Raw genomic sequence first — 57,671 nt, 5'->3', positions numbered from 1 at the left:
GGTCACGGCGATGCTGCCGGCGATCGTCAGCCAGCTCGTGGTGATCGTGAAGGACACCGCGCTCGGCGGCGCGGTCCTCACCTTCCCCGACCTGATGGCCGCCGTCGGCCCGATGAGCGCGTACTACGGCGCGAACACCCTGGCCAGCTTCACGGTCGTGGCGCTGATCTTCATCGTGATCAACTTCTCGCTCACGAGTTTCGCGAGCTGGCTGGAGCGCAGACTGCGCCAAGGCAAGAAGTCCACCGGTGCGGTCGTCACGGCGGACGCGGTGGAGGAGCTCAGCACTCCGGGTGAGCACGTGGAGGGGAAGAAGTAGGCAAGTCCTGCGAACAGCCTGCGCCTACTGCGCATCTGACGCAATGTGAGCAACCGGAGGCAGTGGCGTCGTCGCCACTGCCTCCGTCACTTGACGCAAGCACCGGCAGTAGGTTGCATACGTTCTGTGATCGTGTACCCCGCTCCACCTGCAAGGCCCGGTAGGACACTCTGGACGCCGCTCCGGGCAGGGGGCACCGCGCCGTGGACCCGGTGATCATCGTCGGAGCGGGGCCCGTAGGACTCACGCTCGCCCTGGCGCTGGCGCGTCAGGAGGTCCCCTCGGTCGTCCTTGACGAGGGCCCCGGCAAAGACGAACAGCGACTCGCCCGCACCGCCGTCCTGCGCGAGGACACGGCCGCGCTGATCGGGCGGCTGACGGGCTTCCCCGTCGCCGAGGCGGGCTTCCACTGGGCCGGATGGCGGTCGATGCGGCGCAAGCAGGTGATGCGGGAGATCACGTTCGGCGACGACGATCCCCTGCTCCTGCACCTCCCCCAGCACGTGCTGACCACCGCCCTGCGGGCGGCCATCGACGCCGAACGCCTGGTAAAGGTCGCCGCCGACAGCCGCCTCGACTCCCTGGAGCAGGAAGCCGCCGGCGTCACCGCGCACACCCGGGGCCCCAAGGGCACCTGGTGGCGCGGCAGCTACCTCGTCGGCTGCGATGGACCCCGCTCAACGGTCCGCAAACTTCAGGACATCCGTTTCCCGGGCCGTACGGCCGTCGAACGCCACGCCGTCGCCGCACTGCGTACGGAACTCCCGTGGCCCGGCGAGGCATTGCTGCACCGCATGCCCCCCTGGCGGACCTCGGGCCCCCCGGTCTCCGAAGTGACCGCGCGCCCCCTCGCCGACGACGTGTGGCGCATGGACTGGCTGCTGCCGCCGGGCAAGGACCTGGTCACACCGGACCTCCTGGTGGCCCGCGTCCGGGAGACGCTCGCGGGCTGGAGCGGGGGCACCACCCCGTCGTACGAGCTGCTCGACACCGGGGTCCACACGGTCCACCACCGGCTGGCGCGGCGCTGGCGGGCCGGCCGGGTCTTCCTCGCCGGCGACGCGGCGCATCTGCTCGGCGCGCTCGGCACCCAGGGGCTCGACGAGGGGCTGCGGGACGCCGACAACCTCGCGTGGAAGCTGGCCCTCGCCTGGCACCACGGTCCGCACGAGGCCCTGCTGGACAGCTACCAGGTGGAGCGGCGCGCGATCGTCGCCGCCCGCCTGCGCGCCACCGACCAGGCACTGCCGCTGCTGCGGAGCGGAGGACTGCGGTCCGCGGTGCCCGGAGCGGCCCGGGGCCATGACGCCCTCCTCACGGACGGACACCTGGGGCGCGGTCCGCTGGGCGCGCCGGGGGCGTACGCCGATTCACCGCTCGCACCTCCGTACGCCGAGTCCGCGGTCGAGGTCGACACGGCCCCGGGTGCCTCGATCGCCGATGTACGGGTGACGGCGGAGGACGGTTCGTCCGTGGCGCTGCGCGACCGGCTGGGCCAGGGGGCGCTGCTCGTGCTGCTGATCGCGCCGGGGACCGTGGTGTGGGACCGCAAGCACTGGGTGACGGCCGGGATCATGCCGCGGCTCGCCGCCGCCGTGACCGCGCTGCCGCACCGGGCCGAACTGCTGGTCGCCGAGAGCTACCCGGGCGCGGCGGCACACACCGTGCTGCTGATCCGCCCGGACGGACACCTGGTCACGGCGTTCGCCGGGGTGCGACCGGCCGACCTGTACGAGGCGGCGGAGGCGGCTCTGGGCGGCCCCCGGTCCCCGGCCGGGGCTCCCGCGGGCACGTCCTGAGGGGTGCGTGCGCCCCCTGGTGATGGGGCGCATGTCCAGCCAATGACACTCGGTTGACCGGTCCGCACCGTCATGGTGTACTCCGGATCGTGACCGACACCTGTGTGCGCCTGTGGCGGAGGGTCCATATGGACCTCGTCCGCTATGCGGGCTGCGTGTGTCGCCCGTCCTGCTGAATTCGCATCCCTCCGCAATCCCGCGTGTGAGGCCCTTCGGCTGCCGCACGCACCCACGCGAACGCCTGTCAGGACGGTACCCGTGTCTGTGTCACCCTCTGCTGCCTCTGCTCCTGCCTCCGCCGGTTCCACCGCCGCCTCCGGGGCCCGCATCCCCACCCAGGCCGAGCTGCTGGAATTCGTACGGCGCACGGCCGCCGACGCCGAGCTGATCGCCTCCCTGCCGCTCGATCCCGAGGGCCGTACGTGGGTACGCCTCGAAGGTCCCGGTGGAAGCGAGGCCTGGCTCATCGGCTGGCCACCCGGCACGGGCACCGGCTGGCACGACCACGCCGAGTCGGTGGGCGCCTTCCTCACCGCGTCCGGCGAGCTCAAGGAGAACTCGCTCGTCGCACGGCTGCCCACCGACGGCTGGAAGACCCTCGAACTCAACGAGGGAATCGACCGTGGGCGGCGCCTGTCGGCCGGCAAGGGCCGCTCCTTCGGGCAACACCATGTGCACGAGGTGCTGAACGAGTCCACCGAGGAGCACGCCGTCTCCGTCCACGCCTACTACCCGCCGCTCCCCCGGATCAGCCGCTACAGCCGCACCGGCCAGGTGCTGCGCCTGGAGCAGGTCGAGCGCCCCGAGGACTGGCAGTGACGACCGAACGCCCCGAGGCGTCCGCACCTCCCGCGGCGGCCGAACACCCCGTGGGGATCGACGAGTTGCTGGAGCGGGTCCGTGCGGACCTGAACCGCGTCGGGGCGGCGGCCGCCCACGACGCGGCACGGGCGGGTGACGCCCTGCTCGTCGACATCCGGTACGCGGCCCTGCGCGAGCGCGACGGCCTGATTCCCGGCGCGCTCGTCGTCGAGCGCAACGAACTGGAGTGGCGGCTCGACCCGCGGGGCAGCCATCGCGCCCCCGAGGCCACCAGCCACGACCTGCGCGTCGTGGTCGTCTGCAACGAGGGGTACGCGTCGAGCCTCGCGGCCGTCTCCCTGCGGCAACTGGGACTGCACCGGGCCACGGACCTGGTGGGAGGCTTCCAGGCCTGGAGAACGGCGGGACTGCCGGTCACCACGACCGGGTCCTAGGGTCTGTCTGACAATTCCCGTCTGCCGCGCGGCGCCGTGCACGCACTCTCGCCGCACCGGGCGCAGAGCCAAGTACGTCCAGTACGAGGCTCTACGCCCGGCACACCGAGAGCACGCACCTGACGCCGCGCAGCCGCCCTACGGGCGACGACGGGAATTGTCGACAGACCCTAGGCGCCGGGGGGACTCTGGTGGTGGCCGACACAGCCCGCTGAGCCGGCCACCACCAGGACAACAGAACCCGCCGCCCCGCCCTACCGTTCCGAGCCCGAGCGCGATGGGCGCCCCCGCGCGTCCACCGTGCCCGGCCCCTGCCCCGGAACCACAGGAAACGAAGTCCCCCGACGAAGCCTCCCGGCTCCCCGGAACCCCCCGCCTCCCTCAGAACTCCTCGTCGCCGAGGAACTCCGTGTCCTCGCCCTCTCCCTGGCCCTCTTCCTCAAGCGCCTGGCGGACCACCCGCAGCGCCGTGCCCTGGGAGTAGCCCTTGCGGGCGAGCAGGCCCGCGAGGCGCCGTATGCGCTTGTCACGGTCGAGGCCGCGCGTGGAGCGCAGCTTGCGCGCCACGAGTGCGCGCGCCGTCGCCTCCTCCTGGTCGGAGTCGAGCTGCGCGACCGCCTCGTCGATCAGCGTGGGGTCCACGCCCTTGGTCCGCAGCTCCTGAGCGAGCGCCCGCCGGGCGAGGCCCCGGCCGTGATGGCGGGACTCCACCCAGGCGTCCGCGAAGGCACCGTCGTTGATCAGCCCGACCTCTTCGAAGCGTGACAGCACCTCGTCCGCCACGTCGTCCGGGATCTCCCGCTTACGCAACGCGTCCGCCAGCTGCTTCCGCGTGCGGGCGGTCCCGGTGAGCAGGCGCAGACAGATCGCGCGCGCTTGCTCGGCCGGGTCCTTCGGCGGCTCCGCCTTCTCGGCCCTCGACGAGAAAGGGGTGCCTCCGTCCTGTGCGTCGCCGGACGACTCTCCGAAGCCGTTGCGCCGGCCGCGCCCCCGCCGAGCACGGCCTCCGCGCCCCGGAGCGCCTTCGTTCCGCGCCCCGCCGTCCCGGTCTCCTCCGCCCCCGTCGCCGTACGGCCACTCACCGGTGCCGCGCCCCGAGCCGTCGCCCGATGAGCCGTCGCCGTCCCGCGGACCGTCACCGCGGGACGTACCGCCGCCGCCTCGCCGCCGGCCGCCCACAGGCCGGCGCTCTCCCCCGTACTCGCCGGATGCCCCGTCCGCGCCCGAGGCACCGGGACCGAACGGCTCTTCCGCGCCGATCGGTCCACCGTCCTCGTACACACTGCCGCCTTCGTCCACGCCACCTCTGTCGGCGGAGCCGAAGTCTCCCCCGTGCCCCTGGCCCTGCCCTCGGGGGGTGACGGGGTAGACATACTCGGCCCAGTCCGTTCGTCGTGTCACGGACTAGCTCTTGGCCGCCGCGGCCTTGGGCTTGACGGTCTTGGCCGCGGGAGCGGGAACCGTCTTCGCGCCCTCTCCGGAAGCAGCCGCCGCGTCCGCGCCCGGCTCGGCGGCGGGCTTCTCCTCCACCTTCACGCCGACGCCCAGCTTCTCCAGGATCTTCTTCTCGATCTCGTTGGCCAGATCGGGGTTGTCCTTGAGGAAGTTGCGCGCGTTCTCCTTGCCCTGACCGAGCTGGTCGCCCTCGTACGTGTACCAGGCGCCGGCCTTGCGGACGAAGCCGTTCTCCACGCCCATGTCGATCAGGCCGCCCTCACGGCTGATGCCCTGCCCGTAGAGGATGTCGAACTCGGCCTGCTTGAAGGGCGGCGCGACCTTGTTCTTGACGACCTTGACGCGGGTGCGGTTGCCGACCGCGTCGGTGCCGTCCTTCAGGGTCTCGATACGACGGATGTCGAGACGCACCGAGGCGTAGAACTTCAGCGCCCGCCCACCGGTCGTGGTCTCCGGCGAGCCGAACATCACGCCGATCTTCTCGCGGAGCTGGTTGATGAAGATCGCGGTGGTCTTCGACTGGTTGAGCGCGCTGGTGATCTTCCGCAGTGCCTGGCTCATCAGACGGGCCTGCAGACCCACGTGCGAGTCGCCCATCTCGCCCTCGATCTCCGCGCGCGGCACGAGGGCCGCGACGGAGTCGATGACGATGAGGTCGAGCGCGCCGGAGCGGATCAGCATGTCCACGATCTCCAGAGCCTGCTCGCCGTTGTCCGGCTGCGACAGGATGAGGTTCTCGATGTCGACGCCGAGCTTTTTCGCGTACTCGGGGTCGAGGGCGTGCTCCGCGTCCACGAAGGCCACCTGGCCGCCGGCCTTCTGCGCGTTCGCCACGGCGTGCAGGGTCAGGGTCGTCTTGCCGGAGGACTCCGGGCCGTACACCTCCACCACTCGGCCACGCGGCAGGCCGCCGACGCCGAGGGCGACGTCGAGGGCCGTCGAGCCGGTGGGGATGACCTCGATGGGCTCGTTCGGCCGCTCGCCGAGGCGCATCACCGCGCCCTTGCCGAATTGCCGTTCAATTTGTGCGAGCGCGGCGTCGAGCGCCTTCTCGCGGTCGGTTCCTGCCATGGGTTCCACCCGATTTGCTTGTGTCGATCGCTTCACGTCAAAGACGCTAACGCCTGCCACTGACAATGCGCCCCGACGCCCGTCCGGCCTGTGGATAACTCGGGCACTTCCGCATGAAATCCCCGCTCGCATCCCGTCTCGGGCTTCGCCGGAGCCTCCATAAGAATGGATGTTCGATTTTGATGTCAAGCGCATCACGCCCTGCGGCAAGGGTGTGTCGCGACCGTACCGACGCAGCGTCCCGGGGCCGTACGGGCAGCCCGCAACGACCTCAGGAAGAGGCGGGGGGTCCCTCGTCCCGACCCGGCGGCGGCTCCTGGGAACCGCCGCGCAGCAGTTGCCGTACGCGCTTGAGGAGGTTGCCCGAGACCCGTTCGCGACGCCCGTGCACCCGGGGGTCGTCCGTGACGGCGTACCGCTTCACGTACGCCCCCAGGAAGGCCTGCAGGGTGGCGACCGCGGGGATGGCGATCAGCGCGCCGACGGCTCCGAGCAGGGCGGTGCCCGCGATGACCGACCCGAAGGCGACCGCCGGGTGGATGTCCACGGTCCTGGCGGTCAGTTTGGGCTGCAGCACGTAGTTCTCGAACTGCTGGTAGACCACGACGAAGACCAGCACCCACAGCGCGTACCAGGGGTTGACCGTGAAGGCGATCAGCATCGGCAGGGCGCCCGCGAGATACGTACCGATGGTGGGGATGAACTGCGAGACCAGTCCCACCCAGACGGCGAGCACGGGCGCGTAGTCCACGCCGAGGAACTCCAGCAGGACGTAGTGCGCGAGGCCGGAGATGAGGGCCATCAGGCCGCGCGAGTAGAGGTACCCGCCGGTCTTGTTGACGGCGATCTCCCAGGCGCGCAGGACCTCCGCCTGGCGGGACGGAGGCAGCACCGAGCACAGCGCGCGCCGCAGCCGCGGGCCGTCAGCGGCGAAGTAGAACGCGAACAGGGTGATCGTCAGAAGCTGGAAGAGGCCGCCGAGCACCTGCGCGGACACGTCCAGGACACCGGTGGCGCTGTTCTGCACGTACTTCCGGAGCCAGTCGGAGCGCAGCAGGCTGTCCTGGATGTCGACGCGGCTGAGCTCGGTGTGGAAAGTGGTGTTGATCCAGCTGATCACCGACTCGACGTACTTCGGGAAGTCCTCGACGATGTCGATGATCTGCCCGGCGAGCATCGAGCCGAGCAGCGTGATGAAGCCCGCGCTCACGATCATCGTGATGAGGAACACGAGACCGGTGGCCAGCCCCCTGCGCATGCCGAACGAGGACATCCAGCTCACCGCGGGCTCTATGGCGAGGGCCAGGAAGAACGCGATCAGGATGTTGATCAGCAGCCCGGTCAGCTGGTGAAAGGCCCAACTGCCCAGCTGGAAGCAGGCGATGAGGGTCAGGGCGAGCACCATGGCCCGGGGCAGCCAGCGCGGCATGCGGTGGCCTCCCTCGGCCGCACCTCCGGCCGGGGGCCTCGGAGGTGTCGTGCCGAGCGGTGATGCGTGCTGTCCGACCTGCGCGGTCTCATCTGTCGATGCCACGGGCCAAGTCTCGCCCACGCCACCGGCAATCGACCCCACCACCCCGGATCTTCGTGATCGCTCAGCGCGATTCGTGGGGAACGTCCACCGCCGTGCACACCGCGCGCCACACGTCCTTCGCCTCCCAGCCAGCGTCCAGCGCCTGCCGCACCGTACGCCCGCCGAGTTCCGACATCACATGATCGCGCGCGAAGGTGTCGGCGTACTCCGTACCGAAGTGCTCCGACATCCGCTCCCAGAAGACCGTCAACCGCATGACTCCATTATCCCGCCCCTGAGGGTGGACCCGAGCCGGGACCGCTTGCCGAGAACGCTTTCCGTCCTACGGTCTGGCCCATGGCCGAATCAGGAGCATCCCCACTCCCCCCGACGCCCCCGGCGCACACTCCCGTCGCCCGCGCCGCGCAGTTCATCTGGCTCACCGCGCGCGTACTGGAGCAGCGGCGTTTCGCGTACCACTTCCTGGGCGGCGGCGCGGACGAGGTCGAGACCGCGCTGTCCGCCTACCGCAACGAGGACGACGGGTACGGCCACGCGCTGGAGCCCGACCTGCGCGGCCCGGTCAGCCAGCCCCTGCACGTCGGACACGCGCTGCGGGTCCTGGACTCGATCGGGCGCTGCGGCGGACAGCGGGTGGAACGCGTATGCCGTTATCTGACCGCCGTGTCGACGCAGGACGGCGCGCTTCCGGCGATCCTCCCCAGTCAGCGGGGCTATCCGTCGGCGCCCTTCGTCCCGATCGTGGACGACCCGCCCAGCGAACTGCTCGCCACCGGCCCCGTGGTGGGCCTGCTGCACCGCAACGAGGTCTGGCACGCCTGGCTGTTCCGGGCCACCGACTTCTGCTGGCAGGCGGTCGAGTCCCTGGAGAAGACACATCCGTACGAGGTCGAGGCCGCCGTGGCCTTCCTCGACTCCGCCCCCGACCGGCCGCGCGCGGAGGAGGCCGCCGACCGGCTCGGCCGTCTGGTGCGCGAACAACGACTCGCGGCGCTGGATCCGGAGGACCTCGACGCGTTCCCCGTGGCACCCGGTTACGCGCCGGGGGAACACCACCTGCCGCACGACTACGCGAAGACGCCGGACTCCCTCGCGCGCGCGTGGTTCACCGACGAGGAGATGACCCGCTCCCTTGACTTCCTGAGAACACAGCAGCGGGAGGACGGCGGCTGGCCGATCCGCTGGCGCCAATGGGCTCCGGGCACGGCCTTGGAGGCCCGCCCCATCGTCACGATCGAAGCACTGCGCACCCTGAGGGCACACGGCCTGCCGATCAGCTGAAGCCTCCTCCCTCCGCGGCCATGGCCCTTGTCAGCCGGTCATGGCCCGCACTCCTGCCGTGACCAGCACAGCCACAGCGACGACCACCAGGAAGGGAGCACGCAGCAGCAGCGCCACGCCGGCCGCGGCAAGCCCCGCGGCCTTGGCGTCCAGCACCAGGAGACGGCCGTCGGCGAAGGTCTGCTGAGCGGTCAGGGCCGCCAGCAGGGCGACGGGCACCAGGGCGGCCAGCCGCTGGACGAGCGGCCTCTCCAGAACGCCCGCGGGAATCAGCAGGCCGATGAGTTTCACCGCATAACAACCGACAGCGGTCGCACCGATGGCGATCCAGACGTTCACCGCTTCTCCTCCACCGCGTCACGCCCGCCGACGGACTCCGTACGCGCCCGGCGGCGTCCGTCGGCCCACAGGGCGACAGGGGCTGACAGCGCAGCCACCAGCACGGGAACACCGGCAGGCAGTACGGGCAGCAGCCCGAGTCCGAGAACGACCGCAAGACAGGCGACAACGCGCTCCAGTGCTGTCCTGACCATGGGCGCGAGCAACGCCAGAAAAACGGCCGGCCCGGCCGCGTCGAGACCCCACACGTCGGTGTCACCGATGGCCTCGGCGCCCAGCGCACCGAGCAAGGTGGTCAGGTTCCACAGCACGTACAGGGACAGTCCGGTGACGGTGAACCCGATGCGCACGCCGCGTCGCGTGGACTGGGCGAGAGCCACGGCAGTGGTCTCGTCGATGACCCACTGAGCGGCGAACGGCCGCACCGCGCGCGGGAGGGCCAGCAACTGCGACAGACGCAGTCCGTAGAAGGCGTTGCGCACCCCGAGGAAGAACGCGCCCGCCGCGGCCGTGAACGGATTGCCCCCGCCGGCCAGCGCCCCCACGAGGGCGAACTGCGAGGCGCCGGTGAACACCAGAAGACTCAGAGCACAGGTCTGCAACACCGTGAGCCCACCACCCGCCGAGGTCACTCCGAAGGCGAACCCCGAGAGTCCGACGGCCACCCCCACCCCGAGCGCGTCCCGCACCACGGCGGCATCGGATCTCCCACTGCCGTCACTTCGCCCATCCGCCGCTATGTCCGCGGTAACTGTCTCTTCTGCCACGCCTGGGACCCTAGGCCGGCCCGGGCTACGGATCTTGTACGTTCTTGCGCTCGCGCTGGTAGGCCCCCGGCGGCACACCCACGATCCGGGTGAAGTGCCGATTGAGGTGCGGCTGGTCGGTGAAGCCCACGGCGAGCGCGACCTCGGCGGGCACGACTCCCGCGTCCAGCAGCCGACGCGCGCGCCGCACACGGACATCGGTGAGCCACGCGTGGGGCGGCATGCCATAGGCGTCCCGAAAGGCACGCAGCAACGCAAACGAACCGGTCCCCAGCTCCCCGGCGAGCTGTTCCAGAGTGGGGGGCCGCACCATCCGCTCTTCGAGAACCGCACGCGCGCGTGCGGCCGCCCGGGCCCCCGCCGTCCGCACAACCCGCTGCGGCAGCGTTCCCCCATTGATCCTCAGCAGCCGAGTCACGGCCACCCGCAACAACGTGTCGGCGGCAAGCGCGTTGCCCTCGTCGGCGGCACGCAACACCTGATGCACCAGCCCCACGGAGTACGGATCATCGACGACCGGGTTCACAAAGCCGGGCGCACCACGCAGAACAGTCGTCTCGGCGGCGATCTCCGCCACCAGCTCGGGCGACGGATAGACCGCTCCGTACCGCCAGCCCTCGGGAACCCCGGCACGCCCCGTGTGCGGAGTGTCGGGATTGACCAGCGCGAGGGCCCCGGCCGCGGCGTACTGATCGGCCCCACCGTGATGGAAGACCTCCACCCCGTCGGAGATGGCGGCGATGACGAAGTTCTCGTGCGTATGCCGGACAAAGGTCTTCCGCACATACCGGGCACGCAGCAGATCGACACCGGGCAGCTCCGCATACCGCCAGTGCCGAGCCCGCTCCTGCCCCACACCCGCCATACATCCCATTCTCCGCCACCACTCACCACGCGCATGCCCTTACGCGCCCCCGCCTCGGAGCCGCAGCCGCCCGACCGACGAAGGGGCCGGTCCGGGGGTATCCGCCCGCAGCGGCCGGCGCGCAACAACAGCACCTGTCCAAACAAACAGCTTCGCGCCGGACCGAGGACGGATGCCCCGACCGGCCCCGCCCCCCGGCAAACAGCGCAACCCGGCCCCAGCACGCCCCCTGTACCGTCCCCCTCCCCCTCGTCACCCCCCGCCCCGTCCCCCGTCCCCGTCCCCGCAGGTCAGCCCCATTGTCAGTGCCCGGGTGCAGGATGGACACCGGTCAGCCACGCACGGGCCCTGAGGGCTTCTCCCCCGCGACCCGCGCCTGGTTCACAGGGGCCTTCTCCGCGCCCACCGACGCCCAGGCCGGCGCGTGGAAGGCCATCGGCGAGGGCTCGGACGTGCTGGTGGTAGCCCCGACCGGCTCCGGCAAGACCCTGGCCGCGTTCCTCGCCGCACTGGACCAGCTGGCCTCGACCCCACCCCCCGCCGACCCCAAGAAGCGCTGCCGAGTCTCTACGTCTCCCCCTCAAAGCCCTCGCGGTGGACGTGGAACGGAACCTCCGCAGCCCCCTGACAGGCATCCGCCAGGAAGCCGTCCGCCTGGGCCACCCCGAGCCCGAGGTGAAGGTCGGCATCCGCTCAGGCGACACCCCACCCGCCGAGCGCCGCACCCTGGCCACCCGCCCCCCGGACATCCTGATCACGACTCCCGAGTCGCTGTTCCTCATGCTCACCTCGGCCACCCGCGAGGCGCTGACGGGCATCGAGACGGTGATCCTGGACGAGGTGCACGCGGTCGCGGGCACCAAGCGCGGCGCCCACCTGGCCCTGACCCTGGAGCGGCTCGACGAACTCCTGCCGAAACCGGCCCGCCGGATCGGCCTCTCCGCAACGGTCCGCCCGGTGGACGAGGTCGCCCGCTACCTCTCCCCCCGCCGCAAGGTGGAGATCGTCCAGCCCCCCTCCGGCAAGGAATTCGACCTCTCCGTGGTCGTGCCCGTCGAGGATCTGGGCGAGCTGGGCGGCTCCCCGGTGGCCGACTCCAACGAGGGCGCGGAGAAACCCTCCATCTGGCCGCACGTGGAAGAAAAAATCGCCGACCTGGTCCAGTCCCACCGCTCGACGATCGTCTTCGCCAACTCCCGCCGCCTCGCGGAGCGCCTGTGCAACCGGCTCAACGAGATCGCGTACGAGAGGGCGACCGGCGAGCCCTTGGAGGAGCACCACTCCCCGGCCGAGCTGATGGGCGGCTCCGGCGCGTCCCAGGGCGCCCCACAGGTCATCGCACGCGCCCACCACGGCTCGGTCTCCAAGGAACAGCGAGCTCTCGTCGAGGAGGACCTGAAGGCGGGCCGCCTGCCCGCGGTGGTGGCCACCTCAAGCCTTGAGCTGGGCATCGACATGGGAGCGGTGGACCTGGTCATCCAGGTGGAGTCCCCGCCCTCGGTGGCATCGGGCCTCCAGCGCGTGGGCCGCGCGGGCCACCAGGTGGGGGCGGTCTCCACAGGCGTGGTCTTCCCCAAGTACCGAGGCGACCTCGTCCAGGCCGCGGTGGTCACCGAGAGGATGCGAACCGGCTCCATCGAATCCCTCCGCGTCCCGGCGAACCCCCTCGACGTACTGGCCCAGCAGATCGTCGCGATGACGGCACTGGACACCTGGCAGTACGACGACCTGCTGACCACCGTCCGCCGGGCGGCCCCGTTCGCCTCACTCCCCGAGTCGGCGTTCACAGCGGTGCTGGACATGCTCGCGGGCCGCTACCCCTCGGACGCCTTCGCGGAACTGCGTCCCCGCGTCGTGTGGGACCGGGTCGCGGGCACGGTCACGGGCCGCCCCGGCGCCCAGCGCCTGGCCGTCACCTCCGGAGGCACGATCCCCGACCGCGGCCTCTTCGGCGTGTTCCTGGCCGGCTCCGACCCGAAGAAGGGCGGCGGCCGGGTCGGCGAGCTGGACGAGGAGATGGTCTACGAGTCCCGGGTCGGCGACGTGTTCACCCTGGGCACCAGCTCCTGGCGCATCGAGGACATCACCCGCGACCGCGTGCTGGTCTCCCCCGCGCCCGGCGTACCGGGCAGGCTGCCGTTCTGGAAGGGCGACCAGCTCGGACGCCCGCTCGAACTGGGCCGCGCGCTCGGCGCGTTCCTCCGCGAGGTCGGCTCGATGTCCAAGGACGACGCCCGGCTGCGGCTGCTCACCGCGGGCCTGGACGCCTGGGCCGCGGAGAACGTCCTCTCCTACCTGGCCGAACAGCGAGAGGCCTGCGGCCACATCCCGGACGACCGCACCATCGTCGTCGAGCGGTTCCGCGACGAGCTGGGCGACTGGCGGGTCGTCGTGCACTCCCCCTTCGGAGCGCAGGTCCACGCCCCCTGGGCGCTCGCGCTCGGCGCCCGCCTCTCCGAGCGGTACGGCATGGACGCCCAGGTCATGCACGCCGACGACGGCATCGTGCTGCGCCTGCCGGACGCCGATCTGATGAGCCTGGACCTGCTGGACCAGGAGCCCGTGAAGCTCGGCGCGGAGTACGACGCCGAGCAGGCCCCCGTGGGCGCGGCGGACATCGCCTTCGACAAGGGCGAGGTCAACCAGATCGTCACGGACCAGGTCGGCGGCTCGGCCCTGTTCGCCTCCCGTTTCCGTGAGTGCGCGGCCCGCGCCCTGCTGCTCCCGCGCCGCAGCCCGGGCAAGCGCACCCCCCTGTGGCAGCAGCGTCAGCGCGCCGCGCAGCTGCTGCAGGTGGCCAGCGAGTTCGGTTCCTTCCCGATCGTCCTGGAGGCGGTCCGCGAATGCCTCCAGGACGTCTTCGACGTACCGGGTCTCGTCGAGCTGATGGGCGACCTGGAGTCCCGCAAGGTCAGGCTCGTCGAAGTCACGACCCCCGAGCCGTCCCCGTTCGCGCGCTCCCTGCTGTTCGGTTACGTCGCCCAGTTCCTGTACGAGGGCGACTCGCCCCTCGCCGAGCGGCGCGCCGCGGCCCTGTCCCTGGACTCACGTCTGCTCGCCGAGCTGCTCGGCCAGGCGGAGCTGCGCGAGCTATTGGACGCGGATGTCCTGACCGAGCTGGAGCGCGAGCTGCAGTGGCTGACCGAGGACCGCCGGATCAAGGACGCCGAGGGCGTCGCGGACCGGCTGCGGATGCTCGGCCCGCTGACCGAGGCCGAGCTGTCCGAGCGCGGAGCGGATCCGCAGTGGGCCCGTGAGCTGGCCGCGGCCCGCCGCGTCATCCGGGTCAGGATCGCCGGGACGGACCACTGGGCTGCGATCGAGGACGCGGGCCGGCTGCGCGACGCGCTCGGCACCGCCCTGCCCGTCGGGGTCCCGGAAGCCTTCACCGAGCCGGTCAAGGACCCTCTCGGTGACCTCCTCGCCCGGTACGCGCGCACGCACGGCCCGTTCACCTCGACCGCCGCGGCGGCCCGCTTCGGTCTCGGCGTCGCGGTCACCGAAGGGGTCCTGCAGCGGCTCGCGGGCAGCGGCCGTGTCGTACAGGGCGAGTTCCATCCGGCGGGCATCGGCCAGGAGTGGTGTGACGCGGCGGTACTGCGCAGACTGCGGCGCCGCTCGCTCGCGGCGCTGCGCCACGAGCTGGAGCCGGTACCGCCGGCCGCACTGGCGCAGTTCCTGCCGCAGTGGCAGCACCTGGGCAGCGGGCACGGGCTGCGCGGCCTCGACGGGCTCGTACGCGCGGTCGAGCAGTTGCAGGGCGCCTCCGTACCAGCGTCCGCGCTGGAGAAGCTCGTCCTGCCGTCCCGCGTCTCGCACTACGCTCCCGCGATGCTCGACGAGCTGACGGCCGCGGGCGAGGTGGTCTGGGCCGGCGCCGGTGCCCTGCCGGGCAAGGACGGCTGGGTCTCCCTGTACCTGTCGGACGCGGCACCGCTCCTCCTCCCCGCCCCGCACCCCCTGGAGCTGACAGCGCTGCACCAGTCGGTCCTGGACGCGCTCTCCGGCGGCTACGGCCTCTTCTTCCGGCAGATCACCGAGCAGGTCCGGGCCACCACGCACCCGGGGGCCACCGACCCCCAGCTGGCGGACGCGGTCTGGGACCTGGCGTGGTCGGGCCGCCTGACGAACGACACGCTCGGCCCGATGCGTTCCCTGCTGGGCTCGGGCCGCACCGCGGGCTCCACCGCGCACCGCGCGAAGCGCAGGATGCCCCGAGGGCGGTACGGGAGCCTGACGGCCGCCGCACGTCCCACCTCGCGCACGGGCCCGCCGACCGTGGCGGGCCGCTGGTCGCTGCTGCCCGACCCGGAGCCCGACGCCACCGTGCGCGCCCACGCCCTGGCCCGCACCCTGCTCGACCGGCACGGTGTGGTGACCCGGGGCGCGGTCGCCGCGGAGGGCGTGGAGGGCGGCTTCTCCGCCGTCTACCGCGTCCTGTCCGTCTTCGAGGAGAGCGGCCAGGCGCGTCGCGGCTATGTGGTGGAGGGGCTGGGGGCCGCGCAGTTCGCGATGGACGGCGCGGTGGACCGGCTGCGGGCGGTGGCCACGGCACGCGAGCGGGGCGAGTCGCAGCCGGAGCCCGCTTTCCCGGGTGCGCAGGCCCTCAGTCACTCCGGCGCGCCCACCCCGAACCCCTTCGACAGCTCCGCCGGGCACCCGGATCCCTTCGACGGCAACCTGGACTTCCTGTCCACCGACTCCACCGACGCGAGCGCGGACAACGACCCGTACTCCTTGAACGGCGGTTCCGGAAGACCTTCCGGCTTCCGCCCAGGGTCCTCGGCACCTGGATCCTCGGCGCCCGGTGCCGGGCGAGGTTACGCGTCCCCGTACGCCGACTCCCCCCGCTCGGCCCCGCAGGCGTTCCCCGGGGGCGCCTCTTCCCGCACCCGTGCGGGAGGCACGAACCGCGCCATCGTGCTGGCCGCCGCCGACCCCGCGAACGCCTACGGCGCGGCCCTCCCCTGGCCCGAGCCCCCGACCGGCGCCGGCCACAAGCCCGGCCGCAAGGCGGGCTCCCTGGTCGTGCTGGTGGACGGCGAGCTGACGCTCTACATGGAGCGGGGCGGCAAGACGCTCCTGGCGTGGCCCGCCGCCCCGGACGAGACGGCCCTGCACGACGCCCGGCTGCGCACGGCCGCCGAGGCGCTCGCCGCGTCCGCCGGCGCGGGTTCCCTCGGCACGGTCACCGTGGAGCGGGTCAACGGCGCGTCCGCGCTGACGTCCGAGTTCGGCACCCTCCTGGAAGGAGCCGGCTTCCACGCGACCCCCCGCGGCCTGCGCCTGCGCGCTTAGAAACGCTCCCAGAAGCCCCCTCTCCCCACCGACCCGACCGGACACCCCAGCCCAGCCGCCCCCAACCCGGTCCGACCCGAGTCCAGCCCAGCCCGGTCCGAGTCCAGCCCAACCCGAGTCCGCCGGTGCCCGCCTCGGCGGCGCCCCACCCCGGACCGCTTCCCACCGCACGACGTCCCCGCCCACCCCATGTCACCCTGGATCCCATGCCCGAAGGAGACACCGTCTGGCAGGCCACCCGGCGCCTGCACAACGCCCTCGCGGGCCACGTGCTGACCGTTTCCGACCTCAGGGTCCCCAAGTACGCCTTGACCGACCTCACCGGGCGTACGGTCCTGAACGTCATCCCGCGCGGGAAGCACCTGCTCACCCGCGTCGAGGGCGGCCTGACCCTCCACTCGCACCTGCGGATGGACGGTGCCTGGAAGATCTACGCCCCCGGCGATCGCTGGCGCGGCGGCCCCGCCCACCAGATCCGCGCGATCCTCGGCACCGAGGAACGCACGGCCGTCGGCTACCGCCTCCCCGTCCTGGAACTGCTCCACACCGCCGACGAGGACCGCGCGGTCGGGCATCTCGGCCCCGACCTCCTGGGCCCCGACTGGGACCCCGACAAGGCTCTGGCGAACCTCCTCAGCGACCCCGACCGCGCCCTCGGCGAAGCCCTCCTCGACCAGCGCAATCTCGCGGGCATCGGCAACGTCTTCAAGAGCGAGATCTGCTTCCTGCTCCGCGTCACCCCATGGCTCCCCGTCGGGGCGCTCCCCACCGAGTACGCCGCCCACCTGCCGACGGTCTCCAAGAAACTCCTGGACTACAACCGCGAGCGCCCCACCCGCGTCACCACCGGCCGCAGCGACCAGACCCTGTTCGTCTACGGCCGCGCGGGCCGCCCCTGCCTGCGCTGCGGCACCCGGATCCGCGTGGCGGAGCAGGGCGACGGTTCCCGCGAGCGCCCCACTTACTGGTGCCCGTCCTGTCAGCCGGGCCCGTATCCGCAGCCCGGCACATCCCAGCGGCCCAGCAGGACACCGGCATCCCGCGAGAACAATTGACGGACCGTCAGGTCGCTCGTACGGTCCCTATATGCCCGTCACGGCGTACGACCTCACCGGCCGCACCGCTTTCGTCACCGGCGCTGCGAGCGGCATCGGCCGCGCCTGTGCCGTGCTGCTCGCACAGGCGGGTGCGAGCGTCCACTGCGCGGACCTGGACGCCCAGGGCCTGGACGAGACGGCCGCCCTGATCAAGGACGCGAGCGGCACGGCCCGTACCCATCCCCTCGATGTCACCGACCACACCCGGCTCGGCGAGGCGGTCGCGGCCTGCGCACGCCTGGACGTGATGGCCGCCGTCGCGGGGATCATGCACAGCAGCACGGTCCTGGAGACCCGCGACGAGGATCTCGACCGGGTCCTGGCGGTCAACTTCAAGGGCGTCCTGTACGCCTGCCAGGCGGCGGCTCGTTCGATGCTGGCCTCCAGGACGCACGGCAGCATCATCACGATGGCGTCGGGAGCCGTGGACACCGGCGGGCCGGGGCTGCTCTGCTACGGAGCCGCGAAGGCAGCCGTCGTGCAGTTGACGAAGACTCTGGCCACCGAGATGGGCCCGCACGGCATCCGGGTCAACGCGGTCGCGCCGGGCTGGATCCGTACCCCCATGACCGACCGGCACGACGACGAGGCCCAGGCCCGTACGGAGGACTTCATGTCACGGATGTCTCCCCTGGGCCGGGTCGGCGAACCCGAGGACATCGCCCACGCGGTCCTGCACCTCGCCTCCGACGCCTCTGCGTTCACGACGGGTCAGATACTCCGCCCCAACGGGGGCGTGGCGATGCCTTGGTGAAAACCAGAACAACCCGCACCACCGCGTCCCCAACAACCCGCCCCCCCTCCACACACGGACACCACGCCCGCGGGCACTTCAAAGAGGCCCACCCCGCTCAAGCAACGGCCCCCGTCGCCTCCGCCACGCCGTCGCGGCCCGCCGCATCCACTGATCCGACCCGGCCGCCCCCACGGCCTGCCGCTTGGGCACGCAGTGCACAGGAAGCAGGCTCAGCCCCCACCCGCCGGCCGCGACCGCTCCCTCCAGCACACCGGCATCGGCGGCGAAGGCCAGCCGTATCACCGCCCACCACCACAGTCCTCCGGCGCCCAGGGCCAGCACCCACCTGCCTATTCGCCCGATGCGTCCCATCCGCCCAGTCATGGCACCGCCTCCAGCCCGACGCTAGACCGCCGCGTTTCCCTCTCGACAGGGCGCACCAGCACTACGGGAGCGCGCGGGGCGCACCGACGGCTCCCGTCCCGCCGCGGCACGCCCCGGCACGCCCCGGGCAGAGACGCCCTCGCCGCTACCCGTTCTCCGCCTGGAACATCCAGTGGTGCTTCTCAAGGTCCGCGGTGATCTGGATGAAGATGTCCTGGCTCACCGGGTCCGCCTCCCCCGTCGCCCCCACCCGCTGCCGCATCCGCCCGATCACCGCGCCGAGGGCGTCCACGAGGGCTCCCACCGCGTCCGTGTCCTTCACCCAGCCGTCCTGCACGGGACCGATCCCGCTGCTGTTGGCGACGGTCACGGCACGTCCGTCCGGCGAGACACCGAGCGTGGAGGCACGTTCCGCCACGGTGTCGGAGTGCAGCCTGGCGGTGTCGACGACCTCGTCGAGCTGGAGGTGGACGGACCTGAAACGCGGTCCGACGACGTTCCAGTGGACCTGCTTCGCCACGAGCGACAGATCCACCAGGTCGACCAGAGCGCCCTGGAGCGCCTCGGACACGGTCTTCAGATCGGCATCGGACAGCGGACTCTTCACGACGTACATCGATATCCTCCGGTCAGCAGCACCCTCGGGCCTTGCCCCGCCCTCCACCATCGCCGCCCCAGCCGATACCGGCAAACGCGGCAAATCCACCGTTCCCCGGATGCCGCACCCTCGACGCAACGCGAAAGCCCCGGCCGCACTCCTCCAGGTCTCCCCGGAGAAGCCCCGGCCGGGGCTTTCACACAAGTTCTTCTCGGTGCCGCTTGCGAGTTCTTCTCAGTGCCACTTCCCGGCGCTGCGAACGCGCCGAGAGCGGCACCTCTCCCGGCTCACAGGAGTGAGCCGACGGGCGTCACGCGGCGACGACGTCGACCGCCTCCGCAGGCGCCTTGATGGTCACCCGCTCCGGCGGCACACTGCTCACCGACACGGAGTTGAGCCTCGGGCGTACTGGTGTGGGCACAGGCTCGGTGGCCGCTGCCGACCGGGCCAGCTCGGCCAGAGCGAGTTCGTCGCTCACTTCTCGCATGAGTTCGGACATCCGTACGTCCAGCGCGTCGCAGATCGCGGAGAGCAGTTCGGAGGAAGCCTCCTTCTGCCCCCGCTCCACCTCTGAGAGATAGCCGAGTGAAACTCGGGCGGACGAGGAGACTTCGCGCAGAGTACGGCCCTGGCGCTGGCGCTGCCGACGCAGCACGTCACCAAGCAGGCGACGGAGCAGAATCATCGGTGGCTCCCTCCTCGGTCCGCGTAGCCGCATCCTTCTCGCCCCACCGTACCGCCTTGCGCCGCGGCCGTGCGGGGAGCGATGTCGTGTTCACTCAGGGCTGCAAACATCAAAACCCCCCGTTCTGTTCCGTATCCTGTGCCCGATCATTCCCAGGGTGTTCGCTCACAAGCCGCTCCAGAAGCAGGGCGAGCACGCTCCGTACACTCTCCATACGGATTTCCGTCCGGGAGCCGTTCAACCGCAACGCGGACACTTTCCCGCCAAGAGCGCTTTCATGCCTCGCCCCCGCCGGTCCGGCGACGGCGATGAAAACCGTGCCGACCGGCCGGCCGTCCTGGGGTTCCGGGCCCGCGACTCCGGTGGTCGATATGCCCCAGTCGGCGCCGAGCACCTTGCGGGCGCCGGCCGCCATCTGGGCCGCGACCTGCGGGTCCACCGCTCCGCGCTGATCCAGCAGAGTGGCGTCGACCCCCAGCACGTCGCGTTTGAGGTCGGTGGCGTACGCGGTCACCGAGCCGCGGAAGGCCTTGGAGGCCCCGGGCACCGACGCGAGCTCCGCGGCCACCAGACCGCCGGTCAGCGACTCCGCGACAGCGAGGGTTTCACCCCTCACTGTCAGTAGTCGCAGCACTTCGGCGGCCGTGGACGTCACGCTTCCGCCTCCTCGGCGGCGGCCTTCCGCTCGGCGATTCCCTCGCGCCGCAGCACAATGGCCTGTCTTACATAGTCGGCGCCGGTGACGACGGTCAGGGCGACCGCCCCGGCCATCACCCAGAACCTCAGGGTCGCCAGCGGCCCCGTCAGTGCCAGCACGTACATCCCGACGGCGATGCCCTGCGTCAGTGTCTTCAGCTTGCCGCCGCGGCTGGCCGGGATCACGCCGTAGCGGATCACCCAGAAGCGCAGCAGGGTGATCCCGAGCTCCCGCCCGAGGATGACCCCCGTCACCCACCACGGCAGATCGCCGAGGTAGGAGAGACAGATCAGCGCCGCTCCCATGATCGCTTTGTCGGCGATCGGGTCGGCGATCTTCCCGAAGTCGGTGACGAGGTTGTACGTCCGTGCGAGATGGCCGTCGAAGACGTCCGTGATCATGGCGACGGCGAAGGCCGCCCAGGCCCAGGCGCGCCACACGGGGTCGTAGCCGCCGTCGGCGAGCATCAGCGCCACGAAGCCCGGCACGAGTACGAGCCGGAGCATGGTGAGCAGATTGGCGACGTTCCACACGCTGGCCTGGTTGACGGCCGCGTCGATCAGCTTGCCGCCCCGCGGCGTCTTCGACCCCTGACCACCCGAGACGCCCGTACCCGATACACCCGCGCCGGATACGCCCGTACTGGAAGCACGCGTACCGGAGACCGGCGATCCCGTGGTCCCCGACCCTGTGGTTCCCGTGGTCCCCGACCCTGTGGTTCCCGTGGTCCCCGACCCTGTGGTTCCCGTGGTCCCCGAGCCCGTGGTTCCCGAACCGGAGGTTCCCGCGCGGGGGGCGTCGGGAGCACCGGCGGCACCGCGTGTACCGGGCGCGCCGGAGCCGCCCGTCGCAGGTGCCGGGACTCCGGTCATCTGGCCGCCTCCTCAGTACCTACGAGCGAGCCCGGGAGCGGCTCGGCCACCAGGTCGACACCTTCCGTACCGACCACCTTCGCCTCGACCATACGGCCGACGGTCAGTCCTTCGCCGCTCGTGAACTGCACCTGGCCGTCGGTCTCGGGCGCCTGGTGCGCGGCGCGGCCGTACGCCGGCTCGTCGTCCGCCGCCGATCCGAGGGACTCGACCAGCACCTGGAGGGTCTCGCCGACGCGCTCCTCCGCCCGCTGGGAGACCAGTTCCTCGGCGAGCCGGGACACCCGCGCGAGGCGCTCGGCGACGACGTCCTCGTCCAGCTTGTTCTCGTAGGTGGCCGCTTCGGTGCCGTCCTCGTCGGAGTAACCGAAGACACCGATGGCGTCCAGCCGCGCGGCGGTCAGGAATCGCTCCAGCTCCGCCAGGTCGTCCGCCGTCTCACCGGGGAAGCCCACGATGAAGTTCGACCGCACGCCGGCCTGCGGGGCCTTGGAGCGGATCGTGTCGAGGAGTCCCAGGAACTGCTCGGTGTTCCCGAAGCGCCGCATGGCGCGCAGCACCCCGGGGGCGGAGTGCTGGAAGGACAGGTCGAAGTAGGGGGCGATGTTCGGCGTGGAGGTCAGTACGTCGATGAGCCCGGGGCGCATCTCGGCGGGCTGCAGGTAGCTGACCCGCACCCGCTCGATGCCCTCGACCTCCGCCAGCTCGGGCAGCAGCGTCTCCAGGAGGCGGATGTCGCCGAGGTCCTTGCCGTAGGAGGTGTTGTTCTCGGAGACCAGCATGACCTCCTTCACGCCCTGCCCGGCGAGCCAGCGCGTCTCGCCCAGGACGTCACTGGGGCGGCGCGAGATGAAGGAGCCGCGGAAGGACGGGATGGCGCAGAAGGAGCAGCGCCGGTCGCAGCCGGAGGCGAGCTTCACGGAGGCCACCGGGGAGCCGTCGAGCCGTCGGCGCAGGGGCGCACGGGGGCCCGAGTCGGGGGCAAGTCCTTCGGGGAGGTCGACGGGGCCGTGTCCCGGAAGGGCGACCTCCGCTCCGGCGTCCTGCCGCTCGGCGGGGCTGATCGGCAGCAGCTTGCGCCGGTCGCGCGGGGTGTGGGCGGCGTGGATCCCGCCGTTCAGGATGGTCTGGAGCCGGTCGGAGATGTCGGCGTAGTCGTCGAAGCCGAGTACGCCGTCGGCCTCGGGCAGCGCCTCGGCCAGTTCCTTGCCGTACCGCTCGGCCATGCAGCCGACGGCGACGACCGCCTGGGTTCTGCCGTGACCCTTGAGGTCGTTGGCTTCCAGGAGGGCGTCGACGGAGTCCTTCTTGGCGGCCTCGACGAAGCCACAGGTGTTGACGACGGCGACGTCCGCGTTCTCGGCGTCCTCCACGAGGTGCCAGCCGTCCGCCTCCAAACGGCCTGCGAGCTCCTCCGAGTCCACCTCGTTACGGGCGCAGCCAAGGGTGACGAGTGCGACGGTACGGCGTTCAGGCATGGGCTCAAGACTACTTCGTCCCACTGACAGCCCACGTCGACGGGGTTGGCCGATCCCGGCCGCCCCCGTTCCCGCCTGCCCGGAAGGCCCGACGGAGGTGCGAACACGCCTCCCGGTGCGGTCCGGCTCAGCCGACCTCGGGGTCGCCCTTCGTGTAGGTCAGGCGCTCCACCTGGCCCGACTGGAACTCGTCGTCGATCTTCTTGCCGTTGACGTACAGCTGGATGGCGCCCGCGTCGCCGAGGACGAGATCGACCTTCTCCTTGTCCTGGAAGGTCTTGGAGTCGCCCTGTTCGAGCAGGCCGTCGAAGAGCAGCCGTCCGTTGTGGTCCTTGGCCGAGATCCAGCTGCGGCCGTCGGGGGCGCTGACCTGGACGGTGACCTTGTCCTGCGGCGCGGCCGCGATGGCGTCGGACGCGTCGGACTTCGGGGTCTCCGGCTTGGTCGGGCTCGGCTTGGTCTTGGCGGGCTTGCTGGCGGTGGGGGTCGACCCCTCCGCGACCTGCGTCGTCTTGCCGTCGCCGTCGTCACCGCTGAACATCGTGAAGCCGACGAAGCCGATCACGGCGACGATCGCGGCGACCATGGCCGCGGTCCAGTTGGGTCCCCGGCGCTCGGGACGGATGCGCTCCGCCTCGAACATGGGTGCGGCGGGGGTGGGCGCGGGCCGACCGCCGTGGTCCGCGTCGTAGCGCTTGAGCAGCACGGCCGGGTCGAGGTCGACGGCGCGGGCGAGCGTCTTGATGTGCCCGCGCGCGTAGACGTCGCCGCCGCAGGGGCCGAAGTCGTCCTGCTCGATCGCGTGCACGATGGCGATACGGACCCGGGTGGCGTTACTGACGTCGTCGACGGTCAGCCCCGCCGCGATGCGCGCCTGCCGCAGGGCGTGGCCTACCGAAGGCTGATCGTCCTCTACGGAGGGGCGCTCGTCCTGGGGGGAGGTGTCGTCGGAGGAGTGGTCGTCAGGGGAGTTGCCGATGGACACGGGGGCGCCTTTCGAGCGTAAAGCCACCTGTGCTGGGGGTTCAGTCTAGGGGGGGTGAGAAAGAGTGGGGCAACCGGGCGACAGGACTTTGTACGCCATCAGAATGGCCGGTCATCCTGATGCCGGGACATGCCTCTGTCCCTTCCCTCAACTTGACGTGCGACGAAGGGAAACGGTTGCTCACCGTTTCCTTACGGGTGAGTCACGTTCGGATCACCCCGGCGGCCCCGACAAGGTCAAGGTCACCCGGGCAATCAGTCCTGACTCCTAGGACTCCGCCTGCCCCCGGATGACCGCGAGCACTCCGTCCAACTCGTCAGCCTTCACAAGAACGTCACGAGCCTTGGATCCCTCGCTGGGTCCGACGATGTTGCGGGACTCCATGAGGTCCATCAGCCGCCCGGCCTTGGCGAAGCCGACGCGCAGCTTGCGCTGGAGCATCGAGGTCGACCCGAACTGCGTGGAGACGACCAGTTCGGCGGCCTGGCACAGCAGGTCGAGGTCGTCGCCGATGTCCTCGTCGATCTCCTTCTTCTGCTTGGTGCCCACGGTGACGTCGTCGCGGAAGACCGGCGCCATCTGGTCCTTGCAGTGCTGCACGACGGCCGCGACCTCGTCCTCGGTGACGAAGGCGCCCTGCATACGGGTGGGCTTGTTCGCCCCCATCGGCAGGAAGAGCCCGTCTCCCTTGCCGATCAGCTTCTCGGCGCCGGGCTGGTCGAGGATGACGCGGCTGTCCGCGAGCGAGGAGGTGGCGAAGGCGAGCCGGGACGGCACGTTCGCCTTGATCAGACCGGTGACGACGTCGACGGAGGGCCGCTGGGTGGCGAGCACGAGGTGGATGCCGGCCGCGCGCGCGAGCTGCGTGATACGCACGATCGAGTCCTCGACATCGCGCGGCGCGACCATCATCAGATCCGCGAGCTCGTCGACGATCACCAGCAGATACGGGTACGGGGACAGCTCCCGCTCGCTGCCCTCGGGCAGTTTGACCTTGCCCTTCCTTATGGCGGCGTTGAAGTCGTCGATGTGCCGGTACCCGAAGGCCGCCAGATCGTCGTACCGCAGATCCATCTCCCGTACGACCCACTGCAGCGCCTCGGCGGCCCGCTTCGGGTTGGTGATGATGGGCGTGATCAGGTGCGGAATGCCCTCGTACGCGGTCAGCTCGACGCGCTTGGGGTCGACCAGGACCATGCGCACGTCCTCGGGGGTCGCCCGCACCATGATCGAGGTGATCAGGCAGTTGATGCACGAGGACTTTCCGGAGCCGGTCGCTCCGGCCACCAGGACGTGCGGCATCTTCGCGAGGTTGGCCATCTCGTAGCCGCCCTCGACGTTCTTGCCGAGCGCCACGAGCATCGGGTGGTCGTCCTCGGCGGCGTCCGCGAGACGCAGTACGTCGCCCAGGTTGACCATCTCGCGGTCGGAGTTCGGGATCTCGATGCCGACCGCCGACTTGCCCGGAATCGGGCTGATGATCCGCACGTCGGGGCTGGCGACGGCGTACGCGATGTTCTTCGCGAGCGCCGTGATCCGCTCGACCTTCACGGCGGGGCCGAGCTCGACCTCGTACCGGGTGACCGTCGGACCGCGGGTGAAGCCGGTGACGGACGCATCGACCTTGAACTCCCTGAAGACGTTCTGGAGGGAGGCGACGACCGCGTCGTTGGCGGCGCTGCGCGTCTTGCCGGGGCCGCCGCGCTCCAGCAGGTCGAGGGACGGCAGGGAGTAGGTGATGTCGCCGCGGAGCTGGAGCTGCTCGGCCCGGGCCGGGAGATCCCGGGACGTGTCGGGGGCGGGTTTGGTGAGGTCGGCGACCTCGGCCTTCAGCATCCCCTGCTTGGGCCTGGTGCCCTTGGCGCGCGCGGCGGGCACCGGGGTGGGCTCCTCGCGCCGGCCGGCCTCCTCGGCGGCGCCGGAGTCCTCACGCTCGCCCCGGTCGGTGCCGACGCCCTGCGTGAGGTCGGCCACCAGGGGGGAGGGCGGCATTCCGTGCATCACCGCGCCGTCGAGCGCCGCGGCGGCGGCAGCGGCCACGTCCACGGCGTCCATGGGCCGGTCCAGCGCGGGCTGCTGCACCGCGGGCCGCCTGCGGCGGCTGCGGCGCTCCGCGAGCGCCTCCTGCTCGGCGTCGTCCGGTTCGTACGCCTCGGGCGCCGTCCGGCGCCTGCGGGGGCTCTCCGGCAGCGCCTCGCGCCACTGCTCCTCGTAGCGCTCGTCGTCGTCCTCGGCGAACACGTCGTCGCTCGCCCGCGGCTGCAGGACGCCCAGCCGGACCCCCAGCAGCCGCAGCCGCTGCGGAATCGCGTTGACCGGGGTCGCGGTGACCACCAGCAGCCCGAAGACCGTGAGCAGCACCAGAAGCGGCACGGCGAGCACGTCACCCATCGTGTACGTCAGCGGAGTCGAAGCGCCCCAGCCGATGAGCCCGCCCGCGTCCCTTATCGCCTGCATGCCGTCGCTGCGCGCGGGCGCCCCACAGGCGATGTGGACCTGGCCGAGCACGCCGACGGCGAGCGCGGAGAGACCGATGACGATGCGTCCGTTGGCCTCGGGCTTCTCGGGGTGCCGGATGAGGCGGGCGGCGACGACCGCCAGCAGGATCGGCACTAGCAGGTCGAGGCGGCCGAAGGCGCCGGTCACCAGCATCTCGACGAGGTCGCCCACCGGGCCGCGGAGGCTGGACCAGGTCCCCGCCGCGGTGATCAGGGTGAGACCGAGCAGCAGAAGCGCGAGCCCGTCCTTGCGGTGTGCCGGATCGAGTCCCCTGGCGCCGTTCCCTATGCCGCGGAACACGGCGCCGACGGCGTGCGCGGCACCGAGCCAGACGGCGCGTACGAGCCTGTACACGCCCCCTGTCGGGCTGGGCGCCGGCTTCGGGGGCGGCACTTTGCGGACCGCGCCCTTCTTGGGGGGCGCCTTTTTCGCGGGAGCCTTCTTCGCCGGGGCCCTCTTCGCCACAGCCTTCGTCGGAGCGACCGCCTTCTTGGCGGGCGACTTCTTGGCTGCGGGCTGACGTGAGGCCATGGGTGTGAGGTTACCGGTGGAGGCCACTGCGGACACGTGTGCCTACTGCTTCACCCGTTCGTGTCGCCCGTTCCCGGCGCCGAGCTGACGCCGTCTCGGCAGCAACCCCGGCCACCAAGAACGCCGTTCGGCCCGCGGACGGCCGTGCGGCACGAGAGGGTCCATCAGGGCAGGCGCCGAGACCACGGCAACCCACGGACCGCACAAGGGGTCTGAGCCTTCACCAGGGGCCTGAGCGGCCACCGCCGAACGGGCGGACACCTCACCATCGGCGGCCGAATCCGCCGGGACCCGGCTCCCCCAGCTCCTCCGGCTCCGAGAAGAGCTCAGTTCTGCGACGGCAGCGAAGCCGCCCCGTTCCCCGTGCCCGGCTCCAGCGCGTCCAGCGCGCGACGCAGCCCCGTCAGTTTCCGTTCGAGATGGGCCGCGGTGGCCACGGCCGCCGCGTCCGCCGAATCGTCGTCCAGCTGCTTGGACAGGGCCTCGGCCTGCTCCTCGACGGCCGCCAGCCGCGCGGAGAGTTCGGCGAGCAGTCCGGCCGGCTCCTTCGTGTCGCCGAGCACCGACTTACCGCCGCCCTCCAGCTGCAACCGCAGCAGCGCCGCCTGCTCCCGGAGTTGGCAGTTCTTCATGTAGAGCTCGACGAACACCGAGACCTTCGCGCGCAGCACCCACGGATCGAACGGCTTGGAGATGTAGTCCACCGCACCCGCCGCGTACCCGCGGAACGTGTGGTGCGGGCCGTGGTTGATCGCGGTGAGGAAGATGATCGGGATGTCCCGCGTCCGTTCCCGCCTCTTGATGTGCGCGGCGGTCTCGAAACCGTCCATGCCAGGCATCTGGACGTCCAGCAGAATGACCGCGAAGTCGTCCGTGAGCAGCGCTTTGAGCGCTTCCTCCCCGGAAGATGCCCGTACCAGTGTCTGATCGAGCGCAGAGAGGATGGCCTCCAGCGCCAGCAGATTCTCCGGCCGGTCATCGACCAGGAGGATCTTGGCCTTCTGCACCATGGCCCGCCCTCCTCGTCCCGGCAGTGCACCGGGCGCCGCCCCAGGGGACGGCTTCTGAGCGCCGCCCGTCCTTGTGCCGGTCATGGTAGCCGCACCCCGCCTGTCGCCACACCCTGTCACCGCGATGTCACTGTGCACGTAGCAGAAACGCAGCGGGAGACCAGAAGGTTCCCCGAATCCCGGGTTTCTACACGGCTCCGGGCACAGTCAGTCAGCAACTCGGTATACCGCGCTGCCGTCCGACCGGCCCGTGGACGCGATCATTTCCCTCCCACTCAATCATCCTCGGCCGCCCGATCAAACCCCGCCTCCGTCGCCGCGGGTCACTCCCCCCGCATCCACTGCTGCATCACCGTCAGCAGATGATCGGGATCGACCGGCTTCGTCACATAGTCCGAGGCACCCGACTCGATGGCCTTCTCCCGGTCGCCCTTCATCGCCTTCGCGGTGAGCGCGATGATCGGCAGCCCGGCGAACTGGGGCATCCTGCGGATCGCCGTCGTGGTCGCGTATCCGTCCATCTCCGGCATCATGATGTCCATCAGGACGACCGTCACGTCGTCGTGCTGCTCCAGGACCTCGATGCCCTCTCGGCCGTTCTCGGCGTACAGCACCGAAAGACCGTGCTGCTCCAGGACGCTGGTGAGCGCGAACACGTTGCGGATGTCGTCGTCGACGATCAGGACCTTCTCGCCCTCGAAGCGGAAGACGGCACGCGTGCGCGTGGCCACCTCCTCGTCGCCCGAATCCCAGGCCTCCGGGGCCTGCGGCCGGGACTCCGGCAGCGCGGGCCGCTGCTCGGCCGCGGACACCGCCCTGCGGCGGCGCCTGAAGAGCGCCGCGGGCCCGTTCTGGGTCTCCTGGTACGACCTGACCTCCGCCGGTGTCTCCACCCGCGCCTCGGTCTCGTGGTCCGCACCCGACGGCAGCGCGCCGTTCTCCATGGGCGGGGACATCTGCGGGTAGCCCTGCGGCGGGAGTTCGCTCGGGTGCAGCGGCAGGTACAGCGTGAACGTCGAGCCGCGTCCCGGCTCGCTCTGCGCGTGGATCTCACCGCCGAGCAGCCGCGCGATCTCCCGCGAGATGGACAGGCCGAGGCCCGTACCGCCGTACTTGCGGCTCGTCGTCCCGTCCGCCTGCTTGAACGCCTCGAAGATCACCCGCATCTTGCTGGCCGCGATCCCGATGCCCGTGTCGGTCACGGAGAACGCGATGAGGTCGGCGTCCGCGTCCCGCAGCGAACCCGCCTCCAGCAACTGCTCCCGGATGGCCACCGGCACCTCCGCGCCCGCCGGCCGGATGACCAGTTCGACCGCTCCGGAGTCGGTGAACTTCACCGCGTTCGACAGCAGATTGCGCAGCACCTGGAGGAGCCGCTGCTCGTCCGTGTGCAGCGTGGCGGGCAGCTCCGGCGAAACCCGTACGGAGAAGTCGAGGCCCTTCTCCGCCGTCAGCGGACGGAAAGTGGCCTCTACGTAGTCGACGAGCTGGACCAGCGCGATACGGGTCGGTGACACGTCCATCTTGCCCGCCTCGACCTTCGACAGGTCGAGGATGTCGTTGATCAGCTGGAGCAGGTCGGAACCCGCGCCGTGGATCGTCTCGGCGAACTCGACCTGCTTGGGCGTGAGGTTGGAGTCCGCGTTGTCGGCGAGCAGCTTGGCGAGGATCAGCAGCGAGTTGAGCGGCGTACGCAGCTCGTGGGACATGTTGGCCAGGAACTCGCTCTTGTAGCGCATGGAGACGGCGAGTTGCTCGGCGCGCTCCTCCAGGACCTGCCGCGCCTCCTCGATCTCGGTGTTCTTGACCTCGATGTCGCGGTTCTGCTGGGCCAGCAGTTCAGCCTTCTCCTCCAGCTCGGCGTTGGACTCCTGGAGGGCCTTCTGCCGGTTCTCCAGCTCCGCCGACCGCTCCCGGAGCTGCTCGGTGAGCTCCTGGGACTGCTTGAGCAGCACCTCGGTCTTGGTGTTGACCGCGATGGTGTTGACGCTCGTCGCGATCATCTCCGCGATCTGGCTGAGGAAGTCCTTCTGGATGTGCGTGAACGAGTGGAACGACGCCAGCTCGATCACCCCGAGGACGGTCCCCTCGAAGAGCACCGGCAGCACGATGACATGCGCCGGAGGTGCCTCCCCGAGGCCCGATGCGATCTTCAGATACCCCGGCGGCACGTTCTCCACGAGAATCGTGCGCTTCTCCTTGGCGGCCGTCCCGATCAACGTCTCACCCGGCCGGAACGACGTCGGCATGGAGCCCATCGAGTAGCCGTACGACCCGAGCATGCGCAGCTCGTACGAGTCGTCGTTCGCGGCGCCCACGTGCTTGCCGTCGTCCAGCGGCATCGCCATGAAGAACGCGCCGTGCTGCGCGGAGACCACCGGAGTCAGCTCGCCCATGATGAGCGAGGCCACGTCGGCCAGGTCGCGGCGGCCCTGCATCAGACCGGAGATCCGGGCGAGGTTGCCCTTCAGCCAGTCCTGCTCCTTGTTGGCGATGGTGGTGTCGCGCAGGTTCGCGATCATCTTGTTGATGTAGTCCTGAAGTTCCTGGATCTCGCCGGAGGCGTCCACGTCGATCTTCAGGTTGAGGTCGCCGCGGGTCACGGCGGTCGCCACGCGCGCGATGGCACGCACCTGCCGGGTCAGGTTCCCGGCCATCTCGTTCACCGACTCGGTGAGGTCGCGCCAGGTGCCGTCGACGTCGCGTACGCGCGCCTGGCCGCCCAGCTGCCCCTCGGTGCCCACCTCGCGGGCCACCCGGGTGACCTCCTCGGCGAACGACGACAGCTGGTCGACCATCGTGTTGATGGTGGTCTTCAGCTCCAGGATCTCGCCGCGCGCGTCGATGTCGATCTTCTTGGTCAGGTCGCCCTTGGCGATGGCCGTGGTGACCATCGCGATGTTGCGCACCTGTCCGGTCAGGTTGGACGCCATGCCGTTCACGGATTCCGTGAGGTCCTTCCACGTACCCGACACGCCCGGTACGCGCGCCTGGCCGCCGAGGATGCCGTCCGTGCCCACCTCACGGGCCACCTTGGTGACCTGGTCCGCGAACGAACTCAGCGTCTTCACCATGGTGTTGAAGGTGTCGGCGAGCTGCGCGACCTCGCCGCGCGCCTCGATCGTCACCGTCCGCGTCAGATCGCCGTTGGCGACGGCCGCGGCGACCTGCGAGATGTTGCGCACCTGCATGGTCAGGTTGTTGGCCATCAGGTTGACGTTGTCGCTGAGGTCCTTCCAGATGCCCGTGACGCCCGGCACGCGGGCCTGGCCGCCCAGCTGGCCCTCGGTGCCCACCTCGCGGGCCACCCGGGTCACCTGCTCGGCGAACGAGGACAGCTGGTCGACCATCGTGTTGACGGTCGTGACGAGTTCGAGGATCTCGCCCTTCGCGTCGACGGTGATCTTCTTCGACAGATCGCCCTTGGCGACCGCGGTCGTGACCTCGGCGATGTTGCGCACCTGGATCGTCAGGTTGTTCGCCATGAAGTTCACGGACTGCGTGAGGTCCTTCCAGGTGCCGGAGACACCCTGCACCTCGGCCTGTCCGCCGAGGATGCCCTCCGTACCCACCTCACGGGCCACCCTGGTGACCTGCTCGGCGAAGTTCGACAGCTGGTCGACCATCGTGTTGAGGGTGTTCTTCAGCTCCAGGATCTCGCCGCGCGCGTCCACGTCGATCTTCTGCGACAGGTCACCGCGCGCCACCGCCGTCGCGACCTGCGCGATGTTGCGCACCTGCGCGGTGAGGTTGCCGGCCATGCCGTTCACCGAGTCGGTGAGGTCCCGCCACACGCCCGCGACGCCCGGCACCTGCGCCTGACCACCCAGCCGGCCGTCGGTGCCCACCTCGCGGGCCACCCGGGTCACCTGCTCGGCGAAGGCGCTGAGCTGGTCGACCATCGTGTTGATCGTGTTCTTCAGTTCGAGGATCTCGCCGCGCGCGTCCACCTCGATCTTCTGCGACAGGTCACCGCGCGCCACCGCCGTCGTCACCTGGGCGATCTGCCGCACCTGGGACGTGAGGTTGCCCGCCATGAAGTTGACGGAGTCGGTGAGGTCCTTCCACGTACCGGACACCCCGTCCACCCGCGCCTGGCCGCCCAGGCGGCCCTCCGTGCCCACGTCACGCGCCATCCGCGTCACCTGGTCGGCGAAGGACGACAGCTGGTCGACCATCGTGTTCACGGTGTTCTTGAGCGCGAGCATCTCGCCGGAGACGTCCACGGTGACCTTCTGCGACAGATCACCGTTGGCCACCGCCGTCGTCACCTGGGCGATGTTCCTCACCTGGCCGGTGAGGTTGCGGAACGCCGTGTTGACGGAGTCGGTGAGGTCCTTCCACGTACCGGCCGCCCCCGGCACCTGCGCCTGACCGCCCAGCTCGCCCTCGACGCCGATCTCCCGCGCCACGCGGGTGACCTCCGCGCCGAAGCTGGACAGCTGGTCGACCATCGTGTTGACGGTGTTCTTGAGCTCCAGCATCTCGCCGGCGACCTCGACGCTGACCTTCTGCGACAGATCACCGTTGGCCACCGCAGTAGTTACTGCGGCGATGTCCCGCACCTGGGTGGTCAGGTTCCGGAAGACCGTGTTCACCGAATCGGTGAGGTCCTTCCACGTGCCCGCCGCCCCCGGCACGTTCGCCTGCCCGCCGAGCCGCCCCTCGCCGCCGACCTCGTTGGCGACCCGGGTGACCTCGTCCGCGAACGTGCGCAGCGTCTCGGTCATCTGGTTGATCGTCTCGGCGAGCTGCGCGACCTCGCCGCGCGCGGACACGGTCACCTTCTGCGACAGATCACCGTTGGCGACCGCCGTCGTGACCTGCGCGATCCCGCGCACCTGCGCGGTGAGGTTGCCGGCCATGAGGTTCACCGAATCGGTGAGGTCCTTCCACACCCCGGCCACCCCGGGCACCTGCGCCTGACCGCCCAGCTCGCCCTCGGTACCCACCTCGCGCGCGACGCGCGTCACCTCGGAGGAGAACGAGGACAGCTGGTCCACCATCGTGTTGACGGTGTTCTTCAGTTCGAGCATCTCACCGGCCACGTGAACCGTGACCTTCCGGGACAAGTCACCCTTGGCGACCGCCGTCGTCACCAGCGCGATGTCCCGCACCTGCGCCGTCAGCCGGTACGCCATCGTGTTGACCGAGTCCGTGAGGTCCTTCCACGAACCGGACATACCGCGCACCCGGGCCTGTCCGCCCAGCTTGCCCTCGGTACCGACCTCGCTGGCCACCCGCGTCACCTCGTCGGTGAACGTGGACAGCTGGTCGACCAGGTTGTTGACCGTGCGCCCGACCTTCAGGAACTCGCCGCGCAGCGGATGCCCGTTGCCGTCCGCGGCCTGCGCCCGCAGTTCCATACGGGGCGACAGATCACCCTCCGCCACCGCCGACAGCACCCGGCCGACCTCGGAGACGGGCCGTACGAGATCGTCGACGAGCGCGTTGGAGGCGTCGATCGCCGCCGCCCAGGAGCCCTCACAGGCGCCCGTCTCCAGCCGCTCCGTGAGCTTTCCCTCACGGCCGACCATGCGCCGCACCCGCGACAGCTCACCCGTCAGCTGCAGATTCCGGTCGCCCACCTCGTTGAAGACGGCCGCGATCTCGGACATCACGTCGTCGCCCGAGACCGTGAGCCTCTTACGGAAGTTGCCGTCCCGCATCGACACCAGGGCCGCCAGCAGCCTGTTGAGGGCCGCCGTGTCCACCTCGGTGGTGCCATTGCGCGGTTTGCGCTGATTACTCAGGGACTGTCCGCCTTTCGCGCGCGTCTTAGTGCCCCGCGTCGCTGCGCCAGACTCCACTGTGTCCCTCCCGCAAGGGTCGACCATTTACTGCTCGGCGTACTCGGGTCCTACGTGCTCCGCGTGCCGGAAGGCTCTCAACCTGCCCGGACCTTCCCTTGAAGCCTGCCCAGTGTTTCACCATGGCTGAACCAGGCCATAACAGTTCGGCAGCTTCGCACACGGTCCGCACACCCTCCGGACGTAAACACTGACGACCGGCATCCGCATGGACCGCGAAGGTAAGTAACCTTGCATGCGGCTGTCCAGCCACGCCGGTCCGCCCGGCCTGGGCGGTGGCACGAGCACGAGCGGGCAGGCAGGCATCGGAGGGGCACCGCACCATGACCACCGGACTGCATCCTGGGGGACCGCCCCAGGATCCCCGGCCGACCGAGAATCAGCTTCTGCCCCGGCAGGGGCAGGTCGGCCACGGAGCCCTGCCCGCCGACGACCGGACAAGGAGTTCTGTGATCACCGCGCGCGCGGCCGCCAGCTTCGACCCTGTCGGGCGGTCCGTCGCGACCGCTCGTTCCTTCGTCCGTGACACCCTCCAGGGCTGGGGCTTCGCCGACATCGTCGATGACGCCGTGGTCCTCACGAGCGAGCTGGTCACCAACGCCGTCGTGCACGCGGGCACGTCCGCGGACGTCCTGTGCCTGCGCAGCGACGACGGCGTACGGATCGAGGTGGCGGACCACTACCCGGAACGCGAGATCCCACTCCAGGGCAGCGCCGTCAACATGGGCAACCCCGACCGCGAGGGCGGGCGCGGCCTCCAGCTCTGTGCCGCCCTGGCCGGCCGCTGGGGCGTCGAGTACACACCCACCCGCAAACAGGTCTGGTTCCAGCTGGACCTCCCCGAGCGCGCCGTGGGCACCCGCACCGCGGGCCCGTCCCTGCCCTCCCACCTGCTCCCCCTCGCCGACGGCCGCGTCCGCGTCGCGGTCGTCCAGATCGACCGCGCGGGCGCGATCAACGCCTGGAACGAGGACGCGGAGGAGCTCTTCGGCTACCAGGCGGAACAGGTCATCGGCAAACCGCTGACCGACCTCGCGGCCTGGCCGCACACCCCCGGCACCAGCACGGGCATCGTCGAGGCCCTCAAGCTCTCCCGCTGGGAGGGCAGTTACGGCCTGCGCGGCGCCAACGGCCGCGTCACTCCCGTATACGCCTCGCATCTGCGCGTCCGCGACACCGGCGGCGAACCCTCCACGGTCTGCCTCCTGGTGCGCGACCACGAACGAGCCGTCCTGCAGACCCCGTTGCGCGTCTCGGCCACGGACACGACCACCAGTTCCGAGGGCCATGCCTCGGACCCCTTCGAGGTCTTCATCGGCTCACCGGCCCCGGACGACCTGGACGGCCTCCTGCAGCGCACGGTGGAGCGCGCCCGCGACATGCTCGACGGCGACTCCGCCTTTCTCCTCCTCGCGACCGACGACGAGACGGAACTGGAGGTGCGGGCCTCCACCGGCCTCCCCTCCGCCCGCCAGCGCTTCGCACGCGTCCCCGTGGAGGCGGGTACCGGCCGTTACGGCTCGGCCCGCATGCCGGCCGTCCACGAGGACCTCACGGCCGTCCCAGGGGCCGTACCGCTCCTCAGCGGCACCGGTATGCGTTCGGTCGTCACGGTCCCCCTCAAGGTCGAGGGCAGACTCACCGGCTCGCTCGGCGTGGCCGCCGAATCACCGGCCCGCTACTCGAACGAGGAGGCCCTGCGCCTCCAGTTCGCCGCCGACCGTATCGCGCTCGCCGTGGAGTCGGCCCGCCTGGGCGAACTGGAGCGGCTGCGCCGCGGCTCGCTGTCCTTCCTCGTCGAGGCCTCGGACCTCCTCGCGGGCACGCTGGACCGCGACCAGACGCTGGCCCTGATGGCCCAGATGACGGTCCCGACCCTGGCCACCTGGTGCGCCGTCTACACGATCGCCGACCAGTCCTCCGACCCCTACCTTTCGTACGTCCTGCACGAGGACGAGGAGCGCATCGACGGCCTCAAGGCCCTCCTGTCGAAGATCGACCCCCCGGACCCGGTCCCCACGCCCGGCGCCAGGGTGTGGGCGGCCCCCGCGGAAGCGGCCCACACGGCCGCCCTGCGCACCTCCATGCGCAGCCTCGGCCTCGGCGGCCCCTCCTCGGTGAGCTCAGGCATCGGTACGACACTGGCGACGGCCGGGGCGGTCGGCGGCGAGACGGTCGTCCTGCCCCTGGTGGCCCGCAACCGCGTCATCGGCATGCTGACGCTCGGCAAGCCCACGGACGAACACTTCCGCCAGGAGATCCTGGAACTGGCCGAGGACCTCAGCCGCCGGGCCGCCCTCGCCCTGGACAACGCGCGCCTGTACTCGGAGCGCACTGCCATCAGCCAGTCCCTCCAGCGCAGCCTCCTTCCCCCGGAACTTCCCCACATCGAGGGCGTCGAGGTCGAGGTCATCTACCGCGCGGCAGGCGAGGGCAACGAGGTGGGCGGCGACTTCTACGACCTCTTCCCCATCCGCGACGGCGCCTACGGCTTCGCCATCGGAGACGTCTGCGGTACGGGGCCGGAGGCGGCGGCGGTCACCGGACTCGCCCGCCACGCACTGCGCCTGCTGGCCCGCGAGGGTTACGGGGGCCCGGCGGTGCTGGACCGCCTGAACTCCGCGATCCTCGACGAGGGCGCCCGCAGCCGCTTCCTGACCCTCCTGTACGGGGAGTTGTGGCCCCAGGAGGACGGCTCGGCGCTCCTGAAGGTGGTCTGCGCCGGCCACCCGCTCCCCCTGCGCCTGCGCCCCGACGGCACGGTGGAACCGGCCGCCGAACCACAGCCCCTCCTGGGCGTCATGGACGACCTGGAGCTGTACGAGCAGGAGGTGACACTCGATCCGGGGGACGTCCTGCTGTGCGTGACGGACGGCGTCACCGAACGCCGCGAGGGCACCCGCATGCTGGGCGACGACGGCCTCGCGGATGTCCTCACCACCTGCACGGGTCTGACGGCCGGCGCGGTGGCCGCCCGCATCATGCGCGCGGTGGAGCGTTTCGCGAGTGACGCCCCGTCCGACGACATGGCCATTCTGGCAATGCGCGTGCCGGGTCTGCAGAAGGACTGACGGTCTGTTCCCGGGGCCCCACCGGCCCCGGGAAACGCAAAAGGCCCCCGCCCACAAGGGCGGAGGCCTTTTCCGTCTGAGCCCCCAAACGGAATCGAACCGTTGACCTTCTCCTTACCATGGAGACGCTCTACCGACTGAGCTATAGGGGCCTGTTGCTTTTGAGGTTTCCCTCGTGGCAACGGAATAAAGCATACCCCGAACGCCGGTGTGCTCCCAACTGCGTTCGATACCGCGCCCGGCACCTCAGAAGGCAGGCTGGAGCAGTCCGCCGAGGGCATTGCACGCGGACACGATCCGCTGCATCTCCCGCTTCGTCAGCGACGCGTTGACGGGCAGCGCGAGCGTCTCGTCGGCGGCCCGTTCCGTCTCCGGCAGACAGACGTCCCGCCTGAACGCGGGCATCCGGTGCACGGGTGTCTTCACCGGCACCCTGCATTCGACGCCCTTGGCCCGCACAGCCCGTGCGAAGGCATCGCGGTCCGGCCGTCCGTTCCCCAACACCCGCACGACGTACTGCTGGTAGGTGTGCCCCGCTCCGCACTCCGGAGTCCGCACTCCCCGCAACCGCCCGTCGAGGTAGGTGGCATGTGCCCTACGCTCCTCGACCTCGGCGTGCGGCGCCTCGGACTCGCCCTGTTCGAGCACCAGCAGCCCGCGGCGCCGGCCGATGTCCCACAGGCGCGGCATGTCGGCGAGCCGCCCGAAGCGGTGGACGGCGACCAGTGCGGCCGTCCGCGGCCCGACAGCCGCCTCGACCTCGGCGGCGTCGACGCAGTACGTACTGGGATCGATGTCGACGAACACCGGTAGCGCGCCGGTCGCGATGACGGCCTCGGCGACCTCTGCGTTCCCGAACGCCGGCACGATGACCTCGTCACCGGCTCCGACACCCGCGGCCCTGAGCCTTGCTGCAGTACTCATGCAGGTGATGTTGGTCGGGCAACGTGAACTCCAAGTGACGCACAACAAAAAAGAGCTGGTCCCTGAACCTAAGTTCAGGGACCAGCTCTCTTAATAATAGTTCGGCGGCGTCCTACTCTCCCACAGGGTCCCCCCTGCAGTACCATCGGCGCTGTAAGGCTTAGCTTCCGGGTTCGGAATGTAACCGGGCGTTTCCCTCACGCTATGACCACCGAAACACTATGAAACTCTCAAACTGCGGCACCACACCCCGTGGCCACACGGGTATGGGATTGTTCGTGGTTTCAGAACCAACACAGTGGACGCGAGCAACTGAGGACAAGCCCTCGGCCTATTAGTACCGGTCAGCTCCACCCCTTACAGGGCTTCCACATCCGGCCTATCAACCCAGTCGTCTACTGGGAGCCTTAACCAATCAAGTTGGTGGGAATACTCATCTCGAAGCAGGCTTCCCGCTTAGATGCTTTCAGCGGTTATCCCTCCCGAACGTAGCCAACCAGCCATGCCCTTGGCAGGACAACTGGCACACCAGAGGTTCGTCCGTCCCGGTCCTCTCGTACTAGGGACAGCCCTTCTCAATATTCCTACGCGCACAGCGGATAGGGACCGAACTGTCTCACGACGTTCTAAACCCAGCTCGCGTACCGCTTTAATGGGCGAACAGCCCAACCCTTGGGACCGACTCCAGCCCCAGGATGCGACGAGCCGACATCGAGGTGCCAAACCATCCCGTCGATATGGACTCTTGGGGAAGATCAGCCTGTTATCCCCGGGGTACCTTTTATCCGTTGAGCGACGGCGCTTCCACAAGCCACCGCCGGATCACTAGTCCCGACTTTCGTCCCTGCTCGACCCGTCGGTCTCACAGTCAAGCTCCCTTGTGCACTTACACTCAACACCTGATTGCCAACCAGGCTGAGGGAACCTTTGGGCGCCTCCGTTACTCTTTAGGAGGCAACCGCCCCAGTTAAACTACCCATCAGACACTGTCCCTGATCCGGATCACGGACCCAGGTTAGACATCCAGCACGACCAGACTGGTATTTCAACGACGACTCCACCCGAGCTGGCGCTCAAGCTTCACAGTCTCCCAGCTATCCTACACAAGCCGAACCGAACACCAATATCAAACTATAGTAAAGGTCCCGGGGTCTTTCCGTCCTGCTGCGCGAAACGAGCATCTTTACTCGTAGTGCAATTTCACCGGGCCTATGGTTGAGACAGTCGAGAAGTCGTTACGCCATTCGTGCAGGTCGGAACTTACCCGACAAGGAATTTCGCTACCTTAGGATGGTTATAGTTACCACCGCCGTTTACTGGCGCTTAAGTTCTCAGCTTCGCCAAACCGAAGTTTGACTAACCGGTCCCCTTAACGTTCCAGCACCGGGCAGGCGTCAGTCCGTATACATCGCCTTACGGCTTCGCACGGACCTGTGTTTTTAGTAAACAGTCGCTTCTCGCTGGTCTCTGCGGCCACCCCCAGCTCACCGAGTAAATCGGATCACCAGTGATGGCCCCCCTTCTCCCGAAGTTACGGGGGCATTTTGCCGAGTTCCTTAACCATAGTTCACCCGAACGCCTCGGTATTCTCTACCTGACCACCTGAGTCGGTTTAGGGTACGGGCCGCCATGAAACTCGCTAGAGGCTTTTCTCGACAGCATAGGATCATCCACTTCACCACAATCGGCTCGGCATCAGGTCTCAGACTTATGTGAACCGGATTTACCTGGATCACGTCCTACACCCTTACCCCGGGACAACCACCGCCCGGGCTGGACTACCTTCCTGCGTCACCCCATCACTCACCTACTACAGGTCTGGTCCGTCGGCTCCACCACTTTCCATTCCCCGAAGGGTCCGGAACGGCTTCACGGACTTAGCATCGCCTGGTTCGATGTTTGACGCTTCACAGCGGGTACCGGAATATCAACCGGTTATCCATCGACTACGCCTGTCGGCCTCGCCTTAGGTCCCGACTTACCCTGGGCAGATCAGCTTGACCCAGGAACCCTTAGTCAATCGGCGCACACGTTTCTCACGTGTGTATCGCTACTCATGCCTGCATTCTCACTCGTGAACCGTCCACCACTGCCTTCCGGCGCGGCTTCACCCGGCACACGACGCTCCCCTACCCATCCATACTCCCGTTGGGGATATGTGTATGAATGACACGACTTCGGCGGTACGCTTGAGCCCCGCTACATTGTCGGCGCGGAATCACTAGACCAGTGAGCTATTACGCACTCTTTCAAGGGTGGCTGCTTCTAAGCCAACCTCCTGGTTGTCTGTGCGACTCCACATCCTTTCCCACTTAGCGTACGCTTAGGGGCCTTAGTCGATGCTCTGGGCTGTTTCCCTCTCGACCATGGAGCTTATCCCCCACAGTCTCACTGCCGCGCTCTCACTTACCGGCATTCGGAGTTTGGCTAAGGTCAGTAACCCGGTAGGGCCCATCGCCTATCCAGTGCTCTACCTCCGGCAAGAAACACACGACGCTGCACCTAAATGCATTTCGGGGAGAACCAGCTATCACGGAGTTTGATTGGCCTTTCACCCCTAACCACAGGTCATCCCCCAGGTTTTCAACCCTGGTGGGTTCGGTCCTCCACGACCTCTTACAGCCGCTTCAACCTGCCCATGGCTAGATCACTCCGCTTCGGGTCTTGAGCGCGCTACTATACCGCCCTATTCGGACTCGCTTTCGCTACGGCTTCCCCACACGGGTTAACCTCGCAACACACCGCAAACTCGCAGGCTCATTCTTCAAAAGGCACGCAGTCACGACGCACCAAGTAAACTTGATGCGCGACGCTCCCACGGCTTGTAGGCACACGGTTTCAGGTACTATTTCACTCCGCTCCCGCGGTACTTTTCACCATTCCCTCACGGTACTATCCGCTATCGGTCACCAGGGAATATTTAGGCTTAGCGGGTGGTCCCGCCAGATTCACACGGGATTTCTCGGGCCCCGTGCTACTTGGGTGTCTCTCAAACGAGCCGTTGATGTTTCGACTACGGGGGTCTTACCCTCTACGCCGGACCTTTCGCATGTCCTTCGCCTACACCAACGGTTTCTGACTCGCCTCACAGCCGGCAGACTGTGAAAGAGAGATCCCACAACCCCGCATGCGCAACCCCTGCCGGGTCTCACACACATACGGTTTGGCCTCATCCGGTTTCGCTCGCCACTACTCCCGGAATCACGGTTGTTTTCTCTTCCTGCGGGTACTGAGATGTTTCACTTCCCCGCGTTCCCTCCACACACCCTATGTGTTCAGATGTGGGTGACAGCCCATGACGACTGCCGGGTTTCCCCATTCGGAAACCCCCGGATCAAAGCCTGGTTGACGGCTCCCCGGGGACTATCGTGGCCTCCCACGTCCTTCATCGGTTCCTGGTACCAAGGCATCCACCGTGCGCCCTTAAAAACTTGGCCACAGATGCTCGCGTCCACTGTGCAGTTCTCAAACAACGACCAACCACCCGTCACACACCACTTACGCGATGCTTTACCGGGGCCGGCACTGAAGATCCAGACTTGAAGTCCGTACCCTCAGACACCCAACAGCGTGCCCGACACCCTCATCCCTTCAGGTCTGCTTTCCACGCCCCGAAGGACAGTACTTACAGCCGAAGAAGGCTGAGTGTGCCGAATAATCAACGTTCCACCCTTGAGCAACCAGCACCGGACGTTCGCCGATGAACTGGCCTCTGGACCATCAGGCAGAACCTGACAGCCAAGAAGTGCTCCTTAGAAAGGAGGTGATCCAGCCGCACCTTCCGGTACGGCTACCTTGTTACGACTTCGTCCCAATCGCCAGTCCCACCTTCGACAGCTCCCTCCCCACAAGGGGGTTGGGCCACCGGCTTCGGGTGTTACCGACTTTCGTGACGTGACGGGCGGTGTGTACAAGGCCCGGGAACGTATTCACCGCAGCAATGCTGATCTGCGATTACTAGCAACTCCGACTTCATGGGGTCGAGTTGCAGACCCCAATCCGAACTGAGACAGGCTTTTTGAGATTCGCTCCACCTTGCGGTATCGCAGCTCATTGTACCTGCCATTGTAGCACGTGTGCAGCCCAAGACATAAGGGGCATGATGACTTGACGTCGTCCCCACCTTCCTCCGAGTTGACCCCGGCAGTCTCCTGTGAGTCCCCATCACCCCGAAGGGCATGCTGGCAACACAGAACAAGGGTTGCGCTCGTTGCGGGACTTAACCCAACATCTCACGACACGAGCTGACGACAGCCATGCACCACCTGTCACCCGACCACAAGGGGGGCACCATCTCTGATGCTTTCCGGGCGATGTCAAGCCTTGGTAAGGTTCTTCGCGTTGCGTCGAATTAAGCCACATGCTCCGCTGCTTGTGCGGGCCCCCGTCAATTCCTTTGAGTTTTAGCCTTGCGGCCGTACTCCCCAGGCGGGGAACTTAATGCGTTAGCTGCGGCACCGACGACGTGGAATGTCGCCAACACCTAGTTCCCACCGTTTACGGCGTGGACTACCAGGGTATCTAATCCTGTTCGCTCCCCACGCTTTCGCTCCTCAGCGTCAGTAATGGCCCAGAGATCCGCCTTCGCCACCGGTGTTCCTCCTGATATCTGCGCATTTCACCGCTACACCAGGAATTCCGATCTCCCCTACCACACTCTAGTCTGCCCGTATCGAATGCAGACCCGGGGTTAAGCCCCGGGCTTTCACATCCGACGCGACAGACCGCCTACGAGCTCTTTACGCCCAATAATTCCGGACAACGCTTGCGCCCTACGTATTACCGCGGCTGCTGGCACGTAGTTAGCCGGCGCTTCTTCTGCAGGTACCGTCACTTTCGCTTCTTCCCTGCTGAAAGAGGTTTACAACCCGAAGGCCGTCATCCCTCACGCGGCGTCGCTGCATCAGGCTTTCGCCCATTGTGCAATATTCCCCACTGCTGCCTCCCGTAGGAGTCTGGGCCGTGTCTCAGTCCCAGTGTGGCCGGTCGCCCTCTCAGGCCGGCTACCCGTCGTCGCCTTGGTGAGCCACTACCTCACCAACAAGCTGATAGGCCGCGGGCTCATCCTTCACCGCCGGAGCTTTCAACCCCCACAGATGCCTGCAGAAGTATCATCCGGTATTAGACCCCGTTTCCAGGGCTTGTCCCAGAGTGAAGGGCAGATTGCCCACGTGTTACTCACCCGTTCGCCACTAATCCCCACCGAAGTGGTTCATCGTTCGACTTGCATGTGTTAAGCACGCCGCCAGCGTTCGTCCTGAGCCAGGATCAAACTCTCCGTGAATGTTTACCGGTAATCCGGTTCACATCATGAGAGCGGAACGACCAACCGGAATAAGGAAGGCCGTTCACAGCGTCCTCGCTGATGCGCCTGCCGTGCTTGCGCCCGGCAGGACTTTTTCAAAGGAACCTCCACCCACCACCCTGCGGTGATGGACGGGGTATCAACATATCTGGCGTTGATTTTTGGCACGCTGTTGAGTTCTCAAGGAACGGACGCTTCCTTTGTACTCACCCTCTCGGGCTTTCCTCCGGGCTTTTCCCTTCGGTCTTGCGTTTCCGACTCTATCAGACCGTTTCCGGTCTCGATTTCCTCGGTGCTTTCCAGGTTTTCGCTTTCGCGTTTCCCTTTCCGGCGATCCCGACTTTATCAGAAGTTCTGAGTCGGAATTTCCGCCCCCTGCGAGGAGGTCCGGACACCAAGTTGTGTCGGGTTCCCGTTCAGGCGGAGCCGTAAACGTACTGGAGCGGAGCACCCCGATGCAAATCGAGGTGCCCCGCTCCGGGTGTACGTGCTACGAGGTCGCTCAGACCTCGACGACGACCGGCAGGATCATCGGCCGGCGGCGGTAGGTGTCCGAGACCCACTTGCCCAGGGTGCGGCGGATGAGCTGCTGCATCTGGTGGGCTTCGACGACGCCGTCCTGGGCCGACCTCTCCAGGACCTCGACGACCTTCGGGAGGACCGCGCTGAAGGCGGAGTCCTCGATGCCCGAGCCGCGGGCCTGGATGTGCGGCCCTCCGGTGATCTTGCCCGTGCTGGTGTCCAGCACGACGAAGACCGAGATGATCCCCTCGTCACCGAGGATCTTGCGGTCCTTGAGCGTGGGCTCGCCGACATCGCCGACCGAGAGGCCGTCGACGTACACGTAACCCGCCTGGACCTTGCCGGCGATTCTCGCCTTGCCCTCGATGAGGTCGACGACCACGCCGTCCTCGGCGATCACGATCCGGTCGTGCGGGACGCCGGTGAGGGCGCCCAGCTCGGCGTTGGCGCGCAGGTGGCGCCATTCGCCGTGGACCGGCATGAGGTTCCGCGGCTTGCAGATGTTGTAGAAGTACAGGAGCTCGCCGGCGGAGGCGTGGCCCGAGACGTGCACCTTGGCGTTGCCCTTGTGGACGACGTTGGCGCCCCAGCGGGTCAGGCCGTTGATGACGCGGTAGACCGCGTTCTCGTTGCCCGGGATGAGGGACGACGCCAGGATCACCGTGTCGCCCTGGACGATGCGGATCTGGTGGTCCCGGTTGGCCATCCGCGACAGGGCCGCCATCGGCTCGCCCTGTGAGCCGGTGCAGACGAGGACGATCTCGTGCTCGGGGAGGTCGTCCAGTGTCTTGACGTCCACCACGAGGCCCGGCGGAACCTTCAGATAGCCGAGGTCTCGCGCGATACCCATGTTGCGGACCATCGAGCGGCCGACGAAGGCGACCCGGCGGCCGTACTCGTGGGCGGCGTCGAGGATCTGCTGGATGCGGTGCACATGGCTGGCGAAGCTGGCCACGATGATGCGCTTGCTGGCGTTCGCGAAGACCGTCCGCAGCACGTTCGAGATGTCGCGCTCGGGCGGGACGAAGCCCGGGACCTCGGCGTTCGTCGAGTCCGAGAGGAGAAGGTCGATGCCTTCCTCGCTCAGCCGCGCGAAGGCGTGCAGGTCGGTCAGGCGCCCGTCCAGCGGGAGCTGGTCCATCTTGAAGTCGCCGGTGTGGACGACCATGCCCGCGGGGGTGCGGATGGCGACCGCGAGGGCGTCCGGGATGGAGTGGTTGACCGCCACGAACTCGCAGTCGAAGGGGCCCACTCGCTCGCGGTGGCCCTCCGCGACCTCAAGGGTGTACGGGCGGATGCGGTGCTCCTGCAGCTTCGCCTCGATGAGGGCGAGGGTCAGCTTGGAGCCGATGAGCGGGATGTCCGGCTTCTCGCGGAGGAGAAACGGGACACCGCCGATGTGGTCCTCGTGGCCGTGCGTGAGGACGATGCCCTCGATGTCGTCGAGGCGGTCCCTGATCGAACTGAAGTCCGGAAGGATCAGGTCGATCCCGGGCTGCTCCTCCTCGGGGAAGAGCACGCCGCAGTCGACGATCAGAAGGCGGCCGTCGTACTCGAAGACCGTCATGTTTCGGCCGATTTCCCCGAGGCCACCGAGCGGGGTGACGCGGAGGCCCCCTTGGGGCAGCTTCGGCGGCAGACGGAGTTCCGGATGCGGATGACTCAAAAGACTCTCCTCACCACACACGCCACGTACCTGGCAGGGCACGTGGCGCGCATGACGTTCGTGCAGTAGCAGTTGTCTGGTGGAGCAGGCGCTCGGCCTGCTTGGTCGTACGTATTCAGTTGTGAAGTCTGTGGTTAGAGCTGTACCCCGCCGGCGGCAAGATCGATCTTGAGTTGCGCGGTCTCCTCGGGTGACAGGCCGACCATGGGCAGGCGCAGCGGTCCGGCGGGCAGGCCCTGCAGGGCGAGTGCGGCCTTGCTGGTCATGACGCCCTGGGTCCGGAACATCCCGGTGAAGACGGGGAGCAGCTTCTGGTGGATCTCGGTGGCCTTCTGGACGTCGCCGCTCAGGTAGGCGTCGATCATGGCCCGCAGTTCGGGGGTGACCAGGTGGCCGACCACGGAGACGAAGCCGACCGCGCCCACGGAGAGCAGCGGCAGGTTCAGCATGTCGTCGCCCGAGTACCAGGCGAGGTCGCAACTGGCGATGGCCCAGCTGGCGCGGCCGAGATCACCCTTGGCGTCCTTGTTGGCGACGATACGCGGGTGCTCGGCGAGGCGCACCAGGGTCTCGGTGTTGATCGGGACACCACTGCGGCCGGGGATGTCGTAGAGCATGACCGGCAGGCCGGTGGCGTCGGCGATCGTGGTGAAGTGCTGGTACAGGCCCTCTTGCGGGGGCTTGTTGTAGTACGGCGTCACGGTGAGCAGACCGTGTGCGCCGGCCTTCTCGGCGTCGCGGGCCAGCTCGATGCTGTGGCGCGTGTCGTTCGTGCCGACGCCCGCTACGACGTGGGCGCGGTCGCCGACGGCCTCCAGTACGGCTCGTACGAGGTCCGCTTTCTCCGCGTTGCTGGTGGTCGGGGACTCGCCCGTGGTGCCGTTGACGATCAGGCCGTCGTTGCCTGCGTCCACCAGGTGGGTGGCGAGCCGCTGCGCGCCGTCGAGATCGAGTGCGCCGTCCGCCGCGAAGGGCGTGACCATGGCAGTGAGGACCCGCCCGAAGGGGGTCTGCGGAGTGGAGGTCGGAGCCATGGGTAACACGCTACTCGCTGCTCACTGTACGGTCTGCCCTCGGGGGAGGCGACAAGTCAGGACAAAAGTGGAACCCGGCACTGCCTGCTCGGGGGTTCAAGCAGTGCCGGGTCCGTTTGATCAGGCTAGATGAACTTCCTGAAATGCCGCAATACGGACACTTCGCCTGGCCGACCCGTACAGATGTGCCCGATGGCGTGTCCGACGGGGGATCGAGGTGCGCTACGGCGCCACGCGCCCGTTCGTGTTGAAGGCGGCGTACGTGAGGGGCATGAGCCGGGCCCACTCCGCCTCCATCCTCTCGCCGACCATCTCGATCTCCCGCTGCGGGAAGGACGGGACCTTCGCCTGCTCGTGCTGGGTGCGCAGACCGAGGAAGTGCATCAGCGAGCGGGCGTTGCACGTCGCGTACATCGAGGAGAACAGGCCCACCGGGAGGACGGCGCGGGCGACCTCGCGGGCCACACCGGCGGCGAGCATCTCCTGGTACGCCTCGTACGCCTGGCGGTACGAGTCCTCCATGACGCGGCCCGTGAGCTCCTGCTGGGCCTCGGTGCCCTCCACGAAGACGTACTTGCCGGGGCGGCCCTCCTGGACCAGCTTGCGGGACGCGCCAGGGACGTAGAAGACCGGCTCCAGCTCCCTGTAGCGGCCCGATTCCTCGTTGTACGACCAGCCCACGCGGTGCCGCATGAACTCGCGGAAGACGAAGATCGGGGCGCTGATCAGGAAGGTCATCGAGTTGTGCTCGAAGGGGCTGCCGTGCCGGTCCCGCATCAGGTAGTTGATCAGGCCCTTCGAACGCTCCGGGTCCTTCTGCAACTCGCCCAGGGACTGCTCCCCGAGGGTCGAGACCCGGGCGGCGAACAGCACGTCGGAGTCGGAAGCGGTGTGCTTCACCAACTCGACGGTGACATCGCTGCGGAAGCTGGGCTTGAGGTCGTCGGCGGGGGTGTCGGTCACGGCGTGGAGGGTCCTTCCCAGTACTGGCTCGGGCGGCGACCACTCTACGGCCAGGCACCGACAACGAGGGGTCCGGTGCCGTGCCGCGACACATTCGGCGAACTTCTGCGCATCCGGTGAAAGATGGCACCTTTTGGGGCACTCGCTCGTCTGTATTGATGACAACGATTCGTTCGAATCCCCGGAGGTCGAATCCCCGGAGGATTCGCGTTCCCTGAGGAGAAGCGCACCCCATGTTCCGTCGGCGCGAGCCCGTACCGTTCGCCTTCATCGCCGAAGCCGACCAGTTCCGCAGCAATGTCGCTCCCCCGCCGCGTCAGCGGGCCTCCGCCGGTGAACTGGTCGGCCGATGGCTCATAGGCCTCACCGTGGTGGCGGGCCTCGCGGGCTCCCTGTTCGTCGGGCTGCCCGCCCTCTCGGCCGACGTCTCGCCCGCGCACACGCAGCAGTCCGACGCGTCCTCGCGCCGCTGACCTCCTCTCCCACCGGCCCCGTGGCCGGGCAGCACCCTCATGGACCCCCGCGGGTGGTGGGCGGAGATCGGGCTAGGTAGCCTCACCGGGCATAGTCCATGCGTGGATTGAGTGAGGATCAGTCGTGCCCCTGCCCTTTCTGACCGCCGATCGCGCTTTCGAAGAGGCCGGCGAGGATCTCGCGCTGCCGTTCGACGACCGCGACCAGTGGCGGCGTCCCTACCGGCCCGGCCCCTGGCGGGTCGGCTCGGCCGCGCTTTCGCTGCTGCTCGCCTCGTACCTGCTGTTCGCGGCGGTCATCATCGCCGTGGCCGGGAACGCGTCCGGGGGCTCGGTGTGCCTGGTGCTCGCCGTGGTGGTCATCGCGAGTGCGCTGCGGCTGCTGCGGATGGGCGCGTGGGTGAGCGCCGCCGGACTGCGCCGGGTGCGCTTCGTGCAGACGACCACGACACCGTGGGCGCATGTCATGGTCGTACGCACCGTGCAGCAGCCGGTGCGCTGGCTCGGGATGCCGCGGACCGTGCAGGGGCAGGCGCTCGTCCTCGTCCGCGGCGGCCACTCCGGCAATGAGACGACTCCCCTGCTGACCACGCACAACGCGGATTTCCTGGGGCGCCCCGAGGCCTTCGACCGGGCCGCGGACGGTGTCGAGGTCTGGGCGGACGAGTACCGGCAGCACGCGTAAGCGGTGTGTACGACGAAGGGGCCGGCCCGCTGATGCGGGTCGGCCCCTTCGTCGTACACACCGTTCAGGCCCGTGCGGGCTTGCCGTCGTGCAGGGCGATCGCGTGCTGCATCGCCTTGCGGGCGCGTGGAGTGTCGCGGGCGTCGTGGTAGGCGACCGCCAGACGGAACCAGCTGCGCCAGTCGTCGGGGGCTTCCTCCGTCTCCGCCTTGCGCCGGGCGAAGACCTCGTCGGCGGAGTCGCGGTCGATACGGCCGGACGGGGTGCGCCTGAGCTGGTCGACGGGCAGCCCGCCCTCGGCGTCGAGCTCGGTGGCGAGCCGGTTGGCGCGCTGCACGAACTGGGTGTTCTTCCAGAGGAACCAGACACCGATCACCGGCAGGATCAGGACGGCGACCCCGAAGGTGACCGTGAGCAGCGAACCGTGCTGGATGAGCAGCACGCCCCGGCTGCCGACCAGGACGAAGTAGACGACCAGGACGGCTGCCGTGACGGCGTACGTGATTTTGGCTGTCATGGCGGCTACTTCAGATCCAGGAAGTGTTCCAGGCCGAAGGTGAGGCCCGGGGTGTCCACGACGCGGCGCACGCCCAGCAGGATGCCCGGCATGAAGCTGCTGTGGTGCAGGGAGTCGTGGCGGATCGTGAGGGTCTCGCCCTCGCCGCCGAGCAGCACCTCCTGGTGGGCCAGCAGGCCGCGCAGCCGGACCGAGTGCACCGGGACGCCGTCGATGTCCGCGCCGCGCGCGCCGTCCGGGCCCGTCGCCGTGGCGTCGGGCTGCGGGGCGCTGCCCGCCTTCTGCCGGGCGGCGGCGATGAGCTGGGCGGTGCGGGTGGCGGTGCCGCTGGGGGCGTCCACCTTCTTCGGGTGGTGCAGTTCGATGACCTCGACGGACTCGAAGTACGGCGCGGCCACCTCCGCGAACTTCATGGTGAGCACCGCGCCGATGGAGAAGTTCGGGGCGATGAGCACGCCCGTCCCCGGTGCGGCGGCCAGCGAGGCGGTCAGCTGGGCGAGGCGCTGGTCGGTCCAGCCCGTCGTACCGACCACGGCGTGGATGCCGTGGCGGAGGCAGAAGTCGAGGTTGTCCATCACCGAGTCGGGGGTGGTGAGTTCGACGACGACCTGGGCGCCGGTGCCGGTCAGGGCCTCCAGGGAGTCCCCGCGTCCGAGGGCGGCCACCAGCTCCAGGTCCTCGGCCGCCTCGACGGCCCGTACCGCCTCTGATCCGATACGCCCCTTGGCGCCGAGGACCGCCACGCGCAGCTTGCTCATGTTCTTGATTCCTTAGTCGATGACGTACGCCGACGTGTGCCGCTCTACGCGACGGCGTCGTGCAGACGGGACGCCTGCTTGTCCTTCAGCGGACCGATGACGGACAGCGAGGGCCGCTGGCCCAGGAGCTCGGCGGCGACCTCCCGGACGTCGTCCGGGGTGACCGACTCGATCCGGGTCAGCATGTCGTCGACGGACATCTGCTCGCCCCAGCACAGTTCGCTCTTGCCGATACGGTTCATCAGCGCGCCGGTGTCCTCCAGGCCGAGGACCGTGGAGCCGCGGAGCTGGCCGATGGCGCGGTCGATCTCGTCGTCGGGCAGACCGTGTGCGGCGACCTGGTCGAGTTCGTCGCGGCAGATCTTCAGCACGTCGTGGACCTGGCTGGGCCGGCAGCCCGCGTACACGCCGAAGAGACCGCAGTCGGCGAAGCCCGAGGTGTACGAGTACACGCTGTAGGCGAGGCCACGCTTCTCGCGGACCTCCTGGAAGAGCCGGGAGGACATGCCGCCGCCCAGTGCGGTGTTCAGGACGCCGAGCGCCCAGCGGCGCTCGTCGGTGCGGGCCAGGCCCGGCATGCCGAGGACGACATGGGCCTGCTCGGTCTTGCGGCCGATGAGCTCGACGCGTCCGGCGGTGCGCAGGATGCGGGAGCCGGCGCGCGGGGCGATGGGGGTGGCGTCCTGCCGCTTGAGCGCGCCCGCCTTCTCGAAGGCGGCACGGACCTGGCGTACGACCTTGTTGTGGTCGACGTTGCCGGCGGCTGCGACCACGAGGTGGGTCGGGTCGTAGTGCTTCTTGTAGAAGCGCCGGATGCGGTCCGCGGTGAGGGCGTTGACCGTGTCGACCGTGCCGAGGACCGGGCGGCCGAGCGGGGTGTCGCCGAGCATGGTGTGCGCGAACAGGTCGTGCACGCAGTCGCCCGGGTCGTCCTCGGTCATCGCGATCTCTTCGAGGATCGCGCCGCGCTCGACGTTCACGTCCTCCTCGCGGATCAGCGAGCCGGTGAGCATGTCGCAGACCACGTCGATGGCGAGCGGCAGGTCGGTGTCGAGCACGCGTGCGTAGTAGCACGTGTACTCCTTGGCCGTGAACGCGTTCATCTCGCCGCCGACCGCGTCGATCGCGGAGGAGATGTCCAGGGCGCTGCGCTTGTCCGTGCCCTTGAAGAGGAGGTGTTCGAGGTAGTGCGTGGCGCCGTTCAGAGCCGGCGTCTCGTCGCGCGAGCCGACGTGCGCCCAGATGCCGAAGGTGGCGGAGCGCACGGAGGGCAGGGTCTCGGTGACGATGCGCAGGCCCCCGGGAAGGGTGGTCTTGCGGACCGTGCCGATGCCGTTCTCGCCCTTGATCAGGGTTTGGGTACGGGCGACGGCCCGCGCCTCCGAGGAGGTGCGGGCCGTCGTCGTAGAGCTACTCGACGTCACTTGTCGGTGTCGTCCTTCTTCTCATCGTCGTCGCCTTCGCCCTCGATCACGGGGATGAGGGAGAGCTTGCCGCGGGAGTCGATCTCGGCGATCTCGACCTGGACCTTGGAGCCCACGGCCACGACGTCCTCGACGTTCTCCACGCGCTTGCCGCCGGCGAGCTTGCGGATCTGCGAGATGTGCAGCAGTCCGTCCTTGCCCGGGAGCAGCGACACGAACGCGCCGAAGGTCGTCGTCTTCACGACGGTGCCCAGGTAGCGCTCGCCGACCTCCGGCATGGTCGGGTTGGCGATCGAGTTGATCGTGGCGCGCGCGGCCTCGGCCTGCGAGCCCTGCTGGGCACCGATGTAGATGGTGCCGTCGTCCTCGATCGTGATGTCGGCGCCGGTGTCCTCCTGGATCTGGTTGATCATCTTGCCCTTCGGGCCGATGACCTCACCGATCTTGTCCACGGGGATCTTGACCGTGATGATCCGCGGGGCGTTCGGGGACATCTCGTCCGGCGTGTCGATCGCTTCCATCATCACGTCGAGGATGTGGAGGCGGGCGTCGCGGGCCTGCTTGAGGGCCGCGGCCAGGACGGAGGCGGGGATGCCGTCCAGCTTGGTGTCCAGCTGGAGGGCGGTCACGAACTCCTTGGTGCCGGCGACCTTGAAGTCCATGTCGCCGAAGGCGTCCTCCGCACCGAGGATGTCGGTGAGGGCGACGTAGTGCGTCTCGCCGTTGATCTCCTGGGAGATCAGACCCATGGCGATGCCGGCGACGGGGGCCTTGAGGGGCACACCGGCGTTCAGCAGCGACATGGTGGAGGCGCAGACCGAGCCCATGGACGTCGAGCCGTTGGAGCCGAGGGCCTCGGACACCTGACGGATCGCGTAGGGGAACTCCTCGCGCGTCGGCAGGACCGGCACGATGGCGCGCTCGGCGAGCGCTCCGTGGCCGATCTCGCGGCGCTTCGGGGAGCCGACGCGGCCGGTCTCGCCGACGGAGTACGGCGGGAAGTTGTAGTTGTGCATGTACCGCTTGCGGGTCACCGGGGAAAGGGTGTCCAGCTGCTGCTCCATCCGGAGCATGTTCAGGGTGGTGACGCCCAGGATCTGGGTCTCGCCACGCTCGAACAGGGCGGAGCCGTGCACGCGCGGGATGGCCTCGACCTCGGCGGCGAGCGTACGGATGTCCGTGACGCCGCGGCCGTCGATGCGGACCTTGTCCTTGATGACGCGCTCACGCATCAGGGACTTGGTCAGCGAGCGGTACGCGCCGGAGATCTCCTTCTCGCGACCCTCGAACTGCGGGAGCAGCTTCTCGGCGGCGATCTCCTTGACGCGGTCCAGCTCGGCCTCGCGCTCCTGCTTGCCCGCGATGGTGAGCGCCTGGGCCAGCTCGCTCTTGACCGCGGAGGTCAGGGCCTCCAGGACGTCGTCCTGGTAGTCCAGGAAGACCGGGAACTCGCCGGTCGGCTTGGCGGCCTTCGCGGCGAGGTCGGCCTGGGCCTTGCAGAGCACCTTGATGAAGGGCTTCGCGGCGTCCAGACCGGCGGCCACGATCTCCTCGGTGGGCGCCTCGGCGCCGCCCGCGACGAGCTGGATCGTCTTCTCGGTGGCCTCGGCCTCGACCATCATGATCGCGACGTCGCCGTCCTCAAGGGCGCGACCGGCGACGACCATGTCGAAGACGGCGTCCTCGAGCTCGGTGTGCGTCGGGAACGCGACCCACTGGCCGTTGATCAGCGCGACGCGGACGCCGCCGATCGGGCCGGAGAAGGGCAGGCCGGCCAGCTGCGTGGACGCGGAGGCGGCGTTGATCGCCACGACGTCATACAGGTGGTCGGGGTTGAGCGCCATGATCGTGGCGACGACCTGGATCTCGTTGCGCAGGCCCTTCTTGAAGGACGGGCGCAGCGGGCGGTCGATGAGGCGGCAGGTGAGGATCGCGTCCTCGGAGGGCCGGCCCTCGCGGCGGAAGAAGCTGCCGGGGATCTTGCCGGCCGCGTACATCCGCTCCTCGACGTCCACCGTGAGGGGGAAGAAGTCGAGGTTGTCCTTGGGCTTCTTGGAAGCGGTGGTGGCCGACAGCACCATGGTGTCGTCGTCCAGGTACGCCACGGCGGAGCCAGCGGCCTGCTTGGCCAGGCGGCCCGTCTCGAAGCGGATGGTGCGGGTGCCGAAGGTTCCGTTGTCGATAACGGCCTCGGCGTAGTGGGTCTCGTTCTCCACTAGCGTTTTCTCCGATACTTTTCGTCTTTCGTCCCGGCCCGCCCGTGTGGCGGGGGAACGCTTCTGCGGAGAAGCGCGCCTTCTCGTGCGGGCCGGTCTTCGATCGAAGCTCCCGGGTCTCACGGTCTCCCGGGGGCCACTACCGAGGACCGGCGGCGGCGAGGCGCGCTCTTCCTCGTGTCGTGCGGTGTGGCGGCCGTACGTCGCTGTGTGCCGTACCGGTACCACGCTGTGTGCTGCGTATTGCGTTGTGCCACCACACTACAAAGGGGTGGTGACACTCCGCACGTACAGCAAAGGGAGCGGCCCCCTCTTACGTGGGAACCGCTCCCTTCACGATGTCTTACTTGGCGCCCGCCGCACCGCGGCGGATGCCCAGGCGGTCGACCAGCGCACGGAAGCGCTGGATGTCCTTCTTCGCCAGGTACTGCAGGAGGCGACGGCGCTGACCGACCAGGATCAGCAGACCACGACGGGAGTGGTGGTCGTGCTTGTGGGTCTTGAGGTGCTCGGTCAGGTCCGAGATACGGCGCGAGAGCATCGCGACCTGAACCTCGGGAGAGCCGGTGTCGCCCTCCTTCTGACCGAACTCCGTGATGAGCTGCTTCTTCGTAGCGGCATCGAGCGGCACGCGTACTCCTCGTAGTGTTCTGATGGCCACCGAGTGCCCCTGGTCCACTTCTCAGGGGAGCTTCCGTAACTCGGGAGGCGGGGATCCGCTGAGCGCGACCTCCAGGGCCCCAAGGGGGCGGTCCGGGGGTGCGTACACATACGGCCGTAACACAGCGTACCAGGGGGTGGGGGCCCCTCCGACCGGGGTTCCGGGAGTCCGGGGAGGCCAGGGCCGGTCCCAGTAGGGTGACGCGAAGTCATCCGCGGGTCGGATGTGTGCGGCGACTGGTTTGCCGATTCGCCTGTCGGTTGGTTTGTCGGGTTCGTTCGTCTGGAAGGGGTCGCTTCGCCATGGCCGAGGCAGAGGACAAGGACGTCAAGGCGCGCAAGGAGCGGGAGAAGGACGAGCTCTACGCCCTCGACATCTCGGAAGTCGAATGGCAGAGCGCGCCCGGTACCGAGGAGCACGAGGAGCGGGTAGAGATCGCGTACCTCCCCGAGGGAGCGGTGGCCATGCGGTCGTCGCTCGACCCGGACACGGTCCTGCGGTACACCGAGGCCGAGTGGCGTGCCTTCGTGCTCGGTGCGCGTGACGGCGAGTTCGATCTGGAGCCGGCTCCGCAGGACGGCGGGGGCGCGGCCGACTAACTGTCTCTAACAAAAGCCGTTGATCATGTGACTATCGGTGCGGTCTGTCGTTGGTCTGGTCGTGGGGAAACGTCAGTCGCGACCGTGGATCGTGTCGGATGAACTGTGGGCACTGATCGAGCCGTTGTTGCCCGAGCCGGCGCCGAAGCTGGTCGAGGGCAGACCTCGCGTGCCGGACCGGCAGGCCCTGTGCGGGATCCTGTTCGTCCTGCACACCGGGATCCAGTGGGAGTACCTGCCCCAGGAGCTGGGCTTCGGCTCGGGGATGACCTGCTGGCGGCGCCTGGCGGCCTGGAACGAGGCCGGCGTCTGGGACCAGCTGCATGTGCTGCTGCTGGAGAAACTGCGGTCGAAAAACCAGCTGGACTGGTCCAGGGCGGTGATCGACTCCTCGCACGTCCGCGCGGCCCGGCGAGGCCCAAAAGCGGACCCAGCCCGGTCGACCGCGCACGTCCGGGCAGCAAGCACCACCTCATCGTCGACGGCCAGGGCATCCCGCTCGCCGTGTCGCTGACCGGCGGAAACCGCAACGACATCACCCAGCTCATGCCGCTGCTCGACAAGATCCCGGCCGTCGCGGGCCAGGTCGGCAGACCCCGCCGACGGCCGGATGCGCTGCTGGCCGACCGTGGCTACGACCACGACAAGTACCGCCGTCTGCTCTGGCAGCGCGGGATCCGCCCCGTGATCGCGAAGCGAGGCGAGCCTCACGGCACTGGCCTGGGCATTTTCCGCTATGTCGTCGAGCGCACGATCGCCTGGCTCCACGGCTTCCGCCGCCTGCGCATCCGCTGGGAACGACGCGACGACATCCACGAAGCGTTCCTCGGACTCGCCGTCTGCCTGATCACCCACCGCCACGTCCAACGCCTTTGTTAGGGACAGTAAGGGCTGTCCCGTAACTCCCGGTGGATCAGCGTGCGGCGTCGAGCCGGTGCATCGCAAGGCGCGGTCGCCCTCATACCGGGTGTATTCGGGCGATCCGGCAACGCCGCGAGGTGCCGTAGCTGTCGTCGTGCGCCCGCCGGGAGTTACGGGACAGCCCTTAGTACGGCGGCGGACGCCGTGGAGTGAGAGGGGCGCACCGCGGCACAGAAGAAGGGCCGGTGGCACGGATGCCACCGGCCCTTCTCGTTTTCGCGCTCTTTGTCCACTTTGCCTTCCGCGCAAGGCCGTTCATACGCCACTTCTGGGCAGGCTGTGACGTAGTGGGCGGGACCGCGGGGGTGGACGGGCCTGCCGTGGGGGTGGTTGTGGTGATTAGGCTGGGGTGGGCGCGGCAGTAGTACCCGTGGACGGGACCGCCGCTTCACAGGGGGATCCGGGGCGCGTCGAAAGGCCCCGGACGACGAGAACGGTCGCCCCGGCTCGACATGAGGGTGCTCGACCACACCAGGAGGAATTGTGAACAGCGATCGGGACGGGATCCGCGGGGGCTGGGCCACACCCGGCGATGACCAGTCCGACGCGGAGTCCGCCGTCGAGACGACGGGCGAGTTCACCATCGACTACGCCCCTCCCGCCTGGTACACGCAGAACGCGTCAGGCAGTTCGGGCGGAGCTTCCCCGGCGGTCACGGAGACGGAGGAGGCGGACGAGGCGGACGAGGCGGACCAGTCCGACGAGTCCGACGAGTCCGACGGTTCAGACGGGTCCGGCAAGGGGGAGAAGGCGGAGGCCGACTCTCAGGCGGAGCGGGACGCGAGCGGTACGGCCGGTGGGGCGCCGGAGCCCCAGCGGGCACCGGTCGCGCCTTCGTTCGGCCCCCGGCTGCCGGGTGTGCCGGCGTTCGCTTCCGGGGCTCCCTACACCGCGCCGGTTCCGCCTCCTGTTCCGCCCGTTGCTCCTGTTCCTCCTGTAGCTCCGGCCCGGGGGCCGGTCGGCGTTCCGAAACTGCCTGTGGGCAGTGGGTACGAGCCGCAGGGCGGCGTTTCCGAGACGCCGGGCGGCGGTTCGGGAGGGCCTGCCGCCGTCCCGAATCTGCCGAACTTCCAGGGGCCGGGACAGGGACAGCAGGGACAGCAAGGTCAGCAGGAACAGCAGGCGTGGTCTCCGCCGGTTCCGCCGGCGGCGCCGGTTGCGGCTCCTCAGCCCTCCTCGGCTCCCGACGCCACGGGGAGCACCGGGAACGCCGACGGCGACAGTGGGGACATCGAGAGCGGTGCCACCCTGCGCATCTCCCCCGGCGCCGTGAAGCGGGAGGCCGCGGAGCGCGCGGCAGCCGAGTCCCAGGCCGAGAGCGGGCGCGTGTCCGAGGTCGAGCCTGAGCCCGAGGCCGGGTCCGGGTCCGGGTCCGGGTCCGGGTCCGGGTCCGGGTCCGGGTCTGAGGCTGAGGCCAAGTCCGTCGGCCCGGCTCCGGTTGCCGACGGCACCGAGAGCGCCGACGGGGACGTCGTCCAGGTCGCGTTCGGCAGTCCGTCCGAGGACGACGACGAGGTGGACGCAGGAGCCGAGGAGACGTCTCCGGTGGACGCACCCGTGCTGTCCGTCACCACCGACGAGGACGAGAGCAAGGGCGAGACCGAGGGCGACAAGCGGAAGGAAGGGCTGGAGGACGAGGCCCCAACCGCAGCCGCGGCCACACAGACGTTCGCGGACGACGACGAGCCGCAGCCTGTTGACGCCCTCGCACAGAGTTCCGGCGATCTCGGCGATTCCGCGTCCGTTACGGGTCCCGTTGCGGGTCCCTTGGCGGACCCCGCGACGGACGCCGTGACCGACTCCGAGCAGGACGGCGCCGTGCGGGACACACCTCCCGCGTGGACTCCGCCCCCGCTGCCGCAGGGCGGACTGCCTCCGCTGCCGCCCGCGTACCAGCCTGCCGCGCCCGCTTCCGCCGGACAGTGGCCCACGTCGACGGAGGGTGAGGACGGGCAGCCGCAGGCGGACGCTCCAGCTCAGCCGTCCGCGCCGCCGCAGGGACAGCCGTTCCAGCCGCAGGCGCCGCAGTCCTCTCCGCCGGCCTGGCCGGTCACGCCCGGGACGCCCGCGGCCCCGGCTGCATCCGCTGCCCCCGCTGCCGCCAGCACTCCGGCCCCCGGTGGTTACGGGTTCCCGCAGTTCAGTGCCCCGGGTACGACTCCGGGGGCGCAGGACAGCGTTCCCGGTACGCCCCCGGCGGCGGCCCAGGCACCTCCTGGCTCCCCGCAGCCGCAGCCGCAGCCGCCCCAGCACTCGCAGCAGCCGCAGCCCGGGAGCTCGACTGTGCCTCCGGCTCAGCCTCAGGCTCCGGTGCCGGCTCCCCCGCCGGTCGCGGGTCCGGGACCGCAGGGCGGTTACGGCTTCCCGCCGCCCGGACCTGTCGCCGCGCAGCCGGCCCAGCCCGCGCAGTCCCCGCAGTCCCCGCAGTCCGGGGAGGACCTGCGTGGCGCTCTGGAGGAGGCCCGGCGCGCGCGCAGGGCAGCCGCTCAGGCGCAGCCCGCCCAGCCCGTTCAGCCCGCCCAGCCGGACCCGGCTGCCGCGAACCCCTCCGCGCCGGCCCCCGCTT

Annotated in this window: 40 protein-coding genes, 1 tRNA gene, 3 rRNA genes and 2 pseudogenes (2 of these 46 cut by a window edge); 16 read left to right on the top strand and 30 right to left on the bottom strand. The window is 69.0% G+C overall.

Features of this window, described 5'->3' with window-relative positions:
• The 5 genes from K3769_RS29655 to K3769_RS29640 all read left to right on the top strand — a co-directional run.
• Nucleotides 1-319, top strand: partial view of an amino acid ABC transporter permease gene (locus tag K3769_RS29655; RefSeq protein WP_267029318.1) — the 3' portion only. The gene continues 575 nt to the left of window position 1, outside the view; 319 of the gene's 894 nt are visible here — the last part of the coding sequence; the start codon falls outside the window, past its left edge; the stop codon is at nt 317-319.
• Nucleotides 320-522: 203 nt separating this feature from the next.
• On the top strand, nt 523-2,118 hold the full coding sequence (locus K3769_RS29650) for an FAD-dependent monooxygenase (RefSeq protein ID WP_267029317.1): 1,596 nt from the start codon (nt 523-525) through the stop codon (nt 2,116-2,118).
• 89 nt (nt 2,119-2,207) lie between these two features.
• The gene (locus tag K3769_RS41195; RefSeq protein WP_313960178.1) at nt 2,208-2,294 is read left to right on the top strand and encodes a putative leader peptide; all 87 of its coding nucleotides are present in this window, start codon (nt 2,208-2,210) and stop codon (nt 2,292-2,294) included.
• An 82-nt stretch (nt 2,295-2,376) separates the two neighbouring features.
• Nucleotides 2,377-2,937 carry a cupin domain-containing protein gene (locus K3769_RS29645; protein WP_267029316.1) on the top strand — a complete coding sequence of 187 codons (561 nt, stop codon included), beginning with the start codon at nt 2,377-2,379 and terminating at the stop codon, nt 2,935-2,937.
• The gene (locus tag K3769_RS29640; RefSeq protein ID WP_267029315.1) at nt 2,934-3,374 is read left to right on the top strand and encodes a rhodanese-like domain-containing protein; all 441 of its coding nucleotides are present in this window, start codon (nt 2,934-2,936) and stop codon (nt 3,372-3,374) included. Before K3769_RS29645 ends, K3769_RS29640 begins: the two co-directional genes overlap by 4 nt.
• Nucleotides 3,375-3,755: 381 nt before the next feature.
• Here the strand turns inward: K3769_RS29640 and recX are convergent, their stop codons facing one another.
• From recX to K3769_RS29620, 4 genes are all read right to left on the bottom strand, one after another.
• Nucleotides 3,756-4,775, bottom strand: a complete 1,020-nt coding sequence (gene recX / locus K3769_RS29635) for a recombination regulator RecX (protein WP_267029314.1) — start codon at nt 4,773-4,775, stop codon at nt 3,756-3,758.
• 3 nt (nt 4,776-4,778) lie between these two features.
• Nucleotides 4,779-5,900, bottom strand: coding sequence for a recombinase RecA (gene recA, locus K3769_RS29630; RefSeq protein ID WP_267029313.1), 1,122 nt, complete (start codon nt 5,898-5,900; stop codon nt 4,779-4,781).
• Nucleotides 5,901-6,171: 271 nt separating this feature from the next.
• The gene (locus K3769_RS29625; RefSeq protein WP_267029312.1) at nt 6,172-7,434 is read right to left on the bottom strand and encodes an AI-2E family transporter; all 1,263 of its coding nucleotides are present in this window, start codon (nt 7,432-7,434) and stop codon (nt 6,172-6,174) included.
• Nucleotides 7,435-7,495: 61 nt separating this feature from the next.
• Entirely contained in the window at nt 7,496-7,690 is a 195-nt protein-coding gene (locus tag K3769_RS29620) for a DUF3046 domain-containing protein (protein WP_267029311.1), read from the bottom strand.
• Between the two features lie 80 nt (nt 7,691-7,770).
• On the opposite strand from K3769_RS29620, the gene K3769_RS29615 reads away from it, so the two are divergent.
• Entirely contained in the window at nt 7,771-8,715 is a 945-nt protein-coding gene (locus tag K3769_RS29615) for a hypothetical protein (RefSeq protein WP_267029310.1), read from the top strand.
• 30 nt (nt 8,716-8,745) lie between these two features.
• Here the strand turns inward: K3769_RS29615 and K3769_RS29610 are convergent, their stop codons facing one another.
• Genes K3769_RS29610 through K3769_RS29600 form a run of 3 tightly spaced genes read right to left on the bottom strand, consistent with a single transcriptional unit; the run spans nt 8,746 to nt 10,686 of the window.
• Complete coding sequence (locus K3769_RS29610) at nt 8,746-9,054, bottom strand: AzlD domain-containing protein (protein WP_267029309.1); 309 nt, start codon at nt 9,052-9,054, stop codon at nt 8,746-8,748.
• Nucleotides 9,051-9,821 carry an AzlC family ABC transporter permease gene (locus tag K3769_RS29605; RefSeq protein ID WP_372515065.1) on the bottom strand — a complete coding sequence of 257 codons (771 nt, stop codon included), beginning with the start codon at nt 9,819-9,821 and terminating at the stop codon, nt 9,051-9,053. Before K3769_RS29605 ends, K3769_RS29610 begins: the two co-directional genes overlap by 4 nt.
• A 25-nt stretch (nt 9,822-9,846) precedes the next feature.
• Nucleotides 9,847-10,686 carry an AraC family transcriptional regulator gene (locus tag K3769_RS29600; RefSeq protein WP_267029308.1) on the bottom strand — a complete coding sequence of 280 codons (840 nt, stop codon included), beginning with the start codon at nt 10,684-10,686 and terminating at the stop codon, nt 9,847-9,849.
• A 320-nt stretch (nt 10,687-11,006) separates the two neighbouring features.
• Between K3769_RS29600 and K3769_RS41190 the strand changes: the two are divergent.
• From K3769_RS41190 to K3769_RS29585, 4 genes and pseudogenes are all read left to right on the top strand, one after another.
• A pseudogene (locus K3769_RS41190) lies at nt 11,007-11,168 on the top strand (hypothetical protein); the annotation flags it as partial.
• 118 nt (nt 11,169-11,286) lie between these two features.
• Nucleotides 11,287-15,984, top strand: a complete 4,698-nt coding sequence (locus K3769_RS29595; protein ID WP_372515064.1) for an Lhr family ATP-dependent helicase — start codon at nt 11,287-11,289, stop codon at nt 15,982-15,984.
• 206 nt (nt 15,985-16,190) lie between these two features.
• The gene (locus K3769_RS29590; RefSeq protein WP_267029307.1) at nt 16,191-17,039 is read left to right on the top strand and encodes an Fpg/Nei family DNA glycosylase; all 849 of its coding nucleotides are present in this window, start codon (nt 16,191-16,193) and stop codon (nt 17,037-17,039) included.
• A gap of 31 nt (nt 17,040-17,070) precedes the next feature.
• Nucleotides 17,071-17,835, top strand: coding sequence for an SDR family NAD(P)-dependent oxidoreductase (locus K3769_RS29585; RefSeq protein ID WP_267029306.1), 765 nt, complete (start codon nt 17,071-17,073; stop codon nt 17,833-17,835).
• 78 nt (nt 17,836-17,913) lie between these two features.
• Here K3769_RS29585 and K3769_RS29580 read toward each other — a convergent pair whose 3' ends face one another.
• The 10 genes from K3769_RS29580 to K3769_RS29535 form a co-directional block, all read right to left on the bottom strand.
• On the bottom strand, nt 17,914-18,201 hold the full coding sequence (locus tag K3769_RS29580; RefSeq protein WP_267029305.1) for a hypothetical protein: 288 nt from the start codon (nt 18,199-18,201) through the stop codon (nt 17,914-17,916).
• 145 nt (nt 18,202-18,346) lie between these two features.
• Nucleotides 18,347-18,817, bottom strand: a complete 471-nt coding sequence (locus K3769_RS29575; protein ID WP_267029304.1) for a Dps family protein — start codon at nt 18,815-18,817, stop codon at nt 18,347-18,349.
• A 292-nt stretch (nt 18,818-19,109) separates the two neighbouring features.
• A complete protein-coding gene (locus K3769_RS29570) occupies nt 19,110-19,484 on the bottom strand; it encodes a helix-turn-helix domain-containing protein (RefSeq protein WP_210889310.1) in 375 nt (124 codons plus the stop codon).
• A 109-nt stretch (nt 19,485-19,593) separates the two neighbouring features.
• Nucleotides 19,594-20,139, bottom strand: a complete 546-nt coding sequence (locus K3769_RS29565) for a CinA family protein (protein WP_267029303.1) — start codon at nt 20,137-20,139, stop codon at nt 19,594-19,596.
• Entirely contained in the window at nt 20,136-21,053 is a 918-nt protein-coding gene (gene pgsA, locus K3769_RS29560) for a CDP-diacylglycerol--glycerol-3-phosphate 3-phosphatidyltransferase (protein WP_267029302.1), read from the bottom strand. Before pgsA ends, K3769_RS29565 begins: the two co-directional genes overlap by 4 nt.
• The gene (gene rimO, locus K3769_RS29555; protein WP_267029301.1) at nt 21,050-22,531 is read right to left on the bottom strand and encodes a 30S ribosomal protein S12 methylthiotransferase RimO; all 1,482 of its coding nucleotides are present in this window, start codon (nt 22,529-22,531) and stop codon (nt 21,050-21,052) included. The genes pgsA and rimO overlap by 4 nt, the downstream gene beginning before the upstream one ends.
• 127 nt (nt 22,532-22,658) lie before the next feature.
• A complete protein-coding gene (locus K3769_RS29550; RefSeq protein ID WP_267029300.1) occupies nt 22,659-23,516 on the bottom strand; it encodes a helix-turn-helix domain-containing protein in 858 nt (285 codons plus the stop codon).
• Nucleotides 23,517-23,783: 267 nt separating this feature from the next.
• Nucleotides 23,784-26,546, bottom strand: a complete 2,763-nt coding sequence (locus K3769_RS29545; RefSeq protein WP_267029299.1) for a DNA translocase FtsK — start codon at nt 26,544-26,546, stop codon at nt 23,784-23,786.
• A gap of 326 nt (nt 26,547-26,872) precedes the next feature.
• On the bottom strand, nt 26,873-27,556 hold the full coding sequence (locus K3769_RS29540; protein WP_267029298.1) for a response regulator: 684 nt from the start codon (nt 27,554-27,556) through the stop codon (nt 26,873-26,875).
• Nucleotides 27,557-27,879: 323 nt separating this feature from the next.
• Nucleotides 27,880-33,366 carry a HAMP domain-containing protein gene (locus K3769_RS29535; RefSeq protein ID WP_267029297.1) on the bottom strand — a complete coding sequence of 1,829 codons (5,487 nt, stop codon included), beginning with the start codon at nt 33,364-33,366 and terminating at the stop codon, nt 27,880-27,882.
• 323 nt (nt 33,367-33,689) lie between these two features.
• On the opposite strand from K3769_RS29535, the gene K3769_RS29530 reads away from it, so the two are divergent.
• Nucleotides 33,690-36,437 (top strand): SpoIIE family protein phosphatase, encoded by a 2,748-nt coding sequence (locus K3769_RS29530; RefSeq protein WP_267029296.1) that lies wholly within the window; start codon nt 33,690-33,692, stop codon nt 36,435-36,437.
• Nucleotides 36,438-36,516: 79 nt separating this feature from the next.
• On the opposite strand, the gene K3769_RS29525 is transcribed toward K3769_RS29530, so the two are convergent.
• The 8 genes from K3769_RS29525 to thyX form a co-directional block, all read right to left on the bottom strand.
• Nucleotides 36,517-36,589: transfer RNA gene (locus tag K3769_RS29525), tRNA-Thr, on the bottom strand.
• Nucleotides 36,590-36,683: 94 nt separating this feature from the next.
• Complete coding sequence (locus K3769_RS29520; RefSeq protein ID WP_267029295.1) at nt 36,684-37,361, bottom strand: DegT/DnrJ/EryC1/StrS family aminotransferase; 678 nt, start codon at nt 37,359-37,361, stop codon at nt 36,684-36,686.
• A 99-nt stretch (nt 37,362-37,460) separates the two neighbouring features.
• Nucleotides 37,461-37,577: ribosomal RNA gene (gene rrf, locus K3769_RS29515) — 5S ribosomal RNA — on the bottom strand.
• 98 nt (nt 37,578-37,675) lie between these two features.
• Nucleotides 37,676-40,798: ribosomal RNA gene (locus K3769_RS29510) — 23S ribosomal RNA — on the bottom strand.
• Nucleotides 40,799-41,117: 319 nt separating this feature from the next.
• Nucleotides 41,118-42,645: ribosomal RNA gene (locus K3769_RS29505) — 16S ribosomal RNA — on the bottom strand.
• The 16S, 23S and 5S rRNA genes sit together here, the layout of an rRNA operon.
• Nucleotides 42,646-43,168: 523 nt before the next feature.
• Nucleotides 43,169-44,854, bottom strand: coding sequence for a ribonuclease J (locus tag K3769_RS29500; protein ID WP_267029294.1), 1,686 nt, complete (start codon nt 44,852-44,854; stop codon nt 43,169-43,171).
• A 134-nt stretch (nt 44,855-44,988) separates the two neighbouring features.
• Entirely contained in the window at nt 44,989-45,888 is a 900-nt protein-coding gene (dapA, locus tag K3769_RS29495; RefSeq protein WP_267029293.1) for a 4-hydroxy-tetrahydrodipicolinate synthase, read from the bottom strand.
• A 222-nt stretch (nt 45,889-46,110) separates the two neighbouring features.
• On the bottom strand, nt 46,111-46,851 hold the full coding sequence (gene thyX / locus K3769_RS29490) for an FAD-dependent thymidylate synthase (protein WP_267029292.1): 741 nt from the start codon (nt 46,849-46,851) through the stop codon (nt 46,111-46,113).
• Nucleotides 46,852-47,084: 233 nt separating this feature from the next.
• Here thyX and K3769_RS29485 point away from each other — a divergent pair, with 233 nt between their 5' ends.
• Nucleotides 47,085-47,324, top strand: a complete 240-nt coding sequence (locus K3769_RS29485) for a hypothetical protein (RefSeq protein ID WP_267029291.1) — start codon at nt 47,085-47,087, stop codon at nt 47,322-47,324.
• Between the two features lie 124 nt (nt 47,325-47,448).
• Complete coding sequence (locus tag K3769_RS29480) at nt 47,449-48,009, top strand: SCO5741 family PH domain-containing membrane protein (protein WP_267029290.1); 561 nt, start codon at nt 47,449-47,451, stop codon at nt 48,007-48,009.
• A 64-nt stretch (nt 48,010-48,073) separates the two neighbouring features.
• Here K3769_RS29480 and K3769_RS29475 read toward each other — a convergent pair whose 3' ends face one another.
• From K3769_RS29475 to rpsO, 5 genes are all read right to left on the bottom strand, one after another.
• Nucleotides 48,074-48,526, bottom strand: coding sequence for a tetratricopeptide repeat protein (locus K3769_RS29475; protein ID WP_267029289.1), 453 nt, complete (start codon nt 48,524-48,526; stop codon nt 48,074-48,076).
• Between the two features lie 5 nt (nt 48,527-48,531).
• Nucleotides 48,532-49,284 carry a 4-hydroxy-tetrahydrodipicolinate reductase gene (gene dapB / locus K3769_RS29470; protein WP_267029288.1) on the bottom strand — a complete coding sequence of 251 codons (753 nt, stop codon included), beginning with the start codon at nt 49,282-49,284 and terminating at the stop codon, nt 48,532-48,534.
• A 44-nt stretch (nt 49,285-49,328) separates the two neighbouring features.
• A complete protein-coding gene (locus K3769_RS29465) occupies nt 49,329-50,708 on the bottom strand; it encodes a M16 family metallopeptidase (protein ID WP_267029287.1) in 1,380 nt (459 codons plus the stop codon).
• Entirely contained in the window at nt 50,705-52,924 is a 2,220-nt protein-coding gene (locus K3769_RS29460; protein ID WP_267029286.1) for a polyribonucleotide nucleotidyltransferase, read from the bottom strand. Before K3769_RS29460 ends, K3769_RS29465 begins: the two co-directional genes overlap by 4 nt.
• Before the next feature lie 343 nt (nt 52,925-53,267).
• Nucleotides 53,268-53,555: a 30S ribosomal protein S15 gene (rpsO, locus tag K3769_RS29455; RefSeq protein WP_020128575.1), complete on the bottom strand. Its 288-nt coding sequence runs from the start codon at nt 53,553-53,555 to the stop codon at nt 53,268-53,270.
• Nucleotides 53,556-53,887: 332 nt separating this feature from the next.
• Here rpsO and K3769_RS29450 point away from each other — a divergent pair, with 332 nt between their 5' ends.
• The 3 genes and pseudogenes from K3769_RS29450 to K3769_RS29440 all read left to right on the top strand — a co-directional run.
• Nucleotides 53,888-54,184 carry a DUF397 domain-containing protein gene (locus tag K3769_RS29450; RefSeq protein ID WP_267029285.1) on the top strand — a complete coding sequence of 99 codons (297 nt, stop codon included), beginning with the start codon at nt 53,888-53,890 and terminating at the stop codon, nt 54,182-54,184.
• A 37-nt stretch (nt 54,185-54,221) separates the two neighbouring features.
• Nucleotides 54,222-55,063: pseudogene (locus K3769_RS29445) on the top strand (IS5 family transposase).
• Nucleotides 55,064-55,588: 525 nt separating this feature from the next.
• Nucleotides 55,589-57,671: the 5' portion of an SCO5717 family growth-regulating ATPase gene (locus tag K3769_RS29440; RefSeq protein WP_267029284.1), read on the top strand. Its footprint extends 1,949 nt past the window's final position; 2,083 of the gene's 4,032 nt are visible here — the first part of the coding sequence; it begins with the start codon at nt 55,589-55,591; its stop codon lies off the right edge, out of view.

This window comes from Streptomyces ortus, from assembly GCF_026341275.1.
Taxonomy (GTDB): Bacteria; Actinomycetota; Actinomycetes; order Streptomycetales; family Streptomycetaceae; genus Streptomyces; species Streptomyces ortus.
The sequence above is the reverse complement of the archived record's forward strand: the minus strand, read 5'-3'. Positions and strand labels throughout refer to the sequence as shown.

Excerpts from the sequence above, each read along its gene's own strand:
- recA (WP_267029313.1), bottom strand. The coding sequence starts at position 5,900 with ATGGCAGGAACCGACCGCGAGAAGGCGCTCGACGCCGCGCTCGCACAA.
- K3769_RS29620 (WP_267029311.1), bottom strand. The coding sequence starts at position 7,690 with ATGCGGTTGACGGTCTTCTGGGAGCGGATGTCGGAGCACTTCGGTACG.
- K3769_RS29615 (WP_267029310.1), top strand. The coding sequence starts at position 7,771 with ATGGCCGAATCAGGAGCATCCCCACTCCCCCCGACGCCCCCGGCGCAC.
- K3769_RS29600 (WP_267029308.1), bottom strand. The coding sequence starts at position 10,686 with ATGGCGGGTGTGGGGCAGGAGCGGGCTCGGCACTGGCGGTATGCGGAG.
- K3769_RS29590 (WP_267029307.1), top strand. The coding sequence starts at position 16,191 with ATGCCCGAAGGAGACACCGTCTGGCAGGCCACCCGGCGCCTGCACAAC.
- K3769_RS29585 (WP_267029306.1), top strand. The coding sequence starts at position 17,071 with ATGCCCGTCACGGCGTACGACCTCACCGGCCGCACCGCTTTCGTCACC.
- K3769_RS29580 (WP_267029305.1), bottom strand. The coding sequence starts at position 18,201 with ATGACTGGGCGGATGGGACGCATCGGGCGAATAGGCAGGTGGGTGCTG.
- K3769_RS29575 (WP_267029304.1), bottom strand. The coding sequence starts at position 18,817 with ATGTACGTCGTGAAGAGTCCGCTGTCCGATGCCGATCTGAAGACCGTG.
- K3769_RS29570 (WP_210889310.1), bottom strand. The coding sequence starts at position 19,484 with ATGATTCTGCTCCGTCGCCTGCTTGGTGACGTGCTGCGTCGGCAGCGC.
- pgsA (WP_267029302.1), bottom strand. The coding sequence starts at position 21,053 with ATGACCGGAGTCCCGGCACCTGCGACGGGCGGCTCCGGCGCGCCCGGT.
- rimO (WP_267029301.1), bottom strand. The coding sequence starts at position 22,531 with ATGCCTGAACGCCGTACCGTCGCACTCGTCACCCTTGGCTGCGCCCGT.
- K3769_RS29545 (WP_267029299.1), bottom strand. The coding sequence starts at position 26,546 with ATGGCCTCACGTCAGCCCGCAGCCAAGAAGTCGCCCGCCAAGAAGGCG.
- K3769_RS29540 (WP_267029298.1), bottom strand. The coding sequence starts at position 27,556 with ATGGTGCAGAAGGCCAAGATCCTCCTGGTCGATGACCGGCCGGAGAAT.
- K3769_RS29530 (WP_267029296.1), top strand. The coding sequence starts at position 33,690 with ATGACCACCGGACTGCATCCTGGGGGACCGCCCCAGGATCCCCGGCCG.
- K3769_RS29520 (WP_267029295.1), bottom strand. The coding sequence starts at position 37,361 with ATGAGTACTGCAGCAAGGCTCAGGGCCGCGGGTGTCGGAGCCGGTGAC.
- dapA (WP_267029293.1), bottom strand. The coding sequence starts at position 45,888 with ATGGCTCCGACCTCCACTCCGCAGACCCCCTTCGGGCGGGTCCTCACT.
- K3769_RS29485 (WP_267029291.1), top strand. The coding sequence starts at position 47,085 with ATGTTCCGTCGGCGCGAGCCCGTACCGTTCGCCTTCATCGCCGAAGCC.
- K3769_RS29475 (WP_267029289.1), bottom strand. The coding sequence starts at position 48,526 with ATGACAGCCAAAATCACGTACGCCGTCACGGCAGCCGTCCTGGTCGTC.
- dapB (WP_267029288.1), bottom strand. The coding sequence starts at position 49,284 with ATGAGCAAGCTGCGCGTGGCGGTCCTCGGCGCCAAGGGGCGTATCGGA.
- K3769_RS29450 (WP_267029285.1), top strand. The coding sequence starts at position 53,888 with ATGGCCGAGGCAGAGGACAAGGACGTCAAGGCGCGCAAGGAGCGGGAG.